This window comes from uncultured Salinicola sp. (assembly GCF_937921195.1).
Lineage (GTDB): Bacteria > Pseudomonadota > Gammaproteobacteria > Pseudomonadales > Halomonadaceae > Salinicola.
The window spans coordinates 1-56,673 of sequence record NZ_CALFQK010000091.1; the positions used below are offsets into that span (position 1 = coordinate 1).

The 56,673-nt window shown below is 64.7% G+C and carries 52 protein-coding genes and 1 pseudogene (1 of these 53 only partly in view); 37 read left to right on the plus strand and 16 right to left on the minus strand.

Features of this window, described 5'->3' with window-relative positions:
* The 3 genes and pseudogenes from Q0602_RS07725 to Q0602_RS07735 form a co-directional block, all read left to right on the plus strand.
* Window positions 1–126 (plus strand): annotated as a pseudogene (locus Q0602_RS07725) (ectoine hydrolase DoeA); the annotation flags it as partial.
* Window positions 127–281: 155 nt separating this feature from the next.
* Window positions 282–1,316, plus strand: coding sequence for a N(2)-acetyl-L-2,4-diaminobutanoate deacetylase DoeB (doeB, locus tag Q0602_RS07730; protein WP_298841190.1), 1,035 nt, complete (start codon window positions 282–284; stop codon window positions 1,314–1,316).
* Window positions 1,313–1,786: an Lrp/AsnC family transcriptional regulator gene (locus tag Q0602_RS07735; RefSeq protein ID WP_295035990.1), complete on the plus strand. Its 474-nt coding sequence runs from the start codon at window positions 1,313–1,315 to the stop codon at window positions 1,784–1,786. Before doeB ends, Q0602_RS07735 begins: the two co-directional genes overlap by 4 nt.
* A gap of 104 nt (window positions 1,787–1,890) precedes the next feature.
* Here Q0602_RS07735 and Q0602_RS07740 read toward each other — a convergent pair whose 3' ends face one another.
* Window positions 1,891–2,850 carry a LysR family transcriptional regulator gene (locus tag Q0602_RS07740; RefSeq protein WP_298841194.1) on the minus strand — a complete coding sequence of 320 codons (960 nt, stop codon included), beginning with the start codon at window positions 2,848–2,850 and terminating at the stop codon, window positions 1,891–1,893.
* 105 nt (window positions 2,851–2,955) lie between these two features.
* Here Q0602_RS07740 and Q0602_RS07745 point away from each other — a divergent pair, with 105 nt between their 5' ends.
* From Q0602_RS07745 to Q0602_RS07805, 13 genes are all read left to right on the plus strand, one after another.
* Window positions 2,956–4,068, plus strand: coding sequence for an ABC transporter ATP-binding protein (locus Q0602_RS07745; protein WP_298841198.1), 1,113 nt, complete (start codon window positions 2,956–2,958; stop codon window positions 4,066–4,068).
* 63 nt (window positions 4,069–4,131) lie between these two features.
* Window positions 4,132–4,830, plus strand: coding sequence for an HAD family hydrolase (locus Q0602_RS07750; RefSeq protein ID WP_295035993.1), 699 nt, complete (start codon window positions 4,132–4,134; stop codon window positions 4,828–4,830).
* A gap of 46 nt (window positions 4,831–4,876) precedes the next feature.
* Window positions 4,877–6,136, plus strand: a complete 1,260-nt coding sequence (locus Q0602_RS07755; RefSeq protein WP_298841333.1) for an FAD-binding oxidoreductase — start codon at window positions 4,877–4,879, stop codon at window positions 6,134–6,136.
* A 44-nt stretch (window positions 6,137–6,180) separates the two neighbouring features.
* The gene (locus Q0602_RS07760) at window positions 6,181–7,251 is read left to right on the plus strand and encodes an ABC transporter substrate-binding protein (protein ID WP_295035995.1); all 1,071 of its coding nucleotides are present in this window, start codon (window positions 6,181–6,183) and stop codon (window positions 7,249–7,251) included.
* A gap of 67 nt (window positions 7,252–7,318) precedes the next feature.
* Entirely contained in the window at window positions 7,319–8,221 is a 903-nt protein-coding gene (locus tag Q0602_RS07765) for an ABC transporter permease (protein WP_298841203.1), read from the plus strand.
* A complete protein-coding gene (locus Q0602_RS07770; RefSeq protein WP_298841206.1) occupies window positions 8,218–9,006 on the plus strand; it encodes an ABC transporter permease in 789 nt (262 codons plus the stop codon). Before Q0602_RS07765 ends, Q0602_RS07770 begins: the two co-directional genes overlap by 4 nt.
* 61 nt (window positions 9,007–9,067) lie before the next feature.
* Complete coding sequence (locus Q0602_RS07775) at window positions 9,068–10,000, plus strand: glyoxylate/hydroxypyruvate reductase A (protein WP_298841209.1); 933 nt, start codon at window positions 9,068–9,070, stop codon at window positions 9,998–10,000.
* A gap of 173 nt (window positions 10,001–10,173) precedes the next feature.
* Window positions 10,174–11,637, plus strand: a complete 1,464-nt coding sequence (locus tag Q0602_RS07780) for an NAD-dependent succinate-semialdehyde dehydrogenase (protein WP_295035999.1) — start codon at window positions 10,174–10,176, stop codon at window positions 11,635–11,637.
* A gap of 112 nt (window positions 11,638–11,749) precedes the next feature.
* The gene (locus Q0602_RS07785) at window positions 11,750–13,144 is read left to right on the plus strand and encodes an aminotransferase (protein WP_298841213.1); all 1,395 of its coding nucleotides are present in this window, start codon (window positions 11,750–11,752) and stop codon (window positions 13,142–13,144) included.
* A gap of 97 nt (window positions 13,145–13,241) precedes the next feature.
* Window positions 13,242–14,228, plus strand: coding sequence for a hydroxyectoine utilization dehydratase EutB (gene eutB / locus Q0602_RS07790; RefSeq protein WP_298841216.1), 987 nt, complete (start codon window positions 13,242–13,244; stop codon window positions 14,226–14,228).
* Between the two features lie 66 nt (window positions 14,229–14,294).
* Entirely contained in the window at window positions 14,295–15,242 is a 948-nt protein-coding gene (locus tag Q0602_RS07795) for a cyclodeaminase (protein ID WP_298841219.1), read from the plus strand.
* Window positions 15,243–15,244: 2 nt separating this feature from the next.
* Window positions 15,245–15,793 (plus strand): GNAT family N-acetyltransferase, encoded by a 549-nt coding sequence (locus Q0602_RS07800; protein WP_298841221.1) that lies wholly within the window; start codon window positions 15,245–15,247, stop codon window positions 15,791–15,793.
* Window positions 15,794–15,994: 201 nt separating this feature from the next.
* Window positions 15,995–17,164: an iron-containing alcohol dehydrogenase gene (locus Q0602_RS07805; protein ID WP_298841224.1), complete on the plus strand. Its 1,170-nt coding sequence runs from the start codon at window positions 15,995–15,997 to the stop codon at window positions 17,162–17,164.
* 95 nt (window positions 17,165–17,259) lie between these two features.
* On the opposite strand, the gene zwf is transcribed toward Q0602_RS07805, so the two are convergent.
* The gene (zwf, locus tag Q0602_RS07810; RefSeq protein ID WP_298841228.1) at window positions 17,260–18,846 is read right to left on the minus strand and encodes a glucose-6-phosphate dehydrogenase; all 1,587 of its coding nucleotides are present in this window, start codon (window positions 18,844–18,846) and stop codon (window positions 17,260–17,262) included.
* A gap of 190 nt (window positions 18,847–19,036) precedes the next feature.
* Here zwf and Q0602_RS07815 point away from each other — a divergent pair, with 190 nt between their 5' ends.
* Window positions 19,037–19,402 (plus strand): YrhK family protein, encoded by a 366-nt coding sequence (locus Q0602_RS07815; protein WP_295036006.1) that lies wholly within the window; start codon window positions 19,037–19,039, stop codon window positions 19,400–19,402.
* Between the two features lie 110 nt (window positions 19,403–19,512).
* Window positions 19,513–20,940, plus strand: a complete 1,428-nt coding sequence (locus Q0602_RS07820; protein WP_298841232.1) for an amidase — start codon at window positions 19,513–19,515, stop codon at window positions 20,938–20,940.
* On the opposite strand, the gene Q0602_RS07825 is transcribed toward Q0602_RS07820, so the two are convergent.
* Window positions 20,937–21,308, minus strand: a complete 372-nt coding sequence (locus Q0602_RS07825; RefSeq protein ID WP_298841235.1) for a DUF1428 domain-containing protein — start codon at window positions 21,306–21,308, stop codon at window positions 20,937–20,939. The two genes, Q0602_RS07820 and Q0602_RS07825, sit on opposite strands and share 4 nt — an antisense overlap.
* Window positions 21,309–21,418: 110 nt before the next feature.
* A complete protein-coding gene (locus Q0602_RS07830) occupies window positions 21,419–22,084 on the minus strand; it encodes a glutathione S-transferase family protein (protein WP_298841238.1) in 666 nt (221 codons plus the stop codon).
* 282 nt (window positions 22,085–22,366) lie between these two features.
* Between Q0602_RS07830 and Q0602_RS07835 the strand changes: the two genes are divergently transcribed.
* The 4 genes from Q0602_RS07835 to Q0602_RS07850 all read left to right on the plus strand — a co-directional run bounded on the left by Q0602_RS07835 (window position 22,367) and on the right by Q0602_RS07850 (window position 27,640).
* Window positions 22,367–24,076 carry a thiamine pyrophosphate-dependent enzyme gene (locus Q0602_RS07835; RefSeq protein WP_298841241.1) on the plus strand — a complete coding sequence of 570 codons (1,710 nt, stop codon included), beginning with the start codon at window positions 22,367–22,369 and terminating at the stop codon, window positions 24,074–24,076.
* 78 nt (window positions 24,077–24,154) lie between these two features.
* Window positions 24,155–25,084, plus strand: coding sequence for a DNA/RNA non-specific endonuclease (locus Q0602_RS07840; RefSeq protein ID WP_298841244.1), 930 nt, complete (start codon window positions 24,155–24,157; stop codon window positions 25,082–25,084).
* Window positions 25,085–25,184: 100 nt separating this feature from the next.
* Entirely contained in the window at window positions 25,185–26,390 is a 1,206-nt protein-coding gene (locus Q0602_RS07845; protein WP_298841247.1) for a glycosyltransferase family 4 protein, read from the plus strand.
* Window positions 26,387–27,640, plus strand: a complete 1,254-nt coding sequence (locus Q0602_RS07850) for a PIG-L deacetylase family protein (RefSeq protein WP_295039139.1) — start codon at window positions 26,387–26,389, stop codon at window positions 27,638–27,640. Before Q0602_RS07845 ends, Q0602_RS07850 begins: the two co-directional genes overlap by 4 nt.
* A 78-nt stretch (window positions 27,641–27,718) precedes the next feature.
* Here Q0602_RS07850 and Q0602_RS07855 read toward each other — a convergent pair whose 3' ends face one another.
* Window positions 27,719–28,633: a LysR substrate-binding domain-containing protein gene (locus Q0602_RS07855; RefSeq protein WP_298841251.1), complete on the minus strand. Its 915-nt coding sequence runs from the start codon at window positions 28,631–28,633 to the stop codon at window positions 27,719–27,721.
* Window positions 28,634–28,726: 93 nt separating this feature from the next.
* On the opposite strand from Q0602_RS07855, the gene Q0602_RS07860 reads away from it, so the two are divergent.
* From Q0602_RS07860 to Q0602_RS07870, 3 genes are all read left to right on the plus strand, one after another.
* Entirely contained in the window at window positions 28,727–29,662 is a 936-nt protein-coding gene (locus Q0602_RS07860) for a DMT family transporter (RefSeq protein WP_295039143.1), read from the plus strand.
* Between the two features lie 57 nt (window positions 29,663–29,719).
* Window positions 29,720–30,553 (plus strand): MBL fold metallo-hydrolase, encoded by an 834-nt coding sequence (locus Q0602_RS07865; RefSeq protein WP_295039145.1) that lies wholly within the window; start codon window positions 29,720–29,722, stop codon window positions 30,551–30,553.
* Window positions 30,554–30,789: 236 nt separating this feature from the next.
* On the plus strand, window positions 30,790–31,656 hold the full coding sequence (locus Q0602_RS07870) for an AraC family transcriptional regulator (protein ID WP_295039147.1): 867 nt from the start codon (window positions 30,790–30,792) through the stop codon (window positions 31,654–31,656).
* Here Q0602_RS07870 and Q0602_RS07875 read toward each other — a convergent pair.
* The 4 genes from Q0602_RS07875 to fucP form a co-directional block, all read right to left on the minus strand.
* A complete protein-coding gene (locus Q0602_RS07875) occupies window positions 31,595–32,215 on the minus strand; it encodes a LysE family translocator (RefSeq protein ID WP_295039149.1) in 621 nt (206 codons plus the stop codon). The two genes, Q0602_RS07870 and Q0602_RS07875, sit on opposite strands and share 62 nt — an antisense overlap.
* A gap of 72 nt (window positions 32,216–32,287) precedes the next feature.
* Window positions 32,288–33,463, minus strand: coding sequence for an HlyD family secretion protein (locus Q0602_RS07880; protein WP_298841257.1), 1,176 nt, complete (start codon window positions 33,461–33,463; stop codon window positions 32,288–32,290).
* 37 nt (window positions 33,464–33,500) lie between these two features.
* Window positions 33,501–35,054 (minus strand): DHA2 family efflux MFS transporter permease subunit, encoded by a 1,554-nt coding sequence (locus Q0602_RS07885; RefSeq protein WP_295039153.1) that lies wholly within the window; start codon window positions 35,052–35,054, stop codon window positions 33,501–33,503.
* 446 nt (window positions 35,055–35,500) lie between these two features.
* Window positions 35,501–36,799 carry an L-fucose:H+ symporter permease gene (fucP, locus tag Q0602_RS07890; RefSeq protein ID WP_295039154.1) on the minus strand — a complete coding sequence of 433 codons (1,299 nt, stop codon included), beginning with the start codon at window positions 36,797–36,799 and terminating at the stop codon, window positions 35,501–35,503.
* A 473-nt stretch (window positions 36,800–37,272) separates the two neighbouring features.
* Here fucP and Q0602_RS07895 point away from each other — a divergent pair, with 473 nt between their 5' ends.
* The 3 genes from Q0602_RS07895 (at window position 37,273) to Q0602_RS07905 (ending at window position 40,371) form a co-directional block, all read left to right on the plus strand.
* The gene (locus tag Q0602_RS07895) at window positions 37,273–37,965 is read left to right on the plus strand and encodes a DUF4396 domain-containing protein (protein WP_298841263.1); all 693 of its coding nucleotides are present in this window, start codon (window positions 37,273–37,275) and stop codon (window positions 37,963–37,965) included.
* A 207-nt stretch (window positions 37,966–38,172) separates the two neighbouring features.
* On the plus strand, window positions 38,173–39,450 hold the full coding sequence (locus tag Q0602_RS07900; protein WP_298841266.1) for a CynX/NimT family MFS transporter: 1,278 nt from the start codon (window positions 38,173–38,175) through the stop codon (window positions 39,448–39,450).
* A 33-nt stretch (window positions 39,451–39,483) separates the two neighbouring features.
* Complete coding sequence (locus tag Q0602_RS07905; RefSeq protein ID WP_298841269.1) at window positions 39,484–40,371, plus strand: NAD(P)-dependent oxidoreductase; 888 nt, start codon at window positions 39,484–39,486, stop codon at window positions 40,369–40,371.
* Window positions 40,372–40,430: 59 nt separating this feature from the next.
* On the opposite strand, the gene argC is transcribed toward Q0602_RS07905, so the two are convergent.
* The 5 genes from argC to Q0602_RS07930 all read right to left on the minus strand — a co-directional run bounded on the left by argC (window position 40,431) and on the right by Q0602_RS07930 (window position 45,642).
* Entirely contained in the window at window positions 40,431–41,450 is a 1,020-nt protein-coding gene (gene argC / locus Q0602_RS07910) for an N-acetyl-gamma-glutamyl-phosphate reductase (protein ID WP_298841272.1), read from the minus strand.
* A 62-nt stretch (window positions 41,451–41,512) separates the two neighbouring features.
* Window positions 41,513–42,763, minus strand: coding sequence for an aminotransferase class I/II-fold pyridoxal phosphate-dependent enzyme (locus Q0602_RS07915; protein WP_295040593.1), 1,251 nt, complete (start codon window positions 42,761–42,763; stop codon window positions 41,513–41,515).
* 160 nt (window positions 42,764–42,923) lie between these two features.
* Window positions 42,924–43,880: an ABC transporter substrate-binding protein gene (locus Q0602_RS07920; protein WP_298841275.1), complete on the minus strand. Its 957-nt coding sequence runs from the start codon at window positions 43,878–43,880 to the stop codon at window positions 42,924–42,926.
* 56 nt (window positions 43,881–43,936) lie between these two features.
* Window positions 43,937–44,515, minus strand: coding sequence for an HD domain-containing protein (locus Q0602_RS07925; RefSeq protein ID WP_298841278.1), 579 nt, complete (start codon window positions 44,513–44,515; stop codon window positions 43,937–43,939).
* Entirely contained in the window at window positions 44,512–45,642 is a 1,131-nt protein-coding gene (locus Q0602_RS07930; RefSeq protein ID WP_298841281.1) for a TauD/TfdA family dioxygenase, read from the minus strand. Before Q0602_RS07930 ends, Q0602_RS07925 begins: the two co-directional genes overlap by 4 nt.
* 95 nt (window positions 45,643–45,737) lie before the next feature.
* Between Q0602_RS07930 and Q0602_RS07935 the strand changes: the two genes are divergently transcribed.
* The 4 genes from Q0602_RS07935 (at window position 45,738) to Q0602_RS07950 (ending at window position 49,344) form a co-directional block, all read left to right on the plus strand.
* The gene (locus Q0602_RS07935; RefSeq protein ID WP_298841285.1) at window positions 45,738–46,748 is read left to right on the plus strand and encodes a GlxA family transcriptional regulator; all 1,011 of its coding nucleotides are present in this window, start codon (window positions 45,738–45,740) and stop codon (window positions 46,746–46,748) included.
* A gap of 151 nt (window positions 46,749–46,899) precedes the next feature.
* Window positions 46,900–47,781 carry a 3-keto-5-aminohexanoate cleavage protein gene (locus tag Q0602_RS07940; protein WP_295038507.1) on the plus strand — a complete coding sequence of 294 codons (882 nt, stop codon included), beginning with the start codon at window positions 46,900–46,902 and terminating at the stop codon, window positions 47,779–47,781.
* A gap of 100 nt (window positions 47,782–47,881) precedes the next feature.
* A complete protein-coding gene (locus Q0602_RS07945) occupies window positions 47,882–48,853 on the plus strand; it encodes an L-carnitine dehydrogenase (protein WP_298841288.1) in 972 nt (323 codons plus the stop codon).
* 17 nt (window positions 48,854–48,870) lie between these two features.
* Window positions 48,871–49,344 carry a thioesterase family protein gene (locus Q0602_RS07950; RefSeq protein ID WP_298841291.1) on the plus strand — a complete coding sequence of 158 codons (474 nt, stop codon included), beginning with the start codon at window positions 48,871–48,873 and terminating at the stop codon, window positions 49,342–49,344.
* 17 nt (window positions 49,345–49,361) lie between these two features.
* Here Q0602_RS07950 and Q0602_RS07955 read toward each other — a convergent pair whose 3' ends face one another.
* Together Q0602_RS07955 and Q0602_RS07960 are read right to left on the minus strand one after the other, a co-directional pair.
* The gene (locus Q0602_RS07955; protein ID WP_298841294.1) at window positions 49,362–50,621 is read right to left on the minus strand and encodes a TauD/TfdA family dioxygenase; all 1,260 of its coding nucleotides are present in this window, start codon (window positions 50,619–50,621) and stop codon (window positions 49,362–49,364) included.
* Between the two features lie 82 nt (window positions 50,622–50,703).
* Window positions 50,704–51,711: a GlxA family transcriptional regulator gene (locus Q0602_RS07960; protein WP_298841297.1), complete on the minus strand. Its 1,008-nt coding sequence runs from the start codon at window positions 51,709–51,711 to the stop codon at window positions 50,704–50,706.
* Window positions 51,712–51,828: 117 nt separating this feature from the next.
* On the opposite strand from Q0602_RS07960, the gene Q0602_RS07965 reads away from it, so the two are divergent.
* From Q0602_RS07965 to Q0602_RS07985, 5 genes are all read left to right on the plus strand, one after another.
* Entirely contained in the window at window positions 51,829–52,533 is a 705-nt protein-coding gene (locus Q0602_RS07965; protein ID WP_298841300.1) for a haloacid dehalogenase type II, read from the plus strand.
* Window positions 52,534–52,588: 55 nt separating this feature from the next.
* A complete protein-coding gene (locus tag Q0602_RS07970; RefSeq protein WP_298841303.1) occupies window positions 52,589–53,959 on the plus strand; it encodes a nodulation protein NfeD in 1,371 nt (456 codons plus the stop codon).
* 63 nt (window positions 53,960–54,022) lie between these two features.
* A complete protein-coding gene (locus Q0602_RS07975) occupies window positions 54,023–54,802 on the plus strand; it encodes a slipin family protein (protein ID WP_149436580.1) in 780 nt (259 codons plus the stop codon).
* A gap of 80 nt (window positions 54,803–54,882) precedes the next feature.
* A complete protein-coding gene (locus tag Q0602_RS07980; RefSeq protein WP_298841309.1) occupies window positions 54,883–55,587 on the plus strand; it encodes an HAD family phosphatase in 705 nt (234 codons plus the stop codon).
* A 169-nt stretch (window positions 55,588–55,756) separates the two neighbouring features.
* Window positions 55,757–56,673, plus strand: partial view of an Nramp family divalent metal transporter gene (locus Q0602_RS07985; RefSeq protein WP_298841312.1) — the 5' portion only. Its footprint extends 361 nt past the window's final position; the window shows 917 of its 1,278 coding nt (coding positions 1–917); its start codon is at window positions 55,757–55,759; its stop codon lies off the right edge, out of view.

Sequence of the window (56,673 nt, forward strand, 5' to 3'; positions counted from 1 at the left end):
ACTTTCCACTTCATGCCCGGCATGTGGATGGACGACTGGGGCCTCGAGATCACCGAAAGCATCCTGATCACCGAGAATGGTGCCGAGCCGCTGTGCGACTTTCCACGCCAGCTGTTCGTCAAGTAAGGCGTGTCAGCCGTTCATCGAATGAGACCGCGTCAGCCGTTCGTCAAACAATGCCGCATGACGGGTTCGCCCCGAGGTTCCTGTTACCTTATCAATGACGCGTCAATCGGCTATGGGCCCCTGGCGCGTCATCCGCTTCATTGAGGAGAGTTCGCATGTCCGCATCCCTGCGTCCCAGCCCGATCAGCGCCACCGTCGACTTCGATGCCCAGGGCGTTCAGCACGGTTTCCTGAAACTGCCGATCTCGGTCGACGAGTCGGCCTGGGGCGCGGTGATGATCCCGATCACCGTGATCGCCAATGGCGAAGGGCCGACAGCGCTGCTGACCGGCGGCAACCATGGTGACGAGTACGAAGGCATCACCTCGCTGCTCAAACTCGCCAGTACGCTCCAGGCCAAGGACGTGCGCGGCCGCGTGATCATCGTGCCGATGATGAACACGCCTGCGGCAGAAGCCGGCAAGCGGACCTCGCCGCTGGATGGCGGCAACCTCAATCGCAGTTTCCCCGGCGACCCCAATGGCGGCGTGACGAGTCAGATCGCCGACTATTTCACTCGGGTGCTGGTACCGATGTGCGATGTGGCGTTGGACCTGCACTCCGGTGGCCGCACGCTGGACATCGTGCCGTTCGCCGCCGCCCACCGGCTCGACGATCTCGCCCAGGAGAGCGCCAGCCTCGCCGGCGCCGTCGCCTTCGGCGCGCCCTACGCGATGATGATGTTCGAGCTCGACGCCACCAAGCTCTACGACACCGCGGTGGAATCCCAGGGCAAGACCTTCGTCACCACCGAGCTGGGCGGTGGCGGCACCTCGACGCCGCAGAGTCTGGCGCTGACCGAGCGCGGCGTGCGCAATTTCTTGATTCACTATGGGTTGATGGCTGGCGAGATCGAGAAGCCGACCAAACCCATGATCTACGTCGACATGCCGGACGCCAGCTGCTACGTGCAGAGCGAGCACTCCGGACTGCTGGAATTGATGGTCTCCCTGGGCGCGATGGTGAAGGAAGGCGAGGTGCTGGCGCGGGTCTATGACATGAGTCGCACCGGCGCGGCGCCGGTCGAGTACCGTGCCCAGCGCGACGGCGTGCTGATCGCCCGGCGTTTCCCGGCCAAGGTGGGCATGGGCGATACCATCGCCGTGGTCGCGGAAGTGGTCGAGTCGCTGGAACGTGATCAGGTCTCATGAAGCTTGATCGCTACGACCTCAAGATCCTGGAGATCCTCAGTCGCGACGGCCGGATCACCAAGTCGCGGCTGGCGGAGGCGATCAGCCTCTCCGTCAGCCCCTGCTGGGAACGGGTCAAGCGGCTGGAGAAAGCCGGCGTCATCGAAGGCTACAGCGCCCGGATCAATCCCGACGCCATCGTCAAGCGCACCCCGGTGTGGGTGCAGATCGAACTCAAGCAGCACAACGCCGAGAGCTTTGCCCGCTTCGAGCGCATGGTGTCGGAAACCGATGCCGTGGCGGAATGCGTCGCGGTCGGCGGCGGCGTCGACTACCTGGTCAAGATCGCCGCCGACAGTATCGACGCCTATCAGCGCCTGATCGATGCCTGGCTGGTGTCCGACCTGGGCATCGAGCGCTACTTCACCTATATCGTCACCAAGACGGTCAAGCGCGAGGGACCGCCGGTGTTCTCGGATATGGATGGCTAGCCACATAACTACGATTCGTGCGATGAACTTCGCTCCCGAAGAGCACAGATCTATTGCGGGGTAAACTCTGGTCCTCTCGATACGGGCTGTCTGGGCAACAGGCTTCAGAGACAGCCAACGAGATAGCGTTCCAGCGCAAGTTCCGGATAGCGCTGCATGACTTGACGGGTTTCGGTACGGATCTCCTCGATCAGCCAGTCGCGTACACGTAGCGTTGCATCGCTGGGTGGTTTTTTGCGTGAGTGTATAAAATGGCATTGCCTCTCGGTCATTATCGCGCAGGAGATGGCCGGAACCAGAGCTCCTTTAGTAAACCAATGTGTCGTGACATTGAACCAGCCAATTGCCACCCCCTGGCCTAGCATGGCTGCCTGGAGCACGACGGCATAATCCGAAAAGTTGAGCTCGTGAGGCGGGGCGGGACACAGCCTCACGAACTCGGGAAACAGATCGGACCAATTCGCGCGGCTGTCGCTCAGGCTGATTAGCGTAAGTTCTCCTGGCGTACTTGCCTCCGGGAAATGCTGGGCGCGGTATTCCGAGCTGCAAACGGGAATGAGGATTTCCGGCATGATCAGCGCGCTCTCATGTTCCTCATCATTCGAGGTCATGAAGCGAAGGCCAAGATCGACATCCTCGACCGATCCCTTGACCGAACCCGATATCAATTGAAAGCGCAGGTCAACGGTAGGAAATTCCTGCTGAAGGCGATGCATGCGTGGCATCAACCAGTGGGTGGTGAACGCAGTTGAGACCGAGAGCGTGATCGTCTCCATTCCGGTGTGACGAGCGCGAATTTCCTGAATGGCTTCCTCGATATGTCGAAAACCGTCCTCGATGCCTCGGTAGAGGATGTTGCCGTTATCGGTCAGCGAGATGCCGCCTGACGTCCTAACAAAAAGCTGAACTTCCAGGTGGGCTTCCAGCAGCGACAACATGCGGCTGACAGCCGGTTGCGTCACGCCCAATTGAGCGGCGGCACGAGTGAAGCTACCGCAACGCGCTGCCGCCTCGAAGACGAAGAGAGCGTTGGCGCTGGGCAGTTTTCGCCGAAGGTTTGACATAAGCCTAAGTTATACCGGATGCAAGTATTTCGCAATTGAGTCGTCTCCCGCCTTTTGCTCTACTGCTCTCAATAGCAAGAAGACAAGAACAAGGAGCTAAGCATCATGAGCCAACATGATAGCGGTAGCGTCGGTGTGTCCATTCGCGCCGTCAGTAAGCGATATGGACGTAATATCGCTCTCGATGATGTCAGTCTCGACATTCAACCGGGTGAGTTTGTCTCGCTCCTCGGCCCCTCCGGTTCGGGAAAAACCACGCTTCTCGGTGCGCTTGGCGGATTCGTGATGCCGAGTTCCGGCACGGTCCATATCGGCGATCGCGATGTCACCTGGATGCCACCTCACAAGCGTGATATCGGCGTGGTTTTTCAAAGCTATGCGCTTTTTCCCCATATGAGCGTGGGGGACAACGTCGCCTTTCCTCTGAGGGCTCGCCGCCAGCCGAAATCGGGTTGGGCGGACAAGGTCAAGCGGGCCCTGGCGATGGTCGAGCTGGACGGCTATCAGGATCGTAGCATCGCCCAGCTCTCCGGTGGCCAGCGCCAGCGAGTGGCGCTGGCCAGGGCAATAGTGTTCGAGCCGCGCCTCATTCTGATGGACGAACCTCTCTCTGCGCTCGACAAGCAGTTGCGGGAAACCATGCAGATCGAGCTGCGCCAGTTGCACAAGAAACTGGGCGCGACCGTCATCTATGTGACCCACGACCAGCGTGAAGCGCTGACCATGAGTGATCGCATCGCGATCCTCAAAGATGGTCGCCTGGTCCAGGTCGACGCTCCGCAAACGCTCTACGACTCACCGCAGGACGCCTTCGTGGCGAGCTTTATCGGCGATTCGACGCTCCTGCCGGTCACACGCCTCGATGACCATCACGTGCAGCTCGGAAGCCAACGGCTGGCCTGCGCGCGAGCCGTGCCGAAAGACGCTCGGCTCTATCTGGCTGTGCAGACCGAAAAGCTGCTCATCGACACCGGCAACCAGCTCGACGAGGCGTACAACCGGCTCGAGGCCTGCGTGCGCGAGATCGTCTATCAGGGCGACAGCCTGAGGCTTTTCCTGGAGCTTGGGGATGGCTCTACCGTCAGCCTGCGCCAGCCCGGTCACCATTTCGGACAGCAACAGATTCCGCCAGTCGGCGCTTCGCTCACCGTGGTCCTGCACTCGGCCGACACCGTCGTCGTGTCCGATCTGCAGAAGCGGACCGCCAACGCCGCCTGAAGCGCCCCCAGAAACGCTGTTATCACCCTCAATAACGTCATAACAACGGGAGTCATTGACGATATGGAACTCAGCAACTTCAAGGTGCTCACTTTCGATGTTGTCGGCACGCTGATCGATTTCGAATCCGGTGTTCTCGCCGCCGTGCGGCGCATTGGCGGCAGTGCGACGGAGGCGATGAGCGACGACGATATCTTCGAGGTCTACAAGCGCGGTCGCGACAGGTATTACGGGCGCTCCAGCAGTGCGATGGCCGATGTCTATCGGTCATTGGCGGCCGAGTCTGGCCTGCCGGCTGACGACGCCTCGGCTGAGTCTTTTCAGCTGTCGGTGCTCAATTGGCCCGCCTTCTCTGATTCGGTCGCGGCACTCAAGCGCTTGCGCAAGCACTACCGTCTTGTCGCGATGACCAATGCTGATCGTACGGCCTTTTCCAATTATGCGATGACGTTGGGTTGCCCTTTTGACGACAGCGTTACCTGCGACGATACCGGGGTGGCCAAGCCCGATCCGCTCTTCTTCGCGTACAACCGCGGGCGCCAGGCTGCCTACGGTTACAAGTTCGATGAGATTCTGCATGTGGCGCAGAGTCAGTATCACGATATCGGCGTGGCAAAGTCGCTAGGCTACACGACCTGCTGGATCGAGCGGCGCCAGGGGTTGCAGGGATTTGGTGGCACCCCGGATCCAGAGAGCGTCACTCGACCCGACTTCCATTTTTCCACGCTCAAGGCTCTTGCCGATGCAGTGGAAGGCGTCTGAGATGACTTCGTCGGCCATCGCCAATATCCCGTCGCTGTGGCGTGAAATGAGCGGGGCCCGGTCGGAGCTACCGTCGTTGCAGAACGATCGCGATACCGATGTCGTCATCGTCGGTGGTGGCTATACCGGACTCGCGGCGGCGCACCGCCTGATCGAGAGAGGCGTGGCTCCGGTCGTGCTCGAAGCCAATCGGATCGGATGGGGCGCCAGTGGTCGCAACGGTGGGGTGGTTTCAGCGAAGGTGCGGCAGTCGTTCCCAGCGATCGCCGCCCAGCATGGACTGGAAACGGCACGCTCGGTCCACCGGCTCTGCCACACGGCGGTGGACGAGCTGGAGGCTCTGATCGATTCGCTGGGGCTGACCCAGGCGGGATTCCGACGCTGCGGTAATCTGCGCTGCGCTCATCATGAGCGAGCCTTCAAGAGTATTGCCGATGAGGCAGAGTGGCTTCAGCGCGCTCTGGGTGATGGCGACCAGCACGTGCTCAGTGCCGAGGCGGTGCGCGATGAGACGGGCTCTCGCGCCTTCTTTGGAGGGGTGCTCAGCGAAGGCGTGGGTACGCTGCTGCCGCTGGCCTATGTGGAAGGATTGGCCGAGGTGCTGGTCAAGCGTCACGGCCTTGCGCTGTTCGAACGGACGCCCGCTACGGGAATTCGACGTACCGACGGTGGTGTCAGCGTCATCACCCCGGGTGGAGAAGTCCGCGCCAGGCAGGTGATTCTGGCCACCAATGCCTACAGCGGGCAGACCGAAGCCGGCGAAAGGATTCGTACCAGGATGGTGCCCTTTCGCAGCTCGATCATCGCCACGGAGCCGCTGCCCCCGGCGCTCCAGCAGCGACTCCTGGTCAACAATCGCAGTTATGGAGAAACGCGTCGGATGATGCGTTGGTTCCGAAAGGTGGACGGGCGGTTTCTTTTCGGTGGGCGCGGCGCCTTTGGAAAACACGACTCGCGTGCCGCCTTCGATGCCCTCCAGCGCTCCATGATCTCGCTCTTCCCTGATCTCGCTGACGTGAAGATCGCGTATCGCTGGTCGGGGCATGTCGGGATGACGCTGGACGCGATTCCCCACGTCGGACGCTTTGATGACCGTATGGTTTTTGCGGCTGGTTACAATGGTGCCGGCGTTTCTTTATCGAACTATCTGGGCCGACTGGCGGCGGATTTTTCCCTGGGAGAAAACCCAGACGTCAGTCTTCTCGGGGCCACGAATTTCCGCCGTGTGCCGTGCTATCCGTTGCGGGAATTCGGTATCCGACTGACCGCGGGCTGGTATCAACTATTGGACGCAATGGGGCGCTAAACGCAGAAGATTCACAAATTGAAAATGGAAGCGGAGACAACAACATGAACCAGATCCAATGCTTCACGCGAAAAGTGACTACTCAACTGGCAGCCTTCTCGATTTTGGCACTGCCATTGGCAACGACCGCTCAGGTCGCTCATGCCGACCAGATTACCTTCGTTTCGCAGGGAGGCGCCTATCAGGAAGCGCAAACGAAAGCGATTCTCGATCCGGTGGCCCAATCCCTCGGCATCACCATCAACCAGGAGAGTGCTCCCGACGCCTGGCCGATGATTCGTACCCAGGGAGCCACCGGACAGCCGATTTGGGACGTCGTTGATACGCCGACGTTCAACTGCATTCGTGGAGGTGAGCAAGGGCTAATCGAACCGCTGGATTTCTCGCGTATCCCCAATGCGGAATCCATGCCGGATGGTTACAAGACACCCTATTCGGTCGCCTACGAATTCTATTCAAGCGTGCTGGCCTATAATCCGGAAACGTATGGCGATCATCCGCCCCAGACATGGAAGGACTTCTGGGATATCGATAACTTCCCAGGCCCTCGGGCGCTGCGCAACAATCCGCTGGGCACGCTCGAAGCCGCGTTGATGGCCGATGGCGTGGCGCCGGATGAGCTTTATCCTCTCGATGTCGATCGCGCCTACGAGAAGCTCGAAGAGATCAAGCCATACATCGCGACGTGGTGGACTTCCGGTGGCCAGTCAGCCCAGCTTCTCCACGACGGAGAGGTCGACATGATCATGATGTGGAACGGTCGTGTCAGCTCGATCATCGATGCGGGAGCGCCGGCCGCGTTCACCTACAATCAGGGCGTTCTGCAAAGTACCCACCTCTGTGTGATCAAGGATGCCCCAAATCTCGATACGGCGATGAAGTTCGTCAATGCCGCAATCGCTCCCGACGTTCAGGCCGACTTACCGAAGTACATCGATTACGGCCCGGGCAATCCGGCCGCCTTCCAGACCGATCGCATTTCGAAAGCGCGCGCCGCCGAATTGCCCAGCTCGCCCGAGAATGCCGCTAAACAGGCATTGATGGCGTACGAGTGGTGGTCGTCGCCGGAGGGCGTGGAGGCGGAACGACGCTGGCTGGAGTTCATGCAGCAGTGAGGTCCTTGCCCGTGCGTTGCGCGCACGGGCAACTCCAAGACCGTCTGACCTGCACGGAGGGAATCCCTTGAAAGAGACGACGCTGCCCAATCCGGGTCTGCAAGCGATGCCGAAGGACAACTCGGCGAGGTTTCAGCGACGCGAGCACCACCTGATGCTGGCACTGCTGATGCCGGCGCTGCTGATCGTTACGCTGCTACTGATCGTGCCGCTGGGCTGGATGATCGCGCAGTCGTTCCAAGTGAACGGCAGCTTCAGCCTGGAGCACTACGAGCGCGTGCTGACCGACGGGGTCTATTGGCGCACGTTCGGACTGACCTTCCGTATCAGCTTCATCGTGACGTTGGCGGCGTTGTTACTGGGATACCCCCTCGCTTACGCCGCGACGGTGCTGCCGAGACGCTGGTCGCTGATGATTCTGGCGCTGGTCATCGTGCCGTTCTGGACCAGCGTGCTCGTGCGCGCCTACGCCTGGCTGATCCTTCTGCAGCGCTCAGGCGTCATCAACCAGACATTGATGGGGCTGGGGCTCACCGACGCGCCGCTGGCGCTGGTGCATAACGAGTTCGGTACGATCATCGCGACGGTCCACATTCTCCTGCCGTTCATGGTGCTACCCCTCTACGCCACCATGCAGAAAATTCCGCGGGACTTGATGCTGGCGGGGGCCAGCCTTGGCGGCTCACCGATGCACGTCTTCTGGCGTGTGTTCTTCCCGCTCTCGCTGAGCGGGGTCTTGGCCGGCATGACGCTGGTCTTCGTGCTCTGTCTCGGCTTCTACATCACGCCCGAACTGATGGGTGGTGGACGCACCGTGATGGCGTCGATGCTGGTGAGCCGCAACATCCAGCTCTATGTCGAGTGGGGCGCGGCGAGTGCGGTCAGCGTGGTCCTGCTGCTCATGGTGGTGTCGATATTCTATCTGGTCAGCAGGCTGGTCTCGATGGAACGCATCCTGGGGGTCAAATGAACCAAGTTCGCCTAAGCCGAGTGCTCTTCATCGGCTATGTCACCCTGGTACTTCTGTTCCTGGTGCTGCCAGTGCTGATCGTGATCCCGATGTCGTTCTCGGATAGCCGCTTTCTCTCGTTCCCGCCGCCGGGGTACTCGCTGCGTTGGTACGACGCCTTTTTCAGCAGTAACGGATGGATGTCGGCGGCCCAGACCAGCCTTATCGCTGCCGTCTCGACCGCGTTGATCGCGACACCGGTCGGTGTGGCTGCCGCCTATGGGCTCAACGTCTCGACCCACTGGAGCGTGCGCTATCTCAAGGTACTGCTGCTACTGCCACTGATCGTGCCGATCATCATCGTCGCTGCCGGTGTGTTTCTCAGTTATGCCATGACGGGGCTGCTGCATAGCTTGCCCGGACTGATCATGGCGGATGTCATGCTGGCGCTGCCTTACGTGATTACCGCTGTCGCCGCTGGATTGCAGGGTTTCGATAACAGTCAGGAGATGGTCGCCAGAAGCCTCGGCATGAATCGCTTCCGCGCATTCATGGCCGTCGTGTTACCGCAGATCAAGCCCAGTGTCATTACCGGTGCGATCTTCGCGTTCATTCAGGCACTCGACGAGACCATGGTGGCACTGTTCATTGCCGGAGGTCAGAACCAGACCCTGACGGTGCGCATGTTCACTGCGCTACGTGACGAGATCGATCCGACCATCGCGGCGATCAGCACGCTATTGACGGCGACCTCGTTCGCGATGGTGATGTTGGTGGCGATGGCGCGACAGCGGACGACGGCATGATCCTCCTTGCTAGCCCGGCGACTGGCTATCGACGATGTGGGCGAGAAGAGATGACGGGGTCATGACGTCCTTCGCCTACCGTGGTGATCTCCAGCGCGGATGCCTCTGGGCGCGGCTATTCGCCGAGCGCATGCCGGCGATCGATTTCCGTGTTGTGTCAGAGCTCGAGGGCGACGTCGATGCTACCGTGCACTATCTGGGTACTTGGGCACCGTTGGCGGATTACTCGCGCTTCCCCTCCCTGAAGGTGATCTTTGCGCTTGGCGCTGGCGTGGATCAGTTCGATCTCAGTCTGGTGCCGCCCGGCGTTGCGCTGGTGAGGCTGGAAGAGCCCGGTATCGTCGGCATGATGCAGGATTACGCGACGCTGGCCGTCATGGCGCTACATCGAGACCTTCCAATCTATCTCGAACAGCAGCGTCGCGGTGCCTGGTCGCCAGAGGCGGTGCTGCCCGCGGCGCGGCGCAGAGTGGGGATTCTTGGGCTGGGACAGATGGGCGCGGCGGTAGCCGCACGTCTGACTGCCCTGGGATTTTCCTGCAGTGGCTGGAGCCGGACGCCGAAAGCGTTGCCGGCCGTGCGCTGTCACGCCGGTAACAGCGCCTTGGGAACCTTCCTGGCCGAGAGCGAGATACTGGTCTGCCTGCTGCCACTGACGGCGGCAACGCGAGGCTTCCTCAACGCGGCGCTCTTCGCCGCACTGCCGACGGGGGCTTCGCTCGTCAACATGGGGCGGGGCGGGCATCTGCGGTTCGACGATCTGGTCGCCGCGCTCGACAGGGGGCAACTCGCGGGCGCGGTGCTGGATGTCTTTGAACCGGAACCGCCGCCGCCAGGTCACCCTGTCTGGTCGCACCAGCGCATCCTGCTGACACCGCATGTCGGCAGCGTGACGAATCCCGAAAGCGCCATAGAAGCCGTGATTGCCAATATCGCCCGGCATCGGGCCGGCGAGCCGATGCGCGGAGAGATCGATCGGCTCAAGGGCTACTGAGATAGCCACCTGGCACCAAAAAAAAATCGTAACTCCCGCTAAACCTTTCGAAAGAAAACGGACCGTAAATCGACCGAGACAAAAAAATTCCTCGCTGCAGAATCGATAACATGGTCGCACTCGCAGGATAGGCAAGCCGTTCTGCTCACCGCCGACACCTTGCAGGAGGCGACATGAAACTCAACGATCCCCGGCTTTTCCGTCAGTACGCCTATATCGACGGCAAGTGGACCCACGGTAGCGAGGGCCGCGAGGAAGCGGTCGTCGATCCCGCCACGGGAGAGACCCTGGGCCACTGCGCGCTGCTGGAAGCGGCCCAGATCACCGAGACGGTGACCGCCGCCGAGGGCGCCTTCGCCGAGTGGCGGGCGATCAATGTCCACGAGCGGGCCGAGAAGCTCAACGCCTGGTACCGCCTGCTGCACGAACACAAGGAAGACCTGGCGCTGCTGATGACCTACGAGCAGGGCAAGCCGCTCGACGATTCCCGGGGCGAGGTCGATTACGGCGCCAGCTTCATTCAGTGGTTCGCCGAGGAGGCCAAGCGCGCCTATGGCGTGACCATCCCGAGCCATATCCCCAACGCCGCATTGGGCACGATCAAGGAGCCGGTGGGCGTCTCGGCAATGTTCACGCCCTGGAACTTCCCGCTGGCGATGATCACCCGCAAGGCCGGGGCGGCGCTGGCTGCCGGTTGCACGGTGATCGTCAAGCCGGCCAACGAGACGCCATACTCCGCGCTGGCACTGGCCGAGCTGGCCGAGCGGGCCGGTATTCCGGCGGGCGTGTTCAACGTCGTCACCGGCGATCCGGCGACCGTCTCCGAGGTGCTGTGCAACGACAACCGCATTCGCAATATCTCGTTCACCGGCTCGACCCGCGTCGGCAAGCTGCTGATGCGGCAGAGTTCCTCCAGCGTCAAGCGCATGTCGCTGGAGCTTGGCGGCAATGCGCCGTTCATCGTCTGCGACGACATGGATCCGGATGCGGCGGCGAAAGAGGCGGTCGCCGCCAAGTTCCAGACCGCCGGCCAGGATTGTCTCGCCGCCAACCGGCTGTTCGTTCATCGCAGGATCTATGACGCCTTCGTCGAGCGCTTCCTGGTGCACATGCAGGCGCTGAAGGTCGGTAACGGTCTCGAGGGAAGCGATATCGGTCCGCTGATTCACCAGCGCGCGGTCGACATGGCCAAGGGTATCGTCGAGGACGGCATCCAGAAGGGCGCACGCAAGCTGGGTGGCGAGGGCCAGGCCCCCGGCGAGAACTTCTTCATGCCGACGCTGCTGGCGGACATCACCCCGGAGATGCGCGTGTTCCGCGAGGAGACCTTCTCGCCGGTCGCGGGGGTCTGTGCGTTCGATGACGACGACGAAGTCATCCGGCTCGCCAACGATACCGAGTACGGGCTCGCCGCCTACGTCTACACCCATGACGTGCGTCGTATCTGGAAGCTGATGCGCGGGCTGGAGTACGGCATGGTCAGCGTCAACAGCGTCAAGATGACCGGCGCGCCGATCCCGTTCGGCGGCGTCAAGCAGTCCGGCCTCGGTCGCGAGGGCGGTGCCGCGGGGCTCGACGAGTATCTCGATACCAAGTACTACTGCCTCGGCAATATGCCCTCGGCGAGTAATTCATAGGTTCCAGGACTTTCAACGCGGGTATGACACAAGGGTCACGATGACCGCTGCGCCCGCTCCTGAAACGCCGTCCGGACAAGCGATGGCGTTTCGTTTTGGTTAAGGAAAGGTTATGACCGATACCCGTACCCTGATCGACAACGATCGCCGCCATGTCTTCCACGCATCCACCCATCTGCGTGATCACGCCCACGGCGACGCGCCGGGACGCATCATCACCGGCGGCAAGGGGATCTCCATCGTCGATCGTGACGGCCGCGAGATGATCGACGCCTTCGCCGGGCTCTATTGCGTCAACATCGGCTACGGCCGCACCGAGATCGCCGACGCCATCTACGCCCAGGCCAAGGAGCTGGCCTACTACCACACCTATGTCGGCCACTCCAACGAGCCGCTGATCGCGCTCTCCGAACGGATCGCCAGGCTCGCCGGCAACGGCTTGAACAAGGTCTACTACGGGCTTTCCGGCAGCGACGCCAACGAGACCCAGATCAAGCTGGTGCGCTACTACCACAACGTCACCGGCCAGCCGAAGAAGAAAAAGATCATCGCGCGTCAGCGCGGTTACCACGGTTCCAGCATCGCCGCCGGTTCGCTGACCGGTTTGCCCGCGTTCCACCAGCATTTCGACCTGCCCATCGAGGGCATCCTGCACACCAAGGCGCCCTACTATTACCGGAGGGAGCGCGGCGACATGAGCGAGCGCGAGTTCTCGGTCTACTGCGCCGAGCAGCTCGAAGCGCTGATCCAGCGCGAAGGCCCGGAAACCATCGGTGCCTTCATCGGCGAGCCGGTACTCGGCACCGGTGGCATCATTCCGCCGTCGGCAGGCTACTGGGAGGCGATCCAGGCCGTGCTCAAGCGTCACGACATCCTGCTGATCGCCGACGAGGTCGTCAGCGGCTTCGGTCGTCTGGGCAGCGACTTCGGCTTCCAGCACTACGGTATCGAGCCGGACCTGGTCACCATCGCCAAGGGCCTGACCAGCGCCTATCAGCCGCTTTCCGGCGTGATCGTCGGCGAGCGCGTATGGAAGGCGCTGGAAGATGGCACCGGCGAATACGGCCCGATCGGCCACGGCTGGACCTACTCCGGCCACCCGCTGGGCGCCGCCGCCGCGATGGCCAACCTGGACATCATCGAGCGCGAGAACCTGGTGGGCAATGCCGCCGAGACCGGCGCCTACTTCAACGCCCAGCTCAAGAAGACCTTCAGTGAGCATCCGCTGGTCGGCGATGTGCGTGGCGAGGGCCTGATGGCCGCGCTGGAATTCGCGCCGGAGAAGGGCGAGTACACGCCATTCGATCCCGCGCTCAAGGTTGGCGCCCGGGTCGCCGCCGCGGCGCTGGAAGAGAACCTGATCGCCCGGGCCATGCCCAACGGCGATATCCTTGGCTTCGCGCCGCCGCTGGTGATCGATCGTGGCCAGGTCGATGACGTGATCGCCCGCGCCAAGCGTGCCGTTGACCGCGTGACCGACGAGCTGACCCGCGAGAAGGCGCTGTAGACCTGGACTGACGGCTGCCCGCATCGGCTTGATGCGATCGCGCCCCTGCGGCAGGGTGAAAGCTCTGCCGCTTTTTATTATCGCTTCGGGAGCCCGCATGTCCGACCCCGTCACGCTTCACGATATCTATCTGGCACGCCAACGACTCGCCGGGCAGGCGGCACGGACGCCGCTGATCCTCTCCCAGAGCCTGTCGGTGCGTTTCGAGGCCGAAGTCTATCTCAAGCTGGAAACCCTGCAGCCGAGCGGGGCGTTCAAGCTGCGGGGCGCGCTCAACAAGATCGCCTCGCTATCGCCGGAGCAGCTCGAGCGCGGTGTGACCACGGCCTCCACCGGCAATCACGGCCGTGCGGTGGCGTGGGCGGCCAGGCGACTCGGCGCGCGGGCCGTGATCTGCCTCTCCGAGCTGGTGCCGGCCAACAAGGTGGCGGCCATCGAAGCGTTGGGCGCGGAGGCGCGGGTGATCGGCCGCTCCCAGGACGACGCCTTCGTCGAGGCGCGGCGTCTGGTCGCCGAGGAGGGCATGGCGCTGATCGAACCCTTCGACGATTCGCTGATCGCGGCCGGCCAGGGCACCATCGGCCTGGAGCTGATGGAGGATCTGCCAAGCCTCGATCGCGTCTTCATCGGCCTTTCCGGTGGCGGGTTGCTGGGCGGTATCGGCCGCGCCGTCAAGGGCATCAACCCCCAGGTCCAGGTGACCGGGGTGAGCATGGAGAAGGGCGCGGCGATGATCGACAGCCTGGCGGCGGGCGAGCCGGTGGAGGTCGAGGAAGAAGCCTCGCTGGCGGACTCGCTGGGTGGCGGGATCGGGCTCGACAACCGCTGCACGTTCGCGCTGGTGCGCGAGGTGATGGACGATCACTACCGGGTCTCGGAGTCGGCCATCGCCCGCGCCATGCTGCACTTCTTCGAGCAGGAGAAGATGCTGGTCGAGGGCGCCGCGGCGGTCGGGCTCGCCGCCATCGAGGAGCACGATATCGATATCCGGGGCCAGAAAGTCGTACTGATCGTCTCGGGCAACGGCGTCGATGCGGAGACATTGATGCGGGCCAAGACGCTGATCGACTATCCAGAGCGCTGAGCGCTCGAATAGTGCTGTGAATTCAACTGCTACGAATTCAACCGAATGGACTCAGGAGCTACCCCGATGGAACTCTATAACCGCCAACAGATTCAAGCCGTCGTCACTCTCGATCACGCCGCGCTGGACGCCGTCGAAGCCGGCTTTCGCGCGCTAGGCGAGGGCAACGTCGTCCAGCCGCCGATCCTGTCGATGGCGATCGAGGAGTCCAACGGCGAAGTCGACGTCAAGACCGCCCATATCAAGGGCAACGAACGCTTCGCGATCAAGGTCAGCCCCGGCTTCTTCGACAATCCCAAGCTCGGCCTGCCGAGCCTGAACGGACTGATGATCGTGTTCTCGGCCAGGACTGGGCTGGTCGAGGCGGTGCTGTTCGACGAAGGCTATCTCACCGATATTCGAACCGCGCTGGCCGGCGCCATTGCGGCGAAGCATCTTTCCCGCGCCGACAGCAAGCGTGTCACCGTCCTCGGCGCCGGGCTGCAGGCCGAGCTGCAGGTCGCCGCGCTCAAGCTGGTGCGCGACATCGACACGCTGGACGTCTGGGCGCGGGACGTCGCCAAGGCCGAAGCCTACGCGGCACGGATGCAGGAAAAACATGGGCTGACCGTGGCGGTGCACACCGAGATCGCCAACGCCTGCCGCGAGGCGGACATCATCGTCACCACCACGCCGTCGCGCGAGCCGCTGCTCTCCGGAGAGCATCTGCGCGAGGGCGTCCATGTCACCGCCATGGGTTCCGATAGCCCGGACAAGCGCGAACTCGATTCGTCGGTGATGGAGCGGGCCGATCATTTCGTGGCCGACACCCGCGCCCAGAGCGAGAACAACGGCGAGCTCAAGGCCTACGCCGGCCACGACGCGCCTTTCCGGATCAACGAGCTGGGCAGGGTGATCGCCGGTGGCAGCAGCCTGCGTACCGCGGATTCCCAGATCACCGTCTGCGATCTCACCGGGACCGGGGTGCAGGACACCGCCATCGCCGGCTTCGCGCTGGGCCGGCTGGCGGGGTGAACGTGGCGAACGGCGTTAGCGTACGCCGGGCAACGCGGGACGATGCGGCGTCGATCGCGGGCATCCACGTCGACGCCTGGCGCCACAATTACCGCGGTTTGATCGACGACGACACGCTGGTGTCGCTGGATGCCGCGTCGAAGGTCGAGACCTGGCGCGAGGCGCTGGCGGATGACGCCAGCGTCTTCGTGGCATCACGTGGCAGCGACATGTTGGGATGGGTCCGAACCGGCCCCTTCCGTCAGACCGAAGAGGCGCGCCCCGAGGTGGGTGCGATGACCCCCGGCTGGGCCGAGTTGCACGGCTTCTACGTCTCGCCGCGGGCGCAGCGCCAGGGTGTGGGCAGTGCGCTGTGGCACCGGGCCCACCGCTGGTGCCTCGACCAGGGCTATCGCGATGTCGGGCTGTGGGTGCTGGCCGGCAACGTCGTCGCCATCCGCTTCTACGCGAGCTGCGGCTTCCGCGACCTCGAGCTCGATCAGAACTTCGAGATCGCGGGCCAGGCGCTGGTCGAGAAGCTGATGGCGCGGCGACTGGATCCCGTTTCCTGACGGCCCCGCTGGGAGCCACGATCCTGCGCGGGTGCGCATCGCGCTCTCCGAAACCGGTCTCGGCGGCAGGGCTTTCGCTGGATCTTGCACTTTGGTGGCAGGCTCGCGTCCAGCGTCGCCATGGCGTGGCATGCTGCCTGGGAAGGGCGGCAGCCGACGTGCCGTCGTAAAGGTCGCAAGGTCGGACGAGGAGGAGAGTCGATGTCCAGCAACATCCTGATGCCGCGCATCATGGAGGTCGGTGGTGGTGCGCTCGAGCGGCTGGCAGAGGTACTCGCGGCGCTGGGCGTGCGGCGGCCGCTGATCGTGACCGACACCACGATGGTGGAACTTGGCTATCTGGCGCGTGTCGAGGCGCTGCTCGACGCGGCGCATCTCGACTACCGGGTCTTCGCCGATACGGTGCCGGAGCCCACCGAGGCATCGATTCGCGCAGGCGTCGAGTCGATGCGCGATGGCACCGACCAGGGTGCCTTCGATGGCCTGGTCGCGCTGGGTGGCGGCAGCCCTATCGACTCCGCCAAGGCGATCGGCGTACTGGGGCACTTCGGTGGCGCGATCCGTGACTATCAGTTTCCGCGTTCGGCCGCGCGGATCGGCCTGCCTCTGGTCGCCATACCCACCACCGCCGGCACCGGCTCGGAGATGACGCGCTTCACCATCATCACCGACGATAGCGTCGGCGAGAAGATGCTCTGCCCCGGGATCGGCTTCATGCCGGCGGCGGCGATCGTCGACTACGAGCTGACCCTCTCGGTGCCGGCACGGGTCACCGCCGATACCGGCATCGATGCGCTGACCCATGCCATCGAGGCGTACGTGAGTCGCAAGGCCAACCCTTTCTCGGATCACAATGCGCTGGCCGCCATGCGCCTGATCGGCCCCCATCTACGCCGGGTCTACCACCAGCCCGACGACCGGCCGGCGCGGGAGGCGATGATGCTGGGATCGAGCCTGGCGGGACTGGCCTTTTCCAGCGCCTCGGTGGCGCTGGTGCACGGCATGAGTCGTCCGATCGGCGCGGCCTTTCACGTGCCCCACGGCATGTCCAACGCCATGCTGCTGCCGGCGGTCACCGCGTTCTCGCTGCCCGAGGCCCGCGAACGTTACGCCACCTGCGCCCGCGCCATCGGCGTTGCCGGCGTCGACGACGATGATGCTCGCGCCGGCCAGCGACTGCTGGACGAACTGGCCGCCCTCAACCGCGAGCTGGAGGTGCCGCGACCGCGCGACTACGGCATTGATGAGCAGCGCTACCTCGCGCTGATCGACGCCATGGCGGAGCAGGCGCTGGCCTCCGGCTCGCCGGGCAACAACCCACGGGTGCCGAGCCACCAGGAAGTGACCGAGCTGTATCGGGAGATCTGGTAGCCATGGCGGGAGATCTGGTTGCCATGGCGGGCGACCTGATAGCGACCGCGCCTCTCCGTCGTTCGCGGCGGTCCGACTCGGCGCGTGCCATGGCCTCAGCGCTTGCCGGGCACCGGCGCCACGCCGGGGCCCGTCGCTTCCCCTACCTTGTGCCAAGTGCGGCCGTCACGCTGGATCAGTTCATGGGCGCCGGCGGGTCCATCGGTGCCGGCAGCATAGCCTTCGATACCGGACTCCCCGGCCTCGGGCTGTCGAGCCCAGGCATCCAGGAACGGCTGCACGGCACGCCAGCCATTCTCGATGGTATCGGCGCGCTGAAACAGCATCTGGTCACCGGTCAGGCAGTCGTAGATCAACGTCTCGTAGCCGGTGACCGCGGGTAGATCGAAGAAGTCCTTGTAGGCGAAGCCCATCTTGACGGTATCCATTTCCAGCTCGGGGCCGGGGCGCTTGGCCTGGAAGTCGAACCACATGCCCTCGTTGGGCTGGATCTGGATGATCAGCCAGTTGGAGGCCATGCGTTCCACGTCGGTATTGCGGAACTGCGCGTAGGGCGCCGGCTTGAAGCAGATCGCGATTTCGGTATCCCGCGCGCTCATGCGCTTGCCGGTGCGCAGGTAAAACGGCACGCCGACCCAGCGCCAGTTGTCGACCATCACCTTCATGGCGACGAAGGTTTCGGTCTGGCTGTCCGCGTCGACGCCGTTTTCGTCGAGATAACCGGGCACCTGGCGGTCGTCGAGGGTGCCTTTCTCGTAGCGTCCGCGGGCGGAGTGGTGGGCGGCTTCCTCGGTGGTCCACGGGCGGATGGCGCCCAGCACCTTCGATTTTTCGCTGCGCAGGGAGTCTGCGCCGAACGCGGCCGGCGGTTCGATCGCGACCATCGCCAGCAGTTGGAACAGGTGGTTGGGTACCATGTCGCGCATCGCACCGGCCTTGTCGTAGAAGGCGGCACGTTCCTCGACGCCGACCGTCTCCGCGGCGGTGATCTGGATGTGATCGATGTAATGATTGTTCCAGAACGGTTCGAACAGGACGTTGGCGAAGCGGGCGACGAGGATGTTCTGGACCGTCTCCTTGCCGAGGAAATGGTCGATTCGATAGATCTGCTCTTCCTTCATCACCTCGAGCAGGTCGGCGTTCAATGTCTGTGCGGATTCGAGGTCGTGACCGAACGGTTTCTCGACCACGAGCCGGCGATATTGCCCGTTTCGCTCCTCGAGCAGTCCGGCGCCGTCGAGTTTTCTGGCGATGTCGCTGAAGAAGCGCGACGACGTGGCACAGTAGAAGAGCGCGTTGTCGCTGCCCGACGAGGCGATGACATCCTCGATCTGGCGATAGATGGCGTCATCGGTGAAATCGCCCTGGCGATAGTGCAGTCGCTTCTCGAAATCCCGCCAGTGGGACTCGTCCAGGGAGCCGCCCCGGCTCTCCGAATGATTGTCGGCGGCCTTGTCGGCGATGAAGTCCTTGAGATGTCGACGAAAACTCTCGTCGTCGTGCTCGGCGAGATCGATGCCGACGATTCGCATTTCCGGGGCGATCAGGCGGTCCCGGTCCAGGTTGTAGAGTGAAGGGATCAGCAGCCGTTTCACCAGGTCGCCGCCGGCGCCGAAGATGAACATCGTGGTGTCGTCGGTGGCAGGCGTCTGCTCGTATTGCGCTTGCGTCGAATGGGGCACGGCTCTCACCTCGTCATGTGGTTTGCCGGAAACCGGTCACTTGGTCCGGCTTCATCATGGAAGACAATGAGACCGGGGGCCAGTGAATGAGAGATTCGGCAGTTCCGGCGACTGCCGGCTTTGCGGGCCCCGCTGGCCTGATCCAGACTGAATCGGCCGGAACACTAGCCAGAAAAGGAGGAATCTCATCATGAGCGATGCCCGTTCGGAGGTAGACGATGCCAACGCCAAGAGGCGGGGGCCCGACGCGAGGCGGGCCAACCGGTCCGCTGAGGGCAACCAGCGGTTGACGCTGCATTTCGGCCGCGACGAACTCGTCATCCGTCAGCGTTACGAAGTGCTGAGCATCGTCAACGATATTCTCATCGGGATCTGGTTCGTCATCGGCAGCTTCTTCTTTTTCTATGAATCACTCACCTACTACGGCACCTGGCTGTTCCTGATCGGCAGTATCGAGATGCTGATTCGGCCGGTCATTCGCCTGGCTCGCCGCTTGCATCTCCAGCGCATCAACGCCCATGCGACGTCACCGGCCGAGGCGGAACACGACTTTTGACCGAGCGACGGATCCCGACGGTGCGCTGCCCAGCGACATTGCGCTCCGCCGCAATCGCCGACTAGCCTTGAACAAGGCACATTTCATACACCACAGGACGTGGAGCGATTGTGAACGGGACAGAGCCAGGGACAGATCTCGGCACCATGGACGCCGGAAAGCTCGAGCGGTTGTACCGGTCCGGCGAGGCCTCGCCGCTGGAGGCCACCCGGGCCTCGCTCGATCGGATCGAGCGGTTCAACGACGCGGTGAACGCTTATGTCCATGTCGATCACGAGGGTGCGGAGAAGGCCGCCAAGGCATCGGCCAGACGCTGGGGGCAGGGCAAGCCGCTGAGTGCCATCGACGGCATTCCGGTATCGATGAAGGATCTGGCGGAAGTGGCCGGCATGCCGGCCCGCGGCGGTTCGTTGACCTCGTCGGCGGCGTCGTGCGAGGAGGATTGTCCGCCGGCGCGCATGCTCCGGGAAGCGGGCGCCGTGATTCTCGGCAAGACCAATACGCCGGAATTCGGCTGGAAGGCGGTCACCGACAACCGGGTTTTCGGTGCCACCTGCAATCCCTGGGACACGCGCCTGACCCCGGGCGGTTCCTCGGGTGGGGCGGCGGCCGCGGCCGCGCTCAACATGGGAGTGCTGCACCAGGGCGGAGACTCCGGCGGCTCGATACGGATCCCCGCCGCCTTCACCGGTGTGTTCGGGTTCAAGCCAACCTACGGGTGGACGCCGCAGTGGCCGCCAGCCACCGAACCCTCGCTGTCTCATATCGGTCCGCTGACGCGTAGCGTCGAAGACGCCGTGCGCATGCTCAACGTCATCGGTCGCTATGACTATCGCGACCCCTACGCCACCCGTGGCCAGCCGAACGACTGGGGCGCGGACATGGACCAGGATTTGCGCGGGCTGCGTATCGCCTATTCGCCGACGCTGGGCTACGCCGAGGTCGATGAGCAGATCGCGGCCCGCGTTCGCGAGGCGGCCCGCAATCTGGAGCAGCTGGGGGCGGAAGTCGAGGAGGTGCATCCTGGCTTCGAGTCGCCGATCGATATCTTCCAGAAGCTCTGGTTCACCGCCTCGCTGGATTTCTGGTCGCAGTGCAGCGAGCGGGAGCGTGAGCAGCTGGACCCCGGACTGGTCGACAATGCCCGGACCGCCCAGCAGTGGAGCGCGCTCGACCTGTTCCAGGCGCTGGGTCGCCGGGCCAATTTCACCGAGGGCCTGGAGCGCTTCAACCAGCGATACCATCTATTGATGACGCCGACGGTACCCATCGAGCCGTTTGCAGTGGGGCATGAAGTGCCGCCGGGCAGCGGCATGCGCGATTGGGAGGAGTGGGCGCCGTTCTCCTACCCGTTCAACCTGAGCCAGCAGCCGGCGGCCTCCGTGCCCTGCGGTTTCACCGAATCCGGCCTGCCGGTCGGCTTTCAGCTCGCCGGTGGCAAGCACGACGACGTGCGCGTGCTGCGCGCCTGCCACGCCTACATGCAGGCGCATCCGCCGCGGTTCCCCCGCGTACCCGATCCGGCGGAGATGGCTTAGGTCGCGCTATCGTCCCGATACCGATCGAGAAATGGCGTGAACCCGGCCCAGATCATGCGTTTGCCGTCGAAGGGCAAGTCGTCGGGCATCTTGAAACGCTCGTCGCCCTGCATGCGTTGCGCGGCGGTCTCGCAGGTGGATTTATCGGGCCACTCGATCCATGAAAAAACGATCTGCTCATCCGCCTGGGCGGCAACGGAGCGCTTGAAATCGGTGACCTTGCCGTCCGGCACGTCCTCGCCCCAGGCCTCGACGATGCGTATGGCGCCCTGCTCGAGAAAGAAGGTCGCGGCTTTCTCGGCCAGTGCGTGATACGCATCGCGTTTGTCACGGTCCATGGGTACCACGAACCCCTGTACATAGTGCATCTCTTTTCCCTCCACATGTCCTTTGGCCGGCCATCGCTCGCCTCGCCGCCTGGCCCGCCCCGTCGTGAGCGCTCGGCCGTAGCGCCCGATCTCTCGGCATCCTGGTGTCGTCAGCCGGAAACGGGCGCATTCTCGTCGAATACGCGCAGTTGAGCCCGCAGGGCGCGACCGAAGGCCGGTCGTTCGCTGCATCGCCTCACGTAGGCGTCGAGAGCAGGGCGCTCCACGAGCAGTTCGGTATGATCGAGAATGCGCAGCACAGTGGTCATCATCAGGTCGGCGACGCTGAATTCTTCGACCAGATAGGTCCGTTCGCCCAGGACGCGCGCCAGGTCGTCGAGTCGATCGACGACATTGCCCAGCACGAACTCACGATGACGTGCCCTGACCGTCTCGTCCTCGACAAAAAAATCCAGTTCGGCCAGCGCCATGATCGGGGGTTCGACGCTGTTCAGGCCGGCGAATAACCAGCTGAGGGTCTGATCCCGCCGGCGCGGAACTCGAGAGAGTAACGGTTCGTACTGTTCCGCGATCTTGAGCACGATGGCGCCGGACTCGAACATGGCTTCGCCATCCACTTCGATCACAGGCACCTGCCCGAAGGGTTGCCGACACAGATAGGTCGCGCTCCGTTTCTCGACGAAGTCGATGGCCTCGGTCTCGTAGGGCAGGCCGGCTTCCTCCAGGGCCCAGCGGACCCGCAGGTCGCGAACCTTGCCGCGGGCGAAATCGGGCACCCAGCGAAACGCGCTGACTCGAATACGGCTTCCCAGCATGACCTTCACCCCCCCGAGGATTCCGCCCTTCGTCCGGTTGTTCAGTAATAGGTCATGTTCCAAAAGAAGACTGCTACGACTTTGGTCATCCGAACGATGCCTGTTCTATGCGTCGGACGAATCGGCGATGGCGGACTACGCTTGAACAGGGGGCGCAAGATGCGCCACTACTAATCCGTTTGTCTTTTCACCGCCCAGTCCATCGGGCCTTGTCCCGGCGGCGTCGCCGAGGCCCTCTATCGGGCCTCGAGGCGATCCCCCGCCCGCGAAAGGAGTCGCTCCATGAGCCAGAACGTCGCCGAAATCATCGTCGAAACCCTCTCCAGTGCCGGCGCGAAACGTTGCTACGGCGTGGTGGGGGACACCATCAACCACTTCACCGACGCCATCCGCCGCAGCGATCTCGAATGGGTTCATGTCCGCCACGAGGAAGTCGGCGGTTTCGCCGCGGGCGGCGAGGCCTACATGACTAGGGAGCTGGCGCTGTGCGCCGGTACCTGCGGGCCGGGCACGCTGCACTTCGTCAACGGTCTGTTCGAGGCGCATCGCAGCGGTTCCCCGGTGGTGCTGATCGCTTCCCAGGTCGGCACCGCCGATACCGGCATCGGCTTCCCCCAGGATGTCGACCCCAAGCCGATCTACGCACAGTACAGCGTCTTCTGCGAGACGATCATCAACCCCGATCAGGCGCGCAGGATGACGGCGCTGGCGGCCCAGGCGGCGTTGGCCGAAAACGGCGTCGCGGTGCTGATCGTGCACGGCGATCTGTTCACCCAGGAGCCGAGCCAGGACCTGCCCTACCGGGCGCACCGTTTCGACCCGATCACCCGGCCCAACGCCGAGGAACTGGTGCCGGCGATCAAGGCGCTCAACGCCGGCGGCAAGATATCCATCTTCGCGGGGGCCGGCTGCGAGCACGCCCGCAACGAGGTGATGGTGCTGGCGGCCAAGCTCAATGCGCCGGTGGCGTGGACCTCGCGGGCCAAGGACTTCATCGAACCCGACAATCCCTTCGAAGTCGGCATGACCGGGGTGTTCGGCCTGGCCGGCGGCTACCATGCCGTCGCCGACTGCGACACCTTGCTGCTGCTCGGCTGCAACTTCGCCTGGACGCAGTTCTATCCCGACAAGGCGACGATCATCCAGGTGGATATCGACCCGCAGCAGATCGGCAAGCGTCATCCGGTCGATATCGGGCTGCTCGGTAGCGTGCGCGACACCTGTGCCGCACTGGCCCAGATCGTCGACGAGCAGCACGACACGGCGTGGCTGGACCGGTGCCGCAAGAGCTATCTCAAGGCGCTGGAGCACGACGCCCACGAGTCCGGGGACGACGCGCTGATTCACCCGCAGGAGCTGACGCTGGCGCTGAACGAAGCCGCCCGAGACGATGCGTTCTTCACCGCCGATGGCGGCAGCCCGATGGTGTGGATGCTGCGTCATATCCGTACCAACGGAAAACGGCGCACGCTGTCGAGTCTCGTCCACGGCACCATGGCCAATGCCTATCCCCAGGCGATCGGCATACAGAAGGCGTTCCCCGGACGTCAGGTCATCGCCATGTGCGGTGACGGCGGCATGACCATGCTGATGGGCGATCTGCTGACGCTGAAACAGGAGCAGATCCCGCTCAAGATCGTCGTCTTCAACAACAGTTCACTGGGCTTCGTCGAACTGGAGCAGAAGGTCGACGGCCTGCTGGACAGCTACACCGATCTCGACAATCCGGATTTCGGACTGCTGGCGCAGTCGATCGGCCTGTGGGGACGACGTGTCGAGCGCGAGCACGAACTCAAGCACGCCATTGCCGAGTGGCTGTCCCACCCGGGGCCGGCGATTCTCGACGTCAAGGTCAATCGCATGGAGCTGGTGATGCCGCCCAAGGTCGAGCCGGGGCAGGTCACCTCCACCGCACTCTACTCGGGCAAGGCCGTGCTCGATGGCCGCATGAGCGATGTCGTCGATCTGGTGAAGAGCAACTTCTGGAAGTGAGTCGTCGGCCTGTCAGGCGCTCGTGACGTTTGGCAGGCTGACGGTCGCCCACCATAGAACCCTGGAGATCGAAGTCCCATGCCTCACAAGGAATTTCGCCGTCCCGGCCTGCGCGACCTGCGTCGCCTCGCTGCCCCTGGCACCGACAGATCGACGCTGGCGGCGCCGTCGGTGAGCGCCGTCGCTACCGAGTCGCTGAGCGACCGACAAGGATACGACACGGCGTTTCTGGGCGACCTCTCGGTGTTACTGCCGGAGCCCGTCGGGGCGCGTGCGGAGGACGTGACGCCGGTGCCCGGACGTGACGACGGCCGGCTCGACTACACGCACTTCTCGGTGGTGATGTCGCGCTCCCGCAGGTTGGCGATCTTCACCGCCCTCAATCTCGATGGCAGCCGGCTCGAAAGTGTACCCAGACACAACGACAACTGGCGTTTCGATCCCCGAATCGACGAATCGCTTCAGGTCGGCGAATCGCTCTACGCGCGCAACCCGCTGGACCGGGGGCATCTGGTTCGCCGCACTTCGGCCAATTGGGGGCCGGAGGCCGAGCAGGCCAACGCCGACACCTTCCACTTCACCAACTGCACGCCGCAGATGGCGGGTTTCAACCAGCAGACCTGGCTGGGGCTGGAAGATTATCTGCTGGAGAACGCCCGCGCCGACGAGCAGCGAATCACGGTCTTCACCGGCCCCGTGTTTCGGGACGACGACCGCCGCTACCGGGGCGTGAGAATCCCCGAGGCGTACTGGAAGGTGGTGGCCTTCATGGCGGATGGTCAACCCTCTGCCACGGCTTACATGATCGAGCAGGCCGAGGAGCTCGAAGGGCTCGGCTTCATGTTCGGGCAGTACAGGACCTACCAGCGCAGCGTGGCCCGGATCGGGGAGCTGGCCGGGCTCGACTTCGGCAACCTGGTCGAATTCGACGGGTTCTCCAACGAGGAGCGCGAGACAGGCACACGGATCGAGACGGAGATTCGCGGGCCCTCGGACATTCTCGTCTAGGGGGCTGCGGCAAACCGCCGCTTGCGCTTGCCGACGTACCCCTTACCATGCTCATTATATCGGCGCTGGACGCCACTGGCTCGATGGGTATGGCGTTCTCATGAATGTATCGCACTTCGCAAGTTTCAACGTGGCGGGGGGCATCGGCATGCTCTGCGCCACGCTGATTCAGGAGCTGTCTCGACGCCACCACGCCAACGTGGTGATCAACAAGGGCGATCGGGTCGCCGCGGCGATGAGTTCCCGGATGCCGACGGGCACACCGGTGATTCGCTACAAGTCGCCACAGGGTGTCAAGCTACCGGCCTGGGTGCCGGGTTTGCGGCAGTGGGGCGTATCCCGAGCGCTGTCTGGTCTGCCGCGTCCCGACGTGCTGCTGAGCTGGTCCCAACTCAACGCCGGTCCGCTGATCGCGGCCCATCGCAAGTTCGGCGCGCGAGCGATCCACTACGATCACGGCTCCGCCTGGCGCGCCACGCCGAGCCGTTCGAGACTGGCTCACATCGCTGCCTGCGATGGCGTGATCTGTGTCTCCCACGCGGCTCGCCGCATGTTGCAACTGCGCTGGGGGGGTACCGATCGCCCGATGGTGGTGCAGCACAACCCCCTGATTCATCCCGTGCGGGACAGCGTTGTCATCGAAGCGCCTGGACCGGCCGTGAATCGGCGTTGGCGGCTGGGTGTCGCCGGACGGCTGGTGCCGGTCAAGGGGTTCCCCATCGCCATTCGTGCGCTACGACGGTTAGTGGATGGTGGCCTGGACGCCGAATTGCACGTTCTCGGCAGCGGTATGATGCAGCAGGATCTGGAGAAGCTGGTCGAGGATATGCGACTGAAGGATCGGGTCGTCTTTCACGGTTTCGTCGACGACATGCCCACCGCGCTGGCGCAACTCGACCTGCTGCTCTGCCCTTCGTTTCGCGAGACCTTCGGGATGGTCAGTATCGAGGCCGCCGCCGTTGGCTGCCCGGTCATCGGCAGTCGGGTCGACGGTCTGCCGGAGACCCTGGAAGAGGGTGTCACGGGGCTCACCCTGCCCTGTACGGAAGCGGTCGGATCGCTCACGCCGCATGCCGGTCACAGCAGCATCTCGGCCCAGGTCTACGATCCCGATACCGACCAACTGCGTGTGCCGCTCGGTGTTTCGCCAGCGCTGCTGGCCGAGAGCGTTGCCGCAGTACTGGGCGACCCGGAGCGCCATCACCGCATGCGCGTGGCGGGTCGCCAATTCGTCAGCGAGCGTTTTACGCTGGCGCGATACGTCGACAGCATGACCCGACATCTGCAATCGATGGGAGCGGCATGAACGGACGGCACGAAGCAGAGCCCGTGGCCGGCGGTGGCTACCGCTTTGGCCTGCCGGACGACATGGCCGGAGTGGCCGGCATGGTGGAGATCGAACTGACGCTGGAGACCGGCGGCTGGCGCTTGTGGCGTCGCGGCCTGCCCACCGTCACGGTCGGTCATGGTGGTGGCGAGGTGGCGTCCTTTACCCTGGAGCCGATGCGCGGCAGCCAGAGGATCGCCTATCCGTTGACCTCCGACCTCCCCGCGCAGAGCGAGCTGCGTCTCGCCATCGACGGTGCCCGGCTTGCCGGGGCGCCGCGTCTTCACTGGCATCCGCGTCCCCGATTGAACGGCCCGTTTCTGATCCTGGCGCCGCATCCGGACGATGCCGAATTGGCCGCCGGCGGCTTCTACAGCGACCAGGCCGAGACCATGCACATCGTTACCCTCTCCTGTGGCGAGAAGCTCAAGGGGGTGGATCGCCAGTATCTCGATGGACTGGATCGAACGCTGGCGGACGCCACCCGGCGCAAGGCCGAATGGCGGCGCTGGAACGTCTACGCCACGCCGTTGTTGGCCGGTCTGCCGCCGGAGCGATCGACGCTGATCGGGGTGCCGGATGGGCAGGGGTGGCCGTTGATTCACGACGGCGTTCCCCAGACGCCCATCTGGCCTCTCCGCGAGGCTCGTGCTTTCAACCGTGTCGAGTTGCCGTTTTCGGATACCGATCTACTCGAACGCGAGCATGTACTGGCGGCTCTGCGCCAGATGATCGACAGCATACGCCCGAGGACGATACTGGTGACCGACCCGGAGTTCGATCCGCATGCCGACCACCGCGCGACCTCGCTGGCGCTGGCCATGGCACTGTCGAAAAGCGAGCATCGGCCGACCAGCGTCATGCTCTACGCCAACCACTATCGCCGCGCCTATCCGCCCGGCCCGGCCTTCCAGCCCGCCTGGATGCCACCGCGTTCCATCGCCATCGACTCCTTGTTCGACGACACACCGGTGCCGATGCTGTGGTCGCTCGACGCGGAAGGCCAGAAACACAAGGCGCTGCTGCTGGACAGCATGAGCGACCTCTCGCCGCGCGCCAATCGTCGCCAGCGGCGTCGTCGGGCGAGGCGGGCCGGGTTCGTCCCGACGTTCGCCGCGGACAGGGATCCCTATTTTCAAGCGGCCGTGCGTTCGACGGAATTCTTCCGAGTGCTGCCGGGCGAGGCGTTCGTGGACGGCTGGCTTCGACGACTCGAACCTTCGGACTGAAGGCCGCGATCGCTCTCGGACTGGCGGAGGACTAGCAGGTCCATACGGAAGTCGGGAATCGCGGCGCGGGATGCCCTGCTATGGCGGCGTGCCCTCCAGCGCTTCCTGCAACCAGTCGAGCAGTGCCCGGGTGGCGTGGCGTTCCGGTGAGCCCCGTCTGGTGTGGATGGCGATCGCTTGCGGTTGATGCAGGCTCTCGCGCACGGGACGAACCAGTTCGCCCGAGGCGATCAGCCGCTCGGTCGTGCGACGCCAGCCCAGCGCCACGCCGTGGCCCTCCAATGTCGCCTGAAGCATCAGCGGATAGCTGTCGAAGGTCTTTCCGGGGTTAGGGAGATCCGGCGAATGTCCCATCGCCCGGAGCCAGTCGGGCCACTCCATCCAGTCCGGCGGCGTTGCGTGGTGATGGAGCAGATCGAACGCCGTCAGCGACGCCAGCGAACGCGGATGACCGCGAGCGGCGGGATGATCCGGGCTGCAGATGGGGTAGATCTCGTCGCTGGCCGTAAAGGCCAGGGGGTGATTGCCGCTGGGCCTGCCGCCCGTCTGCAGGGCGATATCGAACGGGTCGTGATGTTCCTCGATGGGGCGCGTGGAGGTGGCCAGTTTCAGATCGATATCGGGATGTCGACGATTGAAGGCGGCCAGGCGTGGCATCAACCAGTAGAACGCCTCGCAGAGTTGGCAGAACAGGATGACCTGGGCGCCGCGACCTGGGCCGCGCATGTCGTTGGCTTGGTCCGCCATGGTGCGCAGGGAACGGGAGACAGTGGCAGCCAGTTCGCGACCGGCCGGGGTGAGGAAGACCCCGCGATTGCGACGCTCGAACAGCGCCACGCCGAGATCCTCCTCCAGCGCGCGAACCTGGCGGCTGACGGCGGCCTGGGTGAGATGCAGCTCCTCGGCCGCGCGCGAGATGCTCTCGAGGCGTGCCGCCGCCTCGAAGGGCAGCAGCGTCGACAGGGGCGGCAGCGATTTACCTAGCCAATTCATAACCTGAGCTCATGGATAGCGACGCAGAAGTCGTTGGTCGGATGACGGTCTCCGCGGGCATGGTGATACCCGTCGTGAACCACGGAGATCATCATGCAGCATGAGCGCCATGACAATCATTCCCAGGGCGTGGCGCTGATCGTCGGGTCGGTCTGCCTGCTGGCGTTGTCCGACGCGCTGGTCAAGTATATCGGCGCCGGGCCGTCGCTCTGGCAGTTGCTGGTGTCGGCATCGTCGATATCGATTCCCCTCCTCGCGGGATGCCTGCTCCTGCGCGGCGGCTGGATGGCGCTGGTACCCGATCGGCCGGGGTGGGTGATCCTGCGCAGTCTGCTGTTGCTGGCGATGTGGCTGCTGTTCTATGCCTCGCTACCCTTGATCCCGCTCGCCACCGCGGCCGTGGGCATCTACACCACGCCGTTGTTCATCGCGGTTCTCGCTTCCGCCATCGGCGACGAGCGGCTCACGCGCCAGAGCTGGGCGGCGGTCGCACTCGGCTTCGGCGGCGTGCTGCTGGTGCTGCGCCCGGGCCTGGGCGTGTTCTCCCTCGCCATGACCTTGCCGGTGGCAGCGGCGTGCTGCTACGCCGGCGCCATGGTGCTGACGCGTCGCCACTGCGCGAGCGAGCGCCCTCTGGTGCTGGCGCTGGGGCTGAATCTCTGCTTCGCGCTGGCCGGTATCGTGGGGAGCGGTCTGGTGGCGATGCTGTCCGATGACTCGGCACTGCCCCGGGGTTTCCTGACTCGCCCGTGGCAGCCGCTCGACCTCGCCGAGGCCGCCCTGATCCTGCTCCATGCGCTACTGATGGTGAGCGTCAACACGGGCGTGGCGCGAGCCTATCAGGTCGCTCCCGCTTCGCTGGTGGGAACGTTCGATTACGCCTATCTCCCCTTTGCCGCCGTCTGGGGCGTCCTGTGGTTCGACGAGGTTCCCGACCCGGCGGCCTGGTTCGGCATGGCGGTGATCCTGATCTCGGGGTGGCTGGTCCTGCGGCGTCCGGGACGTCGATCACGCCTGGCAAAGCCTTGACCTCAAGCTAACTTGAGGAGAGAGGATGAGATCTCGTTCCTGATCGGGGAGGTAGACATGCGTAACACCGGTTTCATCTGCGCCACGTGTGGCTTGCAGTATCCGGAGAGCGATACGCCACCGGAACATTGCGATATCTGTGAAGACGAGCGGCAGTTCGTGCCGGTGGAGGGGCAGCGCTGGACGACACCGAGCGAATTGGCGGCCAATCACACCAACACCTTCCGCCATATGGCGCCGGGGCTGATGGCGATAGGCACCACGCCCAGCTTCGCCATTGGCCAGCGCGCCTTCCTGCTGCGGACCCCGGCCGGCAATGTGCTGTGGGACTGCCTGACGCTGCTCGACGAGGCGACCATCGAGATCATCGAAGGGCTTGGCGGGCTGGATGCCATCGTGCTGTCGCATCCGCACTATTTCAGCACCATGGCGGAGTGGGCACAGGCGTTTAACTGTCCGGTCTACGTTCACGCCGAGGACCGTGACTGGGTCAGCGTGCCGGATGCGCGAATCCGGTCCTGGGAAGGCGCCTCGCGGGAGATACTGTCCGGCGTCACCGCGCATTGCCTGGGCGGTCATTTCCCAGGCGCCAGCGTGCTGCACTGGACCGAACACGGGATACTGCTGACCGGGGACACGCTGCTGGTCACGCCGGACCGCATGGCATCGTTCATGTGGTCCTATCCCAACAACATTCCGCTGGACGCGGGGACGGTCGCGGGCATCGCCCGACGCCTGGAACCGCTTGCGTTCGATAGCGCCTACTCCGCCTTCTGGGGTCGCGAGATACTGGTCGACGCCAAACGCGTCATCGAGGAGTCGGCACAGCGTCACTGCCGGGCGCTGGGAGGGCGAATAGCGAGCCGGGAGACAGCCGGGTTCGGGCGTTAGGGAACCACGGCATGAATGCCTGCACGAGCGAATGGCTGCGTTGCGCGGTACTGGTGCGCCAGCCCGGTCGAAGGCTCGCCTGACGCCACGTTATGTCTCGCTTCTGCATTCCGTGCGCCTTGCCCTTCACCTCGTTCGGCGATCTATTCAGCGCTTCTCGAGCGCTGGCATACTGGGAAGACCGGGCCGCATCGCGGCCCGAAACCTGTCCACATCGAGGCACCGGCGATCAGCTCATGAAGGGATACTCACGCCAACGTGGCGAGATGCGCTTCTGGCGCAGCGGCGAATTGCCGTTCGTGGAAGCGAGGCTGACCCGGGATGGTCGGGGCGTGGGTTATGCGCGGCACAGTCACGAGGCGTTCTCGATCGGCGCGGTGCTGGCCGGACGCAGTCTCTACGAGTATCAGATGCCCGGCGAGCCGTGGCGGGCCGTACCGGTATCCGAGGGTGCGGTAGTGGTCATGAATCCGTTCGAGATACACGCCTGCAACCCGATCGACGACACGCCCTGGTCCTACGTCATGCTCTATGTCGATGCCCGCTGGCTTTCGGACCTGCAGCGAGAGGCCGGCATCGGCGACGGTGGCTTTCGGCCGTTGGCGATGCACATGACGCGCACGCCGGCGCTGTACCGCGATCTGCTGGGACTGTGCGGCACGCTGTTCGAAGACGACTGCCCGCCGGTCGTCAAGGCTGCGGCAAGCGAGGCATTCTTCCGGCGGTTGTCGACGCATCCAGGAGCCTATCGAGCCGAGCCGTGGCGCGACGACTCGGCGCTGCAGCCGGTGGTCGACTTCATTCGCGGCCACTGCACCGAGTGCTTGCCACTCGAGCGCATTGCCGCCGAGGCAGGATTGTCGCCAGCCCATCTGGTGCGAAGTTTCAAGCGCCAGTACGGCATCACGCCCCATGCCTTTGTGACCGACTGTCGCGTTCGCCATGGCCAGGCCGCCCTGAAAGCGGGTGGTGCCATCGCCGATGTGGCGCTCGAGTGCCGGTTCGCCGACCAGTCGCATTTTCAGCGGACCTTCAAACGCTTCACCGCAGCGACGCCTGACCAGTATCGCCGAGTGGGACGACCGCAAGACTCGAGGCGCTGAGCAACAGCATCAGTGCCAATCCGCGATTGATCCAGCGCACCTGGCGTGGCGTCGGCAGGCGGCTTCCCAGCCAGGCGCCCAACGCGGCCCAGCTCGCCAGGCTCAGATAACAGATGACGAAGAAGATCAGCGCGAACAGCGCGACGGAACCGGCGCTGCCGGCAGCCGTGTAGGCGCCGGTGCCCGCCGCGGAGGCCATCCAGGCCTTGGGATTCAGCCACTGCATGAGTGCCCCACGGCGAAACGAAGCGCGGTGAGTGTCGCGGGCGCGGAGATGGCCGTCGTCGAGTGCCAGTCCGACGCTCATGTAGAGCAGAAAAAGCACGCCGGCCCAGCGAATCGCGATCATGGCGGGCGGCCAATTCAGGATCGGCTGCAGTGCCCAGCCGATCGACAGCAACAGCAAGGTAAAACCGCAGGTGGCACCGCTCACGTGGCGAAGGCTATGCCGAAAGCCGTAGCTCAGCCCGGTACTCAACGCGACCAGGTTGACCGGGCCGGGAGATAGCGAGGCGGCCAGGGCGAAAGCGGCCATGGAGACGACGATAGCGGATGACATGGATGGCTCCTCTTGTCCGGGGGAAGAGGAGCGTAGATGGCGGGGAGCGGGGAATCTTGAAGAATATTGCGCTCAGCCGTCGACGGTCGTCACGGGTCGTCGTTCCTCGGCGCCGCTCACATCGATATCCACCTCGACCATCATGCCGGGGCCGATCAGTTCGGTGGGACCGTTGTCGAAGCGGATGCGCACCGGGATTCGCTGGGTGATCTTGGTGAAGTTGCCGGAGGGGTTGGGATCCGGCAGCAGCGCGAACTGGCTGGTCGCGGCGCGGCCGATGACGGCGACATGGCCGCTGAAGGTCTGGTCGGGAAAGGCGTCGACGGTAATGGCGACGGACTGGCCGGTGCGCAGTGCACCCACATCGGTCTCCTTGATGTTGGCCTCCACCCACAGCTTCGAGGGATCGTGCATCATCACGATGGGCTGGCCGGCGCTGACGTATTCGCCCTGGTCGATGAGCGTCTTGTCGATCACGCCGTCGACGGGGCTGTCGATCTCGAGGTCGGCGATGCGCAACTGCTCCTCCTCCAGCGTTGCCTGGGTTTCGGCCAGTTGCTGGCGGGCGATCCGCACCTGCTGTCTCAGCACCTCGGGATTGGGGAGCGGCATCTGCGAACCGTTGATGAAGCCGACCTCGGCGTTGTCGGCCAGCGCCTGGCTGACCCGAACCTCCTGCTGCGCCTGGGCGTGTTCCGCGAGTGCGGCCTGATAGGCGTAGTAGTCCTGATCGCGGCGCTGTTCCGAGACCGAGCGCTTCTGGTAGAGCGTGTCGGAGCGCTGGAAATCGCGCTCGGCTTCGGTCAGCCGGGCCTGGGAGGCCTTCTCGGCTGCCTTGCTCGCCTCCAGCTGACGCTGCATCAGGCTGATGCCGCCTTTCAACTGCTTCTCGGCCGTCGCCAGTCGCGCCTGCTCGTACTCCAGGCGCGCCTGCTGGGTCGCGACCTTGGCCGTCAGCGCTTCGCGCTTGCGCTGGTCCGGCTTGCTGTAGAGCGCGGCGACCGCATCGCCGCGTTGCAGGGTGTCGCCCTCGATCAGGTCGAACGTCGCCACCCAACCCTCGAGACGACTGCTGACGGTCACCTCGTCGGTCATGACGCGAGCGTCCTGGGCGCTGACATGGGTCAGGCGATGGGCGACGGCCAGGCCGATCCAGATCAGACACAGCACCACGACGATGGCGAGTATCAGTAGCTTGGCGCTGCGCGGCAGGCGGCGTTTGCGGGGCTGGGAAGCGTCGGCGGTCATGGTGCGAGTGCATCCTTCGTCGATCGGGTGAGCGGAGTCAGACATGGGGCGAACGGCGCCAGCGACTGAGTAGCAGCGAGGGGATCACCACCAGCAGCAGGCTGCCGATCAGAATCCAGAAGCCGTCCTGATAGGCGAGAATCGACGCCCAGATCGCCTCGATGCGGCCCAGCAGATAGCCGGCCATGGCCGGCTGGTGAATTTCCGGCACGCCGAGGCGGCCCACCAGGTCGGTCAGTTGTCCCAGGGCCTGGCGGGCGGTGGTGTTGCCGGCGTTGACGCCGGCATTCAGGATCTGGCCGTGATAGGCGGTCTGGCGGTCCAGCAGGATGACCAGTCCCGCCGTGCCCAGCGCGCCACCCAGTTGCAGGGCGAAGTTGATCGCGCCGGAGCCGTGGCCGGTGAGATGGCTGGGCAGGCCGGCAATGGCGTTGGAGAGCGTCGGTGGCGGGAACGAGGCCATGCCGATGGAGAGAATGCCCATCGCCATGGCGAGGTAGAAAAACGAGGTGTCCCAGTCCATCTGCGCCATCAGCCATACCGAGAACAGGGTGCAGGCCAGCCCCGGCAGGGTGATCCAGTGGGGTGGATAACGATCGCTGAGCCAGCCCACCAGCGGCACCAGGATGCCGAGTACGGCAGTGGAGGGCAGGAATATCTGGCCGGCGGTGATCGGACTGTAGTGCAGCACCGCCTGCACGAATTGCGGCAGCAGGTACATGATGCCGTAGAAGGTGCCGCCGAACAGGCACATCGCCAGCGTACCGGCGACGAACAGCCGGTTGCGGAAGATCGCCAGATCGAGCAGCGGGTGGGCGATACGTCTCTGCCAGGCGATGAAGGCGGTACCGCAGAGCACCGAGGTCAGGATCAGCTCGGGCACTCGCGGGTCGTACCAGCCCCAGCGCTGGCCGTTGGAGAGCGCCGCCAGCAGCGAGAAGACGCCGACGAACAGCAGCACGACACCGGCCCAGTCGAACGGTGGACGAGGCCCCTTCTGTTCCCGGGTCGGCAGGAAGAATAGCCCCATGACGATGGCCGCGAAGCAGATCGGCAGGGTCACGAAGAAGACGTAGCGCCAGGTGAAGTGCTCCACCAGCCAGCCGCCGACCACAGTCGCCAGGGTCAACGGCAGCCCCAGGCACATGCCGTACATGGCGGTCGCCATGCCGCGTCCTTCCGGTGGATAGGCGGCAAACAGCGCCTGCATGGCGACCGGGCGGATCAACCCGGTCATGCCGCCCTGGACGATCCTGGCGGCAACCAGCGCCGCCATGCCCTGGCCCAGGCCACCGAGGATCGAAGCCGCGATGAATGCCAGCAGCAGCCCCACGAAGGTGGCACGCTGGCCGACCGCCGCCACCAGCCAGGGAGCGATCAGCAGCGATACCGTGGTCGAGGCCAGGAATCCGGTGGAGAGCCACTGGACCTGGGAGTCGCTCATGCCGAAGGCACCCTTGATGTAGGGGATGGCCACGTTGACGATGGTGATCGACATGCCCAGCGCCACCAGCCCCAGCATCACCGTCAGCGTGACCCAGAGCTTATAGCGGGGGCCGTAGCGCTCGAACAGCTGCTCGACCTGGGTCATGCGTCGTTGCCCTGGCTGGCGATCGTCCGGGTCATGAGAGGCAATGGAAGTCCTTGTCGGTTCATGGGCACGCTATCGAGCCGACTTCGCCTGCCGCGACGGGGCGGCAGGTTGCTGGCTCGCGAAGGAGACGACGTCGGGGCTCTCGTGGCTGGGACGAGGGGATGGCGATGAAGGAAGCAGGCGAATCGATAACGCGTCTATGTTTTGCTCGCTAAGCGATTATCCCGATTTGATTGTATGACTTTCAAGGGGATCGCGACTAAGGTCGCGCTCGTCAGACGTTTGGGCGTCTGGCGTTTGGTCGAGTGGTGCGCGGTCGGCGGAGCCACCGGCCAGCCGGGTGACGGATCGAAGCCGGGAACCGATGCCCGGCCTCGACGAGTCGAGGGCCCCATCGAAAACGCCCCTCGCGGGAGGGGCGTTTCAGGTGGTGGCCGGGGCGTTCAGGACGAGGCGGCGTGGGCGTCCCGCACCGACGGATGCGGATCGATGACCCGCGAGCCGCGGAAACCGTAGAAGGCGATGAACAGGTAGCAGATCAGCGGCAGTACGAAGGCGTGGTGAATGCCCACGGTGTCGGCGATCGCGCCCTGGGCGACCGGTAGAATGGCGCCGCCGACGATGGCCATGATCAGCAGGCTCGACGCCTTGCTGGTCAACGGGCCGAGCTTGGCGATGCCCAGCGTGAAAATGGTCGGGAACATGATCGAGTTGAACAGACCGATGGCGACGATGCTCCACATGGCGGTATGACCGGAGGCCAGCATGGTGGTCACCGTGAGCAGCGCCGCCACGATGGCGAACAGGCCCAGCAGCAGGCTGGGACGTACCTTCTGCATCAAGGCCGACCCGATGAAGCGGCCTATCATCGCGCCGCCCCAGTAGTAGGCGACGTAGCTGGCGGCATCGCTCTCGCTCATGTTGCCGATGTCCGGCAGCGAAATGTAGTTGATCAGGAAGCTGCCGATGGATACTTCGGCGCCGACGTAGGCGAAGATGCCGATCACGCCGAACAGCACGTGGGGATGGCGCAGCGCCTGGGCGGCGGTGACGTTCTCGGTGGGGCTGTCGTCGCGGGCCTGGTCCTTGAAGTTGGGCAGCTTCCAGAGGTAGATCACCACCGCGAGAATGGCGAGCACCGCCGCCAGCAGCAGGTAGGGGAGCTGCACGCTCTGGGCCTGCTGGACCTTGTAGGCCATCCGGTCGGCGCTGGACATCTGGGCCAGCTCGCTGGCGCCCAGCACCGCGGCGCCCAGGATCAGCATCCCGCCGAAGTACGGCGCCAGGGTGGTGCCGAGTGAGTTGAACGCCTGGGCCAGATTGAGCCGGCTGGAAGCGGAGCCTTCCGGCCCCAGCAGGCTGACATAGGGATTGGCCGCGACCTGCAGCATCGTCACGCCGCTGGCGAGCACGAACAGGGCGGTCAGAAACAGCGGGTAGGAGGGTGCCCGGGCGGCGGGATAGAACATCACCGCGCCCACGGCGGCGATCAGCAGGCCCAGGCTGATGGCGTTCTTGTAGCCGATCCTGGCCAGCACCTTGCCCATCGGCAACGACATTATGAAATAGGCGCCGAAGAAGGTGAACTGGATCAGCATGGTCTGGGTGTAGTTGAGCGAGAAGACCGCCTTCAGGTGGGGGATCAGAATGTCGTTGAGACAGGTGATGAATCCCCACATGAAGAAGATCGTCGTGACGACGACCAGCGCGCTGCGATAGTTCGGTCGTTGCATGTCGGGCATGAGCGAAATCCTCTTGATGACAAGTTCTGAAATGAGCGTTACCGACCCGACCCCGTCGTGTCAGCGCGTTTGCTGGCGCGAGATGATGCATTAAGCGAGGTGGCTTATAAAGTAGTCGTTCATCATTAGAACGTTAAGGGAATTGTTGGCGCCTACGGCCGGACCATGGTGGTATTGACGCCTGTCGAAGCGCGTGCTCGATAGTTTCGTAATCTTTATTCAATATCGGCGTCTATTACGTCGATTTGGGCGAATTTGCTTCTTTAATTGCGTTAGTTAACGCCCTCTTTTCGGATGAGGTCTCGAAGGGCTCGTGAGGAGAGCCGTCAAGGCATGGCAAGCGCAGCCTTCCAACCTGCGTGCAGGACGTCGCTTGTGGACGACGCCGGGCGTTTCTATACCTAGGACACACCCTGTGTCATCAGCCGGAACCGGAGATCCGGCGTCAACTAACCGTAAAGGAGGACAATGCCATGCTGACCGTCTGGTCCTGGGGCTTTCTGCTGCTGGGCATCGCCACGGCGCTCACGATCGCCGTCGATGTCTCGAGGCGCCCCCAGCCGATGTCCATCATGAACGTGACCTGGCCGATCACGGGGCTCTACATGCCGCTGATCGGATGGTGGGCGTATCGACGGATGGGACGCGCGCCAACCCGGTCGCAGCAGGTCCGGCAGGATCATGGCCACGACCATGGCCACCATGGGCATCATCACGGCGACAAGCCGAAGTGGCAGAGCGTCTTCGTCTCCGCCACGCACTGCGGCGGCGGCTGCACGCTGGGCGATGTGGTGACGGCGCCCATCGCGACGGTGACCGGATTCGCCCTGCTGGGCTCGACGGTGCTGGGTCACTTCGCGCTGGCGTTCATCGGTGCCTATCTGTTTGGCGTGCTGTTCCAGTACCTGCCGATTCGGGCGATGAGCGACGCCGGCCCGGGAGCGGCGCTGCGAAATGCGATCAAGGCCGACACGCTGTCGCTGATCGCATTCCAGATCGGCATGTACCTGTGGATGCTGATCGCGCTCCACGCCTGGCTGGGGGAGATGGATGCGTTCACCGCGCCGTTCTGGTTCATGATGCAGATCGCGATGCTGGTCGGTTTCATGACCTCCTACCCCGCCAACTGGCTACTGATCGAACGGGGCATCAAGCACGGCATGTAGTCGCGCCGGGTGAACGCGCTGGGTGTGCGGTCCCGCGGAGTGCCGTGCACGCTCGATAGTCACGCCGCGGCGTTCTGCCAGGGCGGTCGGGCACACGCCTTTTGTCCAGTGAGTGCTCGCGTCGACCTGAAGGTGCCGCCCAGGTTCCTTTCGCGTCGCTTTTCCTGGTTTTCATCTGCTCCCGGTCCGTATGAAAAAGGTGGCGTCATGGCTCTGCGCGCACAGGTGCGATCTCCCGTCTCGTCGTTGAAGGCGAACTCGGCCCTGCCGTGGGGCGCGCTGGCACTACTCTGGCTGGCCGGCCTGTACATGCGTCTGCCGATCCTGATCGCGCCGCCGCTGGCTGGGGAGATCGCCGAGTCGCTGTCGTTGGGCAGCGCAGCCGTGGGTGCGCTGACCACGGTGCCTTACGTGGTGCTGGCACTGAGCATGATGCTTGCGGTGCGGTTTGCCCGCAGGATCGGCATGCTGCGAGCGCTGGTGCTGGCGCTGATCATCGTGGCGATCGGCTCCGGCGCGCGCGGATTGACGCTCTCCGCCCCCGTGCTGTTCACCGCGTCGGTGGTGATGGGGCTGGGCTTGGCGGTCATGCAGGTCACGATCCCGGCGCTGCTGCGTGACTGGACACCGAGCCATCTGGCGCTGGGCAGTGCGGTCTACATCAATGGCATCACGGTGGGTGAGCTATTGGGCGCCGGTGGCACGCGGCCCGTGGTGCTGACGCTGGCTGGCGGTAGCTGGCAGTTGGCGTTGCTGTTGTGGTCGTTGCCGGCATTGGCGATCGCCTTGCTGCTGGTGAGGCGTCTGCGGGCGAGGGCCGGGCCTCCTGACGCAGGGCAGGCACCCGACGAGGCGGCGCGGCGTCCGGTCTCGCTGCGTTCCAGTCGGGTCTGGCTCATGGGGATACCGCTGGCCGCCTCGGTGGGACTGTTCATGGCCGCCAATGCCTACATGAGCAGCATACTCGATGCCCGCGGCGAGACCGAGCTGCTGACCCTGGCGCTGCTTTTCTACAATGCCAGTCCGCTGGCGGCCTCGCTCGTCATGCTGTGGCGGGGGCGACGCTGGATCACCCGACGCTGGCCGCTGGGAATCTTCGCCGCGCTCGGCGTGCTGGGGCTGGTCGGCTTCCTGGCGATGGAGGGGTGGCCCGCCCTGATCGCGCTGGTGATTTCCGGTTTCGGCATCACCCTCGAACTCACCCTGATCATGGCCCTGCCGCCTTGCCTGGAACGCGGCGAGGCGGTGGCCTCGCTGACCGCCGGCATGTCTTTCGTCGGCTACTCCCTGGCCTTCGTCATGCCGATGGTCGGCGGCTGGATGGCGGAAGCCTTCGACCGTGCGAGCCTGTCGCTATGGCCGATGCTGGTCTTCGCGGCATTGAGTCTGGTCGCCGTCTACCGGATGCCGATGACGGCACGCGGGGATGACGAAACGGCAGTGAAACGGCCCTCTGCGCTTGAACAACGGCGGTGTCGTCTATAGTTAGGAGCCTACACTTTATCGAGGATGCTGCTGATGTCCGATTCCCGCTCCGTCGCCGTGCTGGGCCTGGGCGCCATGGGCCACGCTTTCGCCGTTAACCTGCTGGAGGCCGGCTTCGATGTCAGCGTCTGGAACCGCTCGCCCGGCAAGGCGGATGACCTGGTCGCCGGTGGCGCCAGACTCGCCGACTCCGCCGCCGATGCCGTCGTCGATGCCCAGGCGGTCATCGTCATGCTGCCGGACCTGGCAGTAACCCGTGATGTGCTGCTGGGCGATCGCGGGGCGCTGGCGACGATGGCGAGAGACGCCCTGCTGGTTCAGATGGGCACGCTGGGCGTGGCCGAAACCGATCGACTGATCGCCGAAGTCGGTGAATCACGGGACGATATCGTCTTCATCGATGCCCCGGTTTCCGGCACCAAGGCCCCGGCCGAGCAGGGCGCGGTGGTCGTACTGGCCAGCGGCGACAGGGATCGCGCGGCAGGCGTCGTCGAGCCGATCTTCGACGTGCTGGGCAAACAGACCCACTGGCTGGGGCAGGCCGGACGGGGCGCGCGGATGAAGGTCGTCATCAACGCCTGGCTGATCTCGATGATGCAGGGGATTGCAGAGACCGCCCATCTCGCCGACGCGCTCGGCGTCGCGGGCGACGAGCTGTGGCAGATACTCGAGGGTGGCCCGCTGGCCACGCCCTACATGAAGCTCAAGCTGGACACGATCGCCGGCGGCGATTTCGATCCGCAGATGGCGCTGCAGTGGGGGCTGAAGGACGCGGGGCTCGCGCTGGAGGCGGGGGACGAAGAGGCGCTGCCGTCACTGTCCCAGATCCGCAACCTCTGGTTCGATGCGGTCGACGCCGGCCATGGCGAGCAGGATATCGCGGCGATCCACGCCTATCTGGATCGCTATCGTCGCCGATAGCGGCTGCCGAACCTGCCGGGTCGGGCTTGGCGGCGGCCCCGACCTCGGCAGGCGAGGCGTCAGACGCCGAGGCCCGTCATCTCGTCCACCCCCAGATGCACGTTCATGTTCTGCACGGCGGAGCCCGCGGCACCCTTGCCGAGGTTGTCGAGTCGCGATACCAGGCAGACGCGCTCGTCGTTGCCGAACACGAACAGGTCGACGCGGTTGGTCTCGTTGGCGCCCTGGACGTCGAAGAAGCCGTTGTCCAGATTGTCGAGTGCCTCGACCGGCCGCACCCGGACGAACGGCTCGTCGGCGTAGTGCGCGCGATAGGCGCCGAGCAACTTCTCCGCGCCCACGCCCTCCGCCAGGTGCGAGAGCTGCAGCGGTACGCTGACCATCAACCCCTTCAGGAACGGGCCGACGATCGGTGAGAACACCGGCGGCTGCGCCAAGCGGCCATGCTGCTGCATCTCCGGCAGATGCTTGTGGCCGAGCGCCATGGCGTAGGGGCGTGGCGCAGCCAGGCGGTCGTCACTGTCGTTCTGGTACTCGGCGATCATCGCCTTGCCGCCACCGCTGTAGCCGGTCAGCGAGAACGCGGAGAGCGGATAGTCTGCCGGCAGCAGTCCAGCGTCCACCAGCGGTCGAACCAGCAGGATGAAGGCGCTGGCGTGACAGCCGACGTTGGCGATGCGCTTGCTGGCGCGAATCCGGTCGCGCTGGCCCTCGTCGAGCTCCGGCAGCCCGTAGACCCAGCTCGGATCGGTGCGAAACGCCGTGCTGGCATCGATCAGGCAGGTATTCGGGTTCTCGACCATCGCCGCGGCTTCGCGGGAGGCCGCATCCGGCAGGCACAGAAAGGCGACATCGGCGGCGTTGAGCAGGCGCGCTCGCTCGGCCGGATCCTTGCGCTTGTCGCTGTCGATGCGCAGCAGCTCGATATCGTCGCGAGCCTGGAGATAGTCGAACAGTCGCAAGCCGGTGGTGCCTTCCTGGCCGTCGACGTAGACCTTGAAAGAGCCCTTCGAAGAGTTTTTGAAAGAGCCCTCTGAAAAGTCCTCGAAAGCGCGTTGGGATGAGTCCGGAGATGCCATGGGCGTTGTCCTGCCGTTGATCTTTGACGACGTCGTGATCGCGGTATTGTGCGGATTCGGGGTCAGCTTGTCATGCCGTCGAGCGGCCGGGCCGCCAGTCGGGACTCGCCCTGGCACTCCTGGGCGCAACGCTCGATTCGCCGGCACGCTTCGCGCAGGCGCTCGGCATCCACGGTCAGGCTCAGTCGCACGAACCCCGCGGCAGAGGCGCCGAAGGCCTCGCCTGCGAGTACCGATACGCCATGCTCGTCGAGCAGACGATCGGCGAAGGCGTGGGTACTGAGTCCTGTCGCGCGAATGTCGATCATCATGAACATCCCGGCGGCTGGCGGCAGCGTGGCGACGGTCTCGCTTTCGCGCAGGGTCTCGACCACCGCATCGCGGCGCTGGCGGTAGGTCTCGCGCATCGTGTCCAGTGCTGCCGGCGGTGCGTCGAAAGCCGCGATGGCCGCGTCCTGGATGAACGGCTGGCAGCCGTAGAGCATGCACAGGGCGAGGTTGACCAGATGGGTCATCAGCGGCCGCGGGCCCACCACCCAGCCCAGCCGCCAGCCGGTCATGGCGTGGGATTTCGACAGGCTGCTGATCACCACGGTGCGCTCGCGCATGCCGGGCAGGCTGTCGGGGCTGAGGTGCTCGCCGTCGAAGATCAGGTCGGCGTAGACGGCATCGACGATCAGCCACAGATCGTGATCGCGGCAGAGCGTGGCGATCGATTCCCACATCGCCGGCGTCAGGCACTGGCCGGTGGGGTTGTGGGGGCTGTTGATCAGGATCGCCTTGGTACGCGAGGTGATCGCCGCCTCGATGTCGGCCGGGCGGGGCTGGAAGCCTTCGTCGGCCGGCAGCGGCACCCATACCGGCACCGCGCCGGTGGACTGCACCACCGCTTCGTAGGTGACGTAGGCCGGTTCGGGAATGATCACCTCGTCGCCGGGATCGAGCAGGCACTGTGCCGTGGCGTAGAGACCGCACTGCGCGCCAGCGAGCACGGCGACGTGTTCCGCGCTCGTCTCGGGCTGGCCGCCATGGGCGCGATGAAAGGCCGCGATGCGTTCGCGCAAGGCCTGCTTGCCCTGCACGTCGGCGTAGTGGGTCACGCCGCGACGCAGACTGTCGACGGCGGCGTCGACGATGGAGGGCGGGGTGTCGAAATCGGGATCGCCCACCGAGAGGATGATGACATCCTCGCCACGGGCCTGGCGCGCCTTGGCGCGAAAGTGAATGTTCCAGGCGCTGGCGCCTTCGCCGGCGATGCGCCGGGTCAGTTGGGCATAGCGGGGAGACGAGTGGTGTGGGTCGGCTGAACGCATGACAGTCCCGTGGTGGCGAGTCGCGGAGTGGAAGCAAGCTGATAGTGACAGACTAACGATTCCGCGTTCCCACGAACAGCCGCCGGGCGGGGAGTACCTGCTCGGCGGCTGTTCTCCATTCCGGTCAGGTCCGACGGCTGGAAGCGGGCTGGCGGAAAGGTTACTGCAGACTTGCCTTCACGGCGTCGAGCGCCGGTCGGCCATCGCGGGTGGTAATGCCGTCGAGGAACTCGGCGACGCGGTCGGGATGATCCTGCAACCATTGCCGGGCGACGTCTTTGGCCGAGCGCTCCTGGCGGCCGTAGCCGTCGATGAATTCGCTCTGCTCGTTGGCGGTCAGCGTGAACTGCTCGAGCAGTGCGAGCAGGTTGGGGTTGGCCTCGGCGAATGCCTTGTTGACGATGGTGCGCACGTCGCTCTTGCCGTTGTCCGGGCCGTAGACCGACGCCGGGTCGTCGAGAATGTGCATGTCATAGGCCGGTGCCATCCAGTGCGGTGTCCAGCCGTACCAGACGATCCAGCGCTTGTCGTTGAAGGCGGCGTCGACCTCCGACAGCATGCCCGGCGTCGAGGAGTCGAGAATCTGCCAGTCGCCCAGGCCGTAGACATCCTGGTCCTGCGCGTCATGGATGAACGTGCTGACCGTCGAGCCGGATTCGATCGAGTAGAAACGGCCATCGAACCGGTCGCGATACGCATCCAGGTCCTCGGCGCTGTGGACGCCGGCATCGTAGACGTAACCCGGCACCGCGAAGCCCATCCGTGCACCGGTGACGTTGTTGCCGAGATCCTCGATCTTGCCGCTGGCCATCGCCTCGTCGTGGCTCTCCTGCTGGGCCGGGAGCCAGCCGGCCAGGAACACATCGCTGTCGCCGGTCTGAAGCGTTCGATAGCCGACCGTGCTGCTGACCTCCTGGCTCTCGCTGTCATAGCCGAGCGGTGCGATCAACTGGCTGAAGACTTCGGTCTTGACGGTGACGCCGGGCCAGGGCGGAACGACGAAATTGACGCTGTCGGCCCGATCCTGCGGTGGGCTCTGGGCGAGAGCCGACATCGATACGGTCATCAGCGATAGCGGCAGCAGCGTGGCGGCCACGAGTGCGGTGCGCGGTGTCATGGTGACTCCTGGTTATTGTGGGAGTGATGGGCGTTACGGTCGGCGAGCGCGCGGGCTCAGCCGCTCGCAACGCTGGGCAGGCCCTCGCCTTCGAACGGCGGACGTGCCAGAACGCGCTCGAGTAGTGGACGGAAATGCTCGAGGGGAAGCGTGTCGTAGTCGGGGTCGAACGAGGTCTGATCCCATTCGTCGCAGAAACGAACCGTACGTTCGTAGCCGGGATGGCCGTGATAGTCGTCGCGAACGTGACGATCCAGACCGTAGAAGTGGCGGTAATGATAGCCCTGGAACAGCTCATGGTGGCGAATCATCCACACATTCAACGGATCGACGAACGGTTCGAGAATGGCGGCGGCGATCTCGGCGTGATTGTCCGGCGCCAGATCGTCGCCGATATCGTGAAGCAGGGCGCAGACGATGGTTTCGTCATCGGCCCCGGCGCGCTCGGCGCGAGTCGCCGTCTGCAGGCAGTGGGTGTAGCGATCGACCGGATAGCCGTGCGTGTCACCTTCGAGGCGCAACAGATGCGTGATGACGCGCTCGACGACGCCTTTGCGATAGTCGCGAAAGTGGGCGTCGATCTCGCGCCAGTCATTTGCCTGGCTATGGTCGAACCGGGTAAAAGTGGCGCTCATGCGGACTCCTGGCGCGAGTGGGGGGAGACACCGGTCCGGCGACGTAACGTCAGGCGCCGGCTTGCGGTGGTGTCGCGATCGACGTAACCCTGGCGCAGATGGCGAATGCCCCGGTCGAGGCGGAAGGCGGTGCGCCCGTGGAGCAGACGGTAGTTGTCCATGATCAGCATCTCGCCCGGTGCCAGCTTGGGTGTCAGCGTCAGTTCCGGCGCGGTGATCAGCGCGAAGAACGCGCGCCGGGCAGCGTAGTAGCGCTCCAGTTGCTCTGGCGGCAGCGGCGGGATGCGCTCGGTGCGATTGTTGTAGCGCACCCGGACCACCTCGCCACGGGCGTCGAGCTCGATCAGCGGGCCCTCGCTTTCCAGGTGGGCGTCATCATCGACGTAGCGAAATCGGCTCGGCGTACGCGTCAGGCAGTCGAAAGCGTCGGGGGCGTCCCGGCGCAGGCGCTCCGCGGCCATGAAGCCGTCCGTCAGCGTGCTGTCACCGCCGCTGTCGGCGTTGCTCAGGCAGTGCAGCCAGATATAGCCGGGTATCGGGTCGCGGTAGGGGTTGTCGGTGTGCGGTTCGAGTCCGCGCTGCGTCATGGTCAGATCAAAGGCATCGTTGATCGACTTGACGTCGGCGATGGCGCCCCAGTTGGTCCGGCGCAGCGGCCCCAGGCGTTCCACCAGCGGCAGCATGCCATCGAGCGTCAGCGGCACGCCGCTGACCTTGACGAAGCCGTAGCGCTCAAGCGCCTCGAGCATCTCCGACAGGGCGTCGTCGCATTCCAGCGCAGGGGTGAAATCGGCGCTCGGTAGCTCCGGCAGTGACGCATCCCAGTGCTCATGGCCGGCGCCGGCATGCGCCTCCGGATGCAAGTCACGCAAGGCGAAACGGGCGCGATGCCCGTCGCTGAACGTCAAGTCGACCGTCTCGCCGTCGCAGTCTGCGCCGGCCAGCGCCAGCTCCAGCGGCAGGGCGGCAGCCTCGATCAGCCGCTGGCCGGTGCGGGGATCGAGAGTTTGCGCATCGGGGGAGCGCTCGCGTAGCCACAGCGCATGGAAGCGCGTTTCCCGATTGCCCTCGACCACTCTCAGTTGACGGGCGTCGGTACCGGGAATGATCTCGACGAAAACGTCCATGGCGACATCTCTCGGTGGGTCAGTGTCCTGATACCCTAGGAGGTGTCGCGTCGAGACAATTGATATTTTTGGCCGTATCAGAGATTCTTTTCGCCATGTCCGATCGTCCGACGCCGGAATGGCTCTATCCCCGCCCCGACCTGCCGCCCGTTCTGTCGCCTGAAGAGGCGGATGTCACGGTCAATCTCTGGTTGCTGCCAAAGTTCTCGATGCTGACGCTCTACTGTCTGCTCGAGCCGCTGCGCGTCGCCAATCGATTCGGGCGCTCGCTGTTCGCGTGGCGGCTGTTTTCCAACGATGGCCGGCCGGTGACCGCCAGTAACGGCGTGACCGTCGATGTCGATGCGGCGCTGGGGCGAACGCCGATCTTCGACAACCTGTTCGTGGTGGCGTCTTACGAGGCCGAGGCGACGGTGGCCTCGTCGCATTGGGCGGCGTTGCGACAGGTGGCGGCCCATGGCGGTTTGCTCGCGGCGCTGGAGACGGGGGCGTTCATTCTGGCTCGGGCCGGGTTGCTGGACGGCTTCGAAGTGGCCCTTCACTGGGAGAGCGCACCGGCCTTCGCGGAAGAGTTCCCCGAGCTCGCCCTGAGCGACGCCCGCTACCGGTTCGATCGCCAGCGTCTGACGGGCGGTGGCGGCGCGGCCAGTCTCGATCTGATGATGGCTTTCATCGAGCGGGAGCACGGGACCAATCTGGTCGCGGCACTAAGCCGTCAACTGGTGCACTCGCGTCTGGATCCTCGCATCCAGAGTGATATCGAGGGGCGGGCCGGCTCGGAGTATCTCCCCCGGAGCGTTCGTCGGGCGGAGGCGATCATGGAGGCCCATCTGGCGCAGCCGCTGACGATCCCGGATATCTGTCGCCGTGTCGGCCAGTCCCAGCGCCAGCTCAACCGGCTCTTCCAGCGTTATCGTGGCGAAACGGCGAAAGGCCGCTATCTGTCGCTGCGACTCGATCGGGCCCGGCAGATTCTCGCCGATAGTCGAACCAGCGTGACCCAGGCAGCACTGGCGGCAGGATTCGCTCAGCCAGCGCATTTTTCCCGGGTCTATCGGGCACGGTTCGGCGAGTCACCGCGAACCACGGCACAGCGGGGCAGATGAGTGTCGTGAAGCGTCAATTTCATGGCGCCTTATAACAATCTGAGGGGGCTTGCGGCGCCCACAATGGATGACATCGATAGGCACCCACCGGGTGCACTCATGCACCGCCGCGAGCGGCCAACGAATCGCGGCCGGACCAAGAGAGGATCCCATGAATCGCGACGTCATCCTGACCTGTGCCGTGACCGGCGCCGGCGATACCGCCGGCAAACATCCGGACCTGCCGATTACCCCGCGCCAGATCGCCGATAGCGCGCTGGACGCCGCCCGCGCCGGTGCCAGCATCGTCCATCTCCACGTGCGCGATCCGGAAACCGGCGGCGTCAGCCACTCCACCGATCACTTCCGCGAGGTGGTCGAGCGCATCCGCGAGTCCGACGTCGACGCGGTGATCAATATCACCGCCGGTGGCGGCGGCGACCTGTTTCCCGAGATTCGCGACGGGATGATCCACGGGCTCGACGGCACCGACCTGCAGACCGCGGCGGAGCGTCATCACCCGGTGGGCGAGCTGCTGCCGGAACTCTGCACGCTGGACTGCGGCAGCCTCAACTTCGGCGACATGGTCTATCTCAACACCGCCGACTGGCTGCGCGAGCATGCGCGTCTGATCCAGCAGGCCGGGGTCAAGCCGGAGCTGGAGTGCTTCGATCTCGGCCATGTCTGGTTCGCACGTCAACTGGTAGAAGAGGGGCTGATCGACGGCGACCCGCTGTTCCAGCTCTGCCTGGGGATTCCCTGGGGCGCCGAGGCCGACACCGAGACCATGCTGGCGATGCGCAACAAGCTGCCGGAAAACGCGATCTGGTCGGCGTTCGGCATCGGTCGCCAGCAGTTCCCGATGGCGGCGCAGTCGATGATCATGGGCGGGCACATGCGGGTTGGCCTGGAAGACAACCTCTACCTGAGCAAGGGCGTCTTCGCCACCAACGCCCAACTGGTCGAGCGTGCCGCCACCATCGTCGAAAACCTGGGTGGCAAGGTGCAGACGCCGGCACAGACGCGGGAGTCGCTGGCGCTGCGCAAGCCCTGATTCCGCCCGAACTCTCCCCGTTTTCCGTGAACGCGCCCGGGATATCCCCCGAGTGCGCGTTCGCCGATTCTCTTTCCTCGCACCGTCATGGAGTGTCTTGATGACTGCTTCCGAACTTCCCCGCAACGTTGCCGTGATCGGTACCGGCGTGATCGGCAATGGCTGGATCGCCCGCGCCCTGGCGGCCGGCTGCCGGGTGACCGCTTTCGACCCAGATGCCACGGCCCCCGAGCGCACCCGCGCCTTCGTCGAGCGTGCCTGGCCGGCGTTGGAGCGGCTGGGGCTCGCCGAGAACGCCGATCCCGAGGCGCTGACTTTCGTCGATTCACTGGAGGCCGCCGTCGAAGGCGCCGAACTGATCCAGGAGAACGTGCCCGAGCGGCTGGCGCTCAAGCACGACGTTCTGAGCCAGCTAGATGCGCTGGCCGCGCCGGGCGTGGTGATCGGCTCGTCGACCTCCGGGATCAAGCCGAGCGATCTGCAGTCGGCCTGCACCCGAGAGCCCGGCCGCGTGATCGTGGCGCACCCGTTCAATCCAGTCTATCTGCTGCCGCTGGTGGAGCTGGTCGGTGGCGAGCACACCGCGCCGGTGGTGATGGAACGCGCCCAAGTCCAGTACGCTGCGCTGGGCATGCGTCCGCTGGTGGTGCGTCGCGAGATCGAGGGGCACGTCGCCGACCGGTTGATGGAGGCGCTGTGGCGCGAGGCGCTGCACCTGGTCAACGACGGCGTCGCCACCACCGAGGAGATCGACGCGGCGGTGATCTACGGCTGCGGTCTGCGCTGGTCGCTGATGGGCACCTTCCTGACGTTCCATCTGGCCGGCGGCGACGGCGGCATGCGCCATATGCTGCACCAGTTCGGCCCGGCGTTGAAACTGCCGTGGACCAAGCTGGAAGCGCCGGAACTGACCGACGAGCTGATCGACAAGGTGGCCGACGGTTGCGAGCATCAGGCTGCCGGGCGCAGCGTTGCCGAGCTCGAGACACGCCGCGATGCGTTTCTCACCGAGCTGCTCGAGCTGACCCAGAAGTACTGGCCGGAGGCCGAAGGGCTCCAGGGCCGGATTTGATCGACGAGGCGCAACTGATGACCCGGAACACAAGTGATCCGCTTTTTCAGACCCGAGTATTGGATGCCTGGGTCGACTACAACGGGCATATGAACGATGCCGAGTATGCGCGGGTGTTCTCGCTGGCGGTGGAGGCGCTGATGGATCGGATCGGCCTCGACGAAGCCGGTCGCGCCGAGCTTGGCTACACGATCTACACCCTCGAGACCCATCTCTGCTATCGCCAGCAGGCCCATCGCGGTGAAGGGCTGAGCGTGGCGCTGACGCTGCTCGACAGCGATGCCAAGCGTCTGCACGTGCTGTTCACGCTCAACAACATGGATGGCGACGTACTCGCGACCAGCGAGCAGATGCTGATGGGGATCGATGTGGAAAGCGGCCGCCCGGCACCGTTCCCCACGCCGGTGGCCACGGCGGTTGCCGCGCTGCCGGCCGCGGGTGATGAATGGCCCAGCGCCGCCGGGCGGCGCATCGGTATCAGACGGGACTAGCCATCGGCGAACCGGCGTCAGTTCCCTGGCACCACTGACGAGGCGACCCGCTCCCGGCGTCGGGCGCGATGCAGCATGCGCAGGCGGGAGCGGGCTTCGTCGCGCTCCAGATAGCAGCCCTGCAGCCAGCGACGGCCGCCCTGGCTGATATCGAAGGCGTCGCGAGCGTGGAGCAGGCGCCGGTTGTCGAAGATCACCAGGTCGCCGGGCGCGTAGCCGAAGCGCAGCGCGAATTCAGGCTCGCGCAACAACCGTTGCAGCGTCATCAGCGCCGCGTAGGCGGGCTCGACGTCGTCGAACGGCGCCATCAGTGGGCCGCGCAGGAAATCCGCGATGCGGACTTCATCAAACTCTCCCCGGGCGTCGAGCTTGATCATCGGGTCGAACCAGACGTAGTCACTGGTCCTGGCGGTATTGGCGTAGCACCAGCGCACGCGGGTGAGCGTCGCGAAATGCTCGGGATGGCGCTCGCGCAGGGCCTCGGCCACGGCGAAGCCGTCCATCATCACCGCCTCGCCGCCGACGGTATCGTTCTCCAGACAGTGCAACAGCTGCAGGCCTGGCTGGTACTCTCGAGTCGGCAGATCGACGTGGGGCGGCAGGGCGATCGAAGTATAGGCATTGGAGTCCGGATCCGGCTTGGCGCGGACGTCGAACAGGTGGCCGAAGTTGGTCGGTCGCGGTGGGCCGATGCGCCGTGCGATGAGATCCAGGCTGCCCGGCTCGACGGGCAGGTTGCGTAGCCTGACCAACCCTTCACCGATGACCGCCTCCAGCGCCTGTTCCAGCAGCGGGTCGATGCTGGTGGCGTCGTGTTCGGCGTCCATCCAGCCGCTGGCGTCGAGCGTGGTCGGCTCGCTGCGTTCGGCGCCACGCCAGTGTGTCGTGGCCACCAGCGGGTCTTCGGCGGCCGTCTCGTTGTCGTAGTCGTGGGCGCGCAGCCAGCCGGGGTGAAACGACAGGCGGCGTCGCTCGGGCAGAAACTCGAGCGTGACCGCGCCGCTGGTCTCCAAATGGGCTTCGCCGATGGTCGGCCATGCCCCTAATCGGGAAAGATCGAGGATGCGTTCCCGTGTCGTCGGGTTGATCGTGCTGTCGTCGGCGGCATTCTCGCGTAACCAGATGCTGTGGTAGCGACTCCTGCGACCGTCCTGCCAGTCGATCGTCAGTTGCCTGTCGTCGTGGGTGATACCGGTGATGGAGTGATCGACCGGCCAGGCGTCGAAGTCCGGCGTGGCAGGGAGGGCGTGTGACCGGGGATTCGAGACGGCTGACATGAGGGGCTCCGAAGGCATCGCTGCTGGGGGTCGAGTCAGCGTGGCGGATGACCCGGTACCGGGATTGCGCTTAAACGCCATTTTATTGAGGTTTTTGGCCGTGATTGGGAGGTGGCGCTGAATGCCCGTCGGGACGCCGCGAAGCGCTGGGAGGCGCCCCGAAGCGTTGGCGATAGGCACGGGAAAAGCTCGAGGCCGAACTGAAACCACAGGCCAGGCCGATGCTCAGAATGTCGCGATCGGTCTCCTCGAGCAGATGTCGGGCTCGATCCAGCCGCAGTTCGAGGTAGTAGTCCCGGGGGCGCTTGCCCAGTTCATCGAGAAACAGCCGCTGGAGCTGGCGCATGGAGAGGCCGATCCGATCGCTCACCGCGGTCATCGAGAGCGGCTGTTCGAGGTGGCGTTCCATCAACGCGACGGCGTCCACCAGCGGTCGGCGGTGCGTGCCCAGGCGTTTCGCCAGCGGCAGGCGCTGATGCTCCTGGCGCGGGCGCAGGCGGGCGTGGATCAACTGCTCGGAAATGTCGTCGGCCAGTCCCTGGCCGTGGCGACCGGCGATCATGCTCAGGGTCATGTCCATGGCGGCGGCACCGCCGGCGCAGGTGAAACGGCGGGCGTCGATCTCGAACAGCGACTCGACCGCTTCCAGCGTCGGGAACCGCTCGCGAAACGCCGGCAGGCTCTCCCAGTGCAGCGTCAGGCGATGGCCGTCGAGCAACCCCATTTCCGCCAGCAGCAGCGGGCCGGTATCGATGCCGCCCAGCAGACAGCCTTCACTGGCCTGGCGGTGCAGCCACTGGGAGAGCCTGCGCGGCAGGCCGCGCTCCGGTTCGAAGCCCGCGCACACCGCCAGCGTCGGCAGCGAGGGGGCATCGACCAGGCCGCAATCCATGAGCAGGGTCATGTCGTTGCTGGCGGTCACGGGCTGACCATCTTCGCTGATCAGCGTCCAGCGATAGAGCTCACGACCGGACAGTCGGTTGGCGATTCGCAGCGGCTCCACGGCGGCGAAGAACGCCATCATCGAGAAGCGCGGAATCAACAGGAAACCCACGGGTTCGGGGAGCGGTCCCCCATAGTCCGGGCGCATGGCGCGTCACTCCGTGATTACAAAATAGAACAATGATTTTGTTCGGGTTTTTTCAGTTTCATGAGCTCATGGTGACAAAAAACGCGGGACGAGACATTTTGACCAAGGATCCAAGACATGCAAACACCGGTACTGGCTTTCGATGTGTACGGGACGCTGGTGGATACACAAGGCGTCGTCTCCACGCTCCGCTCGCGGCTCGGCGAGGAGGCATCCCTGTTCGCCGGCCGCTGGCGCGACAAGCAGCTCGAGTTCGCTTTCCGACGGGGGCTGATGGGCGCCTACGCCGATTTTTCCCAGTGTAAACGGGAAGCGCTGGATCTGGTCGACCAGGAGTGGGGCACTCGCTTCGGTGAGGAGTTCAAGCAGAACCTGATGATGGCCTATCGCCGCCTGCCGGCTTTCGGCGAGGTGCCCGCCGCGCTCGAGCGGATTCGCGGACTGGGCGTGCGCTGCGTGGCGTTCTCCAATGGTAGCCGCCAGAGCGTCGAGCTGCTGTTCGACAATGCCGGATTGCTGGCGATGTTCGACGATATCGTCAGCGTCGAGGAAGTGCGGCGGTTCAAGCCCGACGCCGTCGTCTACGCGCACCTGCGTCGACGCACGCACAGCCGCCCCGACAACACCTGGCTGGTCTCCAGCAATCCTTTCGACATCATCGGTGCGCGCTACGCCGGGCTGCGCGCAGCGTGGATCCAGCGCAATCCCAAAGTGCCGTTCGAGCCCTGGGGGGATCCTCCCGACATGATGGCGCCCGACATGGAGGCGCTGGCGGACCAGTTCGAGGTGATGCTCAAGCGTGAGGGAAAGCTGCAATCCTGAGCCTCGCGACTACTGATTAACGGCATCGACGCGAGAAACTGACTACGCTGCGAGTATGGTTCACTCGACGGGCAATACTCGCGAATTCCCGACACGGCGCCAGCGCTGCATGGGCTGGCTCGCCTGCCTGCTGGTGGGCGGGCTGGTGGCCATGGCGGCTTTGGCGCAGTCGTCCTCCGCCCCGCGGACGCTGGTGCTCACCCTCGATGACGGCATCAACCCGGCAACGCGGGACTACGTCGAGCGCGGTATTCGGCAGGCCGAGTCGATGGGGGTGCAACTCCTGGTCGTCGAGCTCGATACCCCCGGCGGCCAGGTCGAGTCGATGCGTCAACTAGCGCAGTCCATACTCGCCGCCGAAGTGCCGGTGGCGATCTACGTCACGCCGAGCGGGGCCCGTGCGGCCAGTGCGGGAACCTATCTTCTCTACGCGAGCCCGATAGCGGCGATGGCGCCGGGCACCCATCTCGGTTCTGCCACCCCGGTGACCTTGGGCGGCGACACCCGCGACGATGCCGACGGCGAGGCGATGCGCCGCAAGGTGGTCGAGGATGCCGTGGCCACGATACGCGGATACGCTCAACGCCATGGACGCAACGCGGACTGGGCCGAACAGGCGGTGCGTGAGGCGGCCAATCTCGGCGCGCAGGAAGCACTCGAACGCAACGTCATCGATCTGGTGGCCACCGATCTCGACGACCTGCTGGCGCAGCTGGACGGCCGCCAGGTGACACTGGAGACCGGCACGCGCACGCTCTCTACCGAAAATATCGAGATCGTTCGGGAACTGCCGGACTGGCGTACCTCGCTGCTTTCGTTCATCGCCAACCCCACCATCGCCTACGGCCTGCTGCTGATCGGCTTCTACGGGCTGGTGTTCGAACTCGCCAGTCCCGGCACGATCATTCCGGGCGTGGTCGGTGGTATCAGCCTGTTGCTGGGGTTGTTCGCCTTTCAGGTGCTGTCGATCGATCTGGCGGGGCTGGGACTGGTTCTGCTCGGCCTGGTCATGATCGTCGGCGAAGCCTTCCTGCCCAGTTTCGGTGCGCTTGGGGTGGGCGGTATCGTCGCCTTCGTGATCGGTTCCATCCTGTTGATGGACGAGGCCAACAGTGCAGTGGCGTGGCCGCTGATCGGTGGCACGGCGCTGGTGGCGGCCGGTTTTCTGCTATGGGGCGTGATGCGCCTGATGGGGGTGCGTCGACGCATCCCGTTGACCGGTCGCGAGGAGCTGATCGGTGCCGATGCGGTGGCGCTGGGGGATTTTTCCGCCGGGCGCGGCAAGGTGCTGCTGCACGGCGAGCGTTGGCGGGCGCGCGGAGAAGCCCGAATTCACAAGGGCGACAAGCTGCGCGTGACGGCGCTGGACGGATTGACCGTCAGCGTCGAACCGATCGGCGTCGCGTGCCCGCCGACGTCGACCTGAAACCGATGCCCGACGCCCGTCGCGAGGACGGTGCGGAAGGCTGTCCTGCAGGAAGGAGACGAGATGATGTTCGCCTATCTGGTACCCGTGGTACTGCTGATTCTGCTGCTGCTGGCGTCGGTCCGGATCCTGCCGGAATACCGCCGTGGCGTGGTGTTCTTTCTGGGCCGCTTCCAGGATGTCAAGGGCCCGGGGCTGTTCTTCCTGATCCCGGTGGTCCAGAAGATGCAGGTGGTCGACCTGCGCGTGATCACCATGGACGTGCCGGAGCAGGACGTCATCTCGCAGGACAACGTCACCGTGCGCGTCAACGCGGTGCTCTATTTCCGTGTCGTCGATCCGGAGCGGGCGATCATCCAGGTCGAGAACTACGTCAACGCCACCAGCCAGTTGGCGCAGACCACGCTGCGCTCGGTGCTGGGCAAGCACGATCTCGACGAGATGCTCTCCGAACGCGACAAGCTCAACGACGACATCCAGGAGATCATCGACACCCAGACCGAGGCCTGGGGGATCAAGGTCGCCAACGTCGAGATCAAGCATGTCGATCTCGACGAGAGCATGATCCGGGCGATCGCCCGTCAGGCCGAAGCCGAACGCGAGCGCCGCGCCAAGGTGATCCATGCCGAGGGCGAGCAGCAGGCGGCCGAAAAGCTGGTCGAGGCGGCCGATATCATGTCGCGCAATCCGGCGGCGCTGCAGCTGCGTTATCTCCAGACCATGAGTGACATGAGCAACAAGAACGCCTCCACCATCGTCTTCCCGCTGCCGATGGACATCATGGAAGCGTTCAAGACAATGCGGGGATTCTCCGGGGCGGCCGCGCCGAAGGACGACGGTTGATCGACGCCGGCGGACGCTGTCCGTCGCGACGCCAGCGTGTATCCTGACGTCATCTTCAGCCGCTTGAACCGGAGTCACGCTTGGCTACGTCACGATCCCTTTCGCCGCACCCGCCGTCCGCCCTGGCCATTTTCGATCTCGACGACACGCTGCTCGACGGCGATTGCACTCATCTCTGGCTCGAATGGATCATCGAGTGCGGCTGGGTCGCCGATGGCGAGAGCCTGCTGGGACAGATGCGCGCCCACGACGCGCAGTACCATGCCGGTACGCTGGACATGACCGAGCATCTGCGTTTCACGCTGGCGCCGCTGATCGGTCGCTCCCGCCGCGAGGTGCGTGAACAGGTCGAAGCCTTCGTCGAGGCCAGGGTGCGCCCGCGCCTGATGCAGGAAGGCGTCGCGCGGCTACAGGAACACGGTCGCAAAGGACACGCCACGCTGGTGATCTCCGCCTCGATGCATCACCTGGTCGGACCCATCGCCGACGCCGTCGGGGCCGACGGCGCGCTGGCCACGCTGCCCGAGTTCGACACCGATGACTGCTTCACCGGCGAACCGATCGGTATCCAGACCTACCAGCGCGGCAAGCTCGACGCGTTCGCCCAGTGGCTCGATGCTCACGACACCGGGTTTGCCGAGGGTTGGGAGACCTGGGGCTACAGCGACTCCTACAACGACCTGCCGCTGCTCGAATTCGTCGATCATCCCCACGCCACGCAGCCGGACGCCCGCCTGCGCGAGACCGCCACCGCCCGCGGCTGGCCGATCCTGCAGTGGCGCTAGCGATGCTCGGGGTGGCGTGATGCGGATCCATCAATCGGGCCGATTGAAATAACTCATGGGCGCACACCGTTGCGCCGTTGGTAACTCGGGTATATCTTGTCAACCAAGGTTTAAATTGATAACCGGGGCATAAATGCGCCGGTTCGTTGACAAATTTCAGGGTTCCATCGTGTCCGACAGCGTTATCGAGTCCTGCAAAGGGAGCGAGACGGTGCAGGTCGGCGGTCGCCGCCGATCGGCGCTGTCGCGCTTCCTGCCGTTCTTCGGCCCCGCCATGATCGCGGCGGTTGCCTATATCGACCCGGGCAACTTCGCCACCAATATCGAAGCGGGCTCGCGCTACGGCTATGTCCTGCTGTGGGTGGTGCTGTGGGCCAACCTGATGGCGATGCTGATCCAGACGCTGTCGGTTCGCCTTGGCCTGGCGACGGGCAAGAACCTGGCCGAGATGATCCGGGATCGCTACCCGCGGCCGCTGGTCTGGTTCTACTGGGTCCAGGCCGAGCTGGTGGCGATCGCCACCGATCTGGCGGAATTCCTCGGTGCCGCATTGGCCTTCAATCTACTGTTCGGCATGTCGATGCTCGAGGGGGCGCTGCTCACAGGCGCGATCACCTATGCGGCGCTCTACATGCAGCGATTCGGTTTTCGCCTGCTCGAGATCATCATCGGCAGCATGCTGATGGCGGTGGCGGCAGGGTTCGTGATCCAGATCGTGATGGGGCGCCCCGACGCCGCGCCGGCGCTCGAGGGTCTGCTGCTGCCCCAGTTCCCGGACGGCTACGCGGTGTTCCTGGCGGCGGGTATCCTGGGTGCTACCGTGATGCCCCACGTCATCTATCTGCACTCGTCGCTGTCGCAGCGCCGGGTGGCGACCCATACCGACGAGCAGCGCCGCCGTGCGATGCGTTACTACCGTTGGGACGTGATCATCGGCATGGGGATCGCCGGGATCATCAACCTGTCGATGCTGGCACTGGCTGCGGCGGTCTTCTTCGACAACGGGCGCACCGGCGTCGCATCGATCGAGCAGAGCTACCAGTTGCTGGCGCCGTTGATGGACCGGGATCTGGCAAGCACCCTGTT

What these genes read in the sequence shown, in the direction of transcription:
- doeB (WP_298841190.1), top strand. Translation starts at nt 282, where the DNA reads ATGTCCGCATCCCTGCGTCCCAGCCCGATCAGCGCCACCGTCGACTTC.
- Q0602_RS07735 (WP_295035990.1), top strand. Translation starts at nt 1,313, where the DNA reads ATGAAGCTTGATCGCTACGACCTCAAGATCCTGGAGATCCTCAGTCGC.
- Q0602_RS07740 (WP_298841194.1), bottom strand. Translation starts at nt 2,850, where the DNA reads ATGTCAAACCTTCGGCGAAAACTGCCCAGCGCCAACGCTCTCTTCGTC.
- Q0602_RS07745 (WP_298841198.1), top strand. Translation starts at nt 2,956, where the DNA reads ATGAGCCAACATGATAGCGGTAGCGTCGGTGTGTCCATTCGCGCCGTC.
- Q0602_RS07750 (WP_295035993.1), top strand. Translation starts at nt 4,132, where the DNA reads ATGGAACTCAGCAACTTCAAGGTGCTCACTTTCGATGTTGTCGGCACG.
- Q0602_RS07755 (WP_298841333.1), top strand. Translation starts at nt 4,877, where the DNA reads ATGAGCGGGGCCCGGTCGGAGCTACCGTCGTTGCAGAACGATCGCGAT.
- Q0602_RS07760 (WP_295035995.1), top strand. Translation starts at nt 6,181, where the DNA reads ATGAACCAGATCCAATGCTTCACGCGAAAAGTGACTACTCAACTGGCA.
- Q0602_RS07770 (WP_298841206.1), top strand. Translation starts at nt 8,218, where the DNA reads ATGAACCAAGTTCGCCTAAGCCGAGTGCTCTTCATCGGCTATGTCACC.
- Q0602_RS07775 (WP_298841209.1), top strand. Translation starts at nt 9,068, where the DNA reads ATGACGTCCTTCGCCTACCGTGGTGATCTCCAGCGCGGATGCCTCTGG.
- Q0602_RS07780 (WP_295035999.1), top strand. Translation starts at nt 10,174, where the DNA reads ATGAAACTCAACGATCCCCGGCTTTTCCGTCAGTACGCCTATATCGAC.
- Q0602_RS07785 (WP_298841213.1), top strand. Translation starts at nt 11,750, where the DNA reads ATGACCGATACCCGTACCCTGATCGACAACGATCGCCGCCATGTCTTC.
- eutB (WP_298841216.1), top strand. Translation starts at nt 13,242, where the DNA reads ATGTCCGACCCCGTCACGCTTCACGATATCTATCTGGCACGCCAACGA.
- Q0602_RS07795 (WP_298841219.1), top strand. Translation starts at nt 14,295, where the DNA reads ATGGAACTCTATAACCGCCAACAGATTCAAGCCGTCGTCACTCTCGAT.
- Q0602_RS07805 (WP_298841224.1), top strand. Translation starts at nt 15,995, where the DNA reads ATGTCCAGCAACATCCTGATGCCGCGCATCATGGAGGTCGGTGGTGGT.
- Q0602_RS07815 (WP_295036006.1), top strand. Translation starts at nt 19,037, where the DNA reads ATGAGCGATGCCCGTTCGGAGGTAGACGATGCCAACGCCAAGAGGCGG.
- Q0602_RS07825 (WP_298841235.1), bottom strand. Translation starts at nt 21,308, where the DNA reads ATGCACTATGTACAGGGGTTCGTGGTACCCATGGACCGTGACAAACGC.
- Q0602_RS07830 (WP_298841238.1), bottom strand. Translation starts at nt 22,084, where the DNA reads ATGCTGGGAAGCCGTATTCGAGTCAGCGCGTTTCGCTGGGTGCCCGAT.
- Q0602_RS07835 (WP_298841241.1), top strand. Translation starts at nt 22,367, where the DNA reads ATGAGCCAGAACGTCGCCGAAATCATCGTCGAAACCCTCTCCAGTGCC.
- Q0602_RS07840 (WP_298841244.1), top strand. Translation starts at nt 24,155, where the DNA reads ATGCCTCACAAGGAATTTCGCCGTCCCGGCCTGCGCGACCTGCGTCGC.
- Q0602_RS07845 (WP_298841247.1), top strand. Translation starts at nt 25,185, where the DNA reads ATGAATGTATCGCACTTCGCAAGTTTCAACGTGGCGGGGGGCATCGGC.
- Q0602_RS07850 (WP_295039139.1), top strand. Translation starts at nt 26,387, where the DNA reads ATGAACGGACGGCACGAAGCAGAGCCCGTGGCCGGCGGTGGCTACCGC.
- Q0602_RS07855 (WP_298841251.1), bottom strand. Translation starts at nt 28,633, where the DNA reads ATGAATTGGCTAGGTAAATCGCTGCCGCCCCTGTCGACGCTGCTGCCC.
- Q0602_RS07860 (WP_295039143.1), top strand. Translation starts at nt 28,727, where the DNA reads ATGCAGCATGAGCGCCATGACAATCATTCCCAGGGCGTGGCGCTGATC.
- Q0602_RS07865 (WP_295039145.1), top strand. Translation starts at nt 29,720, where the DNA reads ATGCGTAACACCGGTTTCATCTGCGCCACGTGTGGCTTGCAGTATCCG.
- Q0602_RS07870 (WP_295039147.1), top strand. Translation starts at nt 30,790, where the DNA reads ATGAAGGGATACTCACGCCAACGTGGCGAGATGCGCTTCTGGCGCAGC.
- Q0602_RS07875 (WP_295039149.1), bottom strand. Translation starts at nt 32,215, where the DNA reads ATGTCATCCGCTATCGTCGTCTCCATGGCCGCTTTCGCCCTGGCCGCC.
- Q0602_RS07880 (WP_298841257.1), bottom strand. Translation starts at nt 33,463, where the DNA reads ATGACCGCCGACGCTTCCCAGCCCCGCAAACGCCGCCTGCCGCGCAGC.
- Q0602_RS07885 (WP_295039153.1), bottom strand. Translation starts at nt 35,054, where the DNA reads ATGACCCAGGTCGAGCAGCTGTTCGAGCGCTACGGCCCCCGCTATAAG.
- fucP (WP_295039154.1), bottom strand. Translation starts at nt 36,799, where the DNA reads ATGCCCGACATGCAACGACCGAACTATCGCAGCGCGCTGGTCGTCGTC.
- Q0602_RS07895 (WP_298841263.1), top strand. Translation starts at nt 37,273, where the DNA reads ATGCTGACCGTCTGGTCCTGGGGCTTTCTGCTGCTGGGCATCGCCACG.
- Q0602_RS07900 (WP_298841266.1), top strand. Translation starts at nt 38,173, where the DNA reads ATGGCTCTGCGCGCACAGGTGCGATCTCCCGTCTCGTCGTTGAAGGCG.
- Q0602_RS07905 (WP_298841269.1), top strand. Translation starts at nt 39,484, where the DNA reads ATGTCCGATTCCCGCTCCGTCGCCGTGCTGGGCCTGGGCGCCATGGGC.
- argC (WP_298841272.1), bottom strand. Translation starts at nt 41,450, where the DNA reads ATGGCATCTCCGGACTCATCCCAACGCGCTTTCGAGGACTTTTCAGAG.
- Q0602_RS07915 (WP_295040593.1), bottom strand. Translation starts at nt 42,763, where the DNA reads ATGCGTTCAGCCGACCCACACCACTCGTCTCCCCGCTATGCCCAACTG.
- Q0602_RS07920 (WP_298841275.1), bottom strand. Translation starts at nt 43,880, where the DNA reads ATGACACCGCGCACCGCACTCGTGGCCGCCACGCTGCTGCCGCTATCG.
- Q0602_RS07925 (WP_298841278.1), bottom strand. Translation starts at nt 44,515, where the DNA reads ATGAGCGCCACTTTTACCCGGTTCGACCATAGCCAGGCAAATGACTGG.
- Q0602_RS07930 (WP_298841281.1), bottom strand. Translation starts at nt 45,642, where the DNA reads ATGGACGTTTTCGTCGAGATCATTCCCGGTACCGACGCCCGTCAACTG.
- Q0602_RS07935 (WP_298841285.1), top strand. Translation starts at nt 45,738, where the DNA reads ATGTCCGATCGTCCGACGCCGGAATGGCTCTATCCCCGCCCCGACCTG.
- Q0602_RS07940 (WP_295038507.1), top strand. Translation starts at nt 46,900, where the DNA reads ATGAATCGCGACGTCATCCTGACCTGTGCCGTGACCGGCGCCGGCGAT.
- Q0602_RS07945 (WP_298841288.1), top strand. Translation starts at nt 47,882, where the DNA reads ATGACTGCTTCCGAACTTCCCCGCAACGTTGCCGTGATCGGTACCGGC.
- Q0602_RS07950 (WP_298841291.1), top strand. Translation starts at nt 48,871, where the DNA reads ATGACCCGGAACACAAGTGATCCGCTTTTTCAGACCCGAGTATTGGAT.
- Q0602_RS07955 (WP_298841294.1), bottom strand. Translation starts at nt 50,621, where the DNA reads ATGTCAGCCGTCTCGAATCCCCGGTCACACGCCCTCCCTGCCACGCCG.
- Q0602_RS07960 (WP_298841297.1), bottom strand. Translation starts at nt 51,711, where the DNA reads ATGCGCCCGGACTATGGGGGACCGCTCCCCGAACCCGTGGGTTTCCTG.
- Q0602_RS07965 (WP_298841300.1), top strand. Translation starts at nt 51,829, where the DNA reads ATGCAAACACCGGTACTGGCTTTCGATGTGTACGGGACGCTGGTGGAT.
- Q0602_RS07970 (WP_298841303.1), top strand. Translation starts at nt 52,589, where the DNA reads ATGGTTCACTCGACGGGCAATACTCGCGAATTCCCGACACGGCGCCAG.
- Q0602_RS07975 (WP_149436580.1), top strand. Translation starts at nt 54,023, where the DNA reads ATGATGTTCGCCTATCTGGTACCCGTGGTACTGCTGATTCTGCTGCTG.